Here is a 40588-nt window from a genome sequence, read left to right as displayed (position 1 = left end):
GTAGGTGTCTGGACCGTGTCTCAGTTCCAGTGAGGCTGGTCGTCCTCTCAGACCAGCTACCCGTCTTAGCCTTGGTGAGCCGTTACCTCACCAACTAGCTGATAGGCCGCGGGCTCATCGTGAAGCGTCAGGCCTTGCGGTCCCCAACTTTGATCATCAGAGGATGTCCCCCGAGGATCACATTCGGTATTAGCTCGCCTTTCAGCGAGTTATCCCCAACTTCACGGCAGATTACCCACGTGTTACGCACCCTTGCGCCACTCCGACTTCAGAATATTGCTACCCTGAAATCAGCGTTCGACTTGCATGTCTTATCCACGCCGCCAGCGTTCGTTCTGAGCCAGAATCAAACTCTCCGTTAAAAACGTTAGTTGATTCTTGTCAGGCTGATTAAGCCCAACAACTATTAATCTATTAAAACTCTCGAAAAACACTCACTAACTGAATGTTCTTCAAGGGGCTCCAACTTATCGCACAATTCAATTTTCAATGAGCAGCGGGCGTCTCCGCCCAAAAGCCGTCTCAATTTAAAGAGACAAAAAAACCGAGTGCCGAATTTACTGTTTAACTCGGCATCCCAGCTTTGTTAATGACGCAGCCAAATTATTTTCGACTGCGCGCGCTGTCAACACTTGGTTTAGTTGTCAGTCGCTTTTTTGAGTCGTTCAAAAGAACGCGATCAAAAGTATCAAAGTTCGGTAACAGTGCAATAGTTTTCTTTGTCTTTTTGTAATTATTTTTTAGGGCACAAAGACGCACGGCATCTTCACCTAAGAACGGGATGCTTAGGACGGTGATCGGTGAGAGCAATTCCTGCAGCGTATTCTGGTTGCTGTGAACCGCGACATCCCGCCCCCTACAGCCCATCAAGATAACAGTAATGCTCTTAATTCCAACAGCTTGCAATGCCTTCACGGTCAAGAGCGTGTGATTAATCATCCCCAACTTGTTTCGTGCGGCGACCACGACCTGACAGCGCAAAAAGGCGATCACATCCAAGACCGAGTAACCTTCTCCCAACGGCACCAATACGCCACCTGCCCCCTCGATTATGAGCCGATCACATTTTGATTCCAGCCTTCGAATTCGATCCAGAACGTCGCTCAATCTGACCGCTCTTCGACGCTTTCTCGCCGCGACCAAAGGAGCAATCGGTTCAGCGAAGTAAAAAGGATTTATCTCATCCATCGGCAACTCGTGGTTCTGCACTGAACTCAAGAACACAACATCATCCCGTCCACCGGAACAAAAGGGTTTCATTCCCAGCGCGTGACAACCTGAGTGACGGCAGTGGTGCAGGAGCAACCCGGCGAGTAATGTTTTGCCAGCACCCGTGTCCGTTCCGGTGACAAAAATTATTTTGGACGAACCGTGAAATCGTTTGCGAGGCGGTTCTGATTTCATGCGTGGACCAGCGAGCTTGCTTTTGGCAGAAACTTACTTGCAATACATGTACAACACTTGAACATCACGAGGGTTATTCCGGCGCAACAACGCAATGTATTGCCGCTTGTATTGATCTATTTCTGCGTCCACCTGCACTTCGAAGGTCGAGCTGCGCACGTTGAAATAGCGGGCCAGTTGTCCGACAATCTGCCGATTGAGTCCCGGCACGTTGATCAACTCTCCCGGGCTGCGAAATGGAATGTCGTCTTCCGTGCCGTCCACACCGTCCGGCCCGGCGCGCGTGGTGATGATTCCCTGCGCGGTATTTTCGTCGATGCCCGGGATCATTTGTAGCGCGGTCGCTGAAGCCGTATTGATATTGAGCCGACCATCCGAAACTGTGTTGAAAAGGTCGGCGAATCCGATTGGATAAGACGGTGGCGCGCCTGGAGCGAGTCCACCCGGCAAGCGAGGCTGATAAACAGTCGGCGGGTAATTCGTCGAACCTGCGCCCCAGTACATTTCCGGCGTGACGCCATGGATCAGCAACAGTTCCGACAAATCATCAATCGGTCCGTTCTTTGCCGCATAAGGTCGCGCGAGCGCTAAATAGTCATTGCTCTCCCAGCCACTCAGATGCGTGTCATCATCGGGATCCCGCCAGTCGAGAATCGAGTCAATGATGGTTGATGAATCTGCCGCATCGACGCCAATCAAAATGAGCGCCTGTCGCAACAACATTTCATCCGCCGCATTGATGTTGAACTTGCGCTCCTGATCAACGATCTTCAGCGAAAACCTCCCGTTCCCAAGCTCATTATTCTCCAGGGAAATATCGGCCAGGATACTGTTCGTGTCGCCGAAACCGCCCGGGCCACCCGCCCATTTTTGGTTCAATGAGTCGTAAGGCTCAGAAGGAATCGCCATTTGTTGGGCGAGTATGTAGCGGGCCAACTCCACTCCCGAGCGCCCAAGCCATTCCAGTTCTGCTTCATTCTGCGCATTGCGCGCCAGCTTGGTTTCCACTTTCATGGAATAAGCAAAACCACCTGCCAGCATTGCCAGAACAAAAATCGTGACCATGACGATGATCAATGCGATTCCCTGTTGCGGAGGTCCTTTTACGATCTTCATTTTGAAGGCAGCCGCCCAGGCGCACGACTCCCCGGATTGCCAACAGGTGGATTCGTCATTCCAGGTTGTCCCGCGGCTGGACCCGGCCCGGCCATCTGCCAAGCCGGTTGCACGGCCACAGCGGGCAGGGCCACGGTGCGAGTGACCTCGTCCAGCGGTTTAGACGAGTATCGACCAGCCTGCCCCAGACCGAGGGATATTCGCACCAGTTTTGGCAGTTGATTCGTTTGTGTCCACTCATCCACCCAGTCATTGACGCGCGGCGAGGCATCAAAGAATTCCAGCTTGAACAGACTCACATTTCGCGCCAGCACCAGCGGATTTTCCTCCTCATCGACATTCGGTTCCATCAGCACCGGTTCCTGTCGCAAAACAAGTTGATTCACCGAATCCCTTCCCGCTTCGACCGAAAACGTCACCCGCCGCACCACCAAACCGCCGTATCGTCCAGCGCGGGGAAATGAATCAGGCAACCGCGCCACAAAACTCAGCGTCGCAAAATCCCCACTGGTATCGGCAATGAAAGCGTAATACCGGCTGTTCGCCACAAACAACCGAACCGACAAGAGCGAGTCCTCCAATGCCCGCAGAGCGATACGCTCCCGCTGCACCGCCGCCGCCGCCGCCAGACCGGCTTTGGAAGAGCGTAGAATCGCCAGCCACGTGGAATAAATGGCCATGATCACCATCGACAAAATCGCCATTGCGACTAGGATTTCCACAAGTGTGAACGCCCGCCATGTGTTCCGGCTGCAAATTTTCATCGCCGCAACCCTCCACCAATGCCGCCAACTGTTGACTCCGGCCGGAACAACAAAATATTCATCGGCGACTCCACGTAACGTCCGCCGGTGTGATGGATGATGACGAACTTCACCTCGAACAAACCGTTCGTTCCCACCTCGGTGATCTCTTGCGTCCATTTGTAATCCGGATACAAGTCGCCGAAGTCGCCCGAGTCCGTTCCTTCCGTCAATTTATTAGTGAGCGAAAGTTCGGCGGCGAGCATCCCCGCATCCACAGTCGTTTGCTGCAAGGCACGTGCATTGCGCAATCCATTCGACACCAACGCCAGGATGGAAAACACCGCCATGAAGAATAACCCCATCGCGATCATCACCTCCAACAACGTGAAAGCAATCGCGCTTCGATGTGACGGCGCGTCAGGCTGCTCGCCCGCTTGCCGGCAAGTCATCTCACCGTTCAGCCTGTTCATCGCAGCGCCTCCACATCAGCCAAGCCCGTCGTGGCTTCCAACGTGATCTTGCGGATCTCACCTTTTTCGGACTGCAACACCAGCGTGAATTCATCACAAGTGCCATTGGGGAAGAAACGCACGCGTGCTTCCGACGCCTGCATTTGATCCATTAGGTTGACGTCCAGCATGGCGATCCCGATGTCCTTTCCCAGTCGTGCGCTAAAAGCTGCAGAACTTGCGGCAGATGAATTCGTAACAGCAACCGCCACGCCGCTCGCAGGCTGGACATTGATCTGCCCGTCCTCCGCCCGGATCACCACTTCCATCGTGCCTCCTTGCAAAATCGCGCGCGCCCGCGCGTTGCTGCACGCCTCCACCACGTCACTCGCTCCCTGACGCAGTGGTTCCAGCTTCAGTGAACGATAGATGGCCGGCATGCCCATCGTCATCACAATCGCAAGGATGGCCACCACCAGCATGATTTCAATCAACGTAAAACCTTGCCGGCCCTGCCTGCCGCTCGTCGTGCTTCCTCGCTGAAACTGGTTCCTGGAATTTGAAGATTTCATCGCGCGGGGCCGCCGCTGATGCCTGAAATCAACTTGAATAACGGCAACAAGACGCTCAAGAGGAGAAAGCCGACCACCAGCGCCATGGCGATGATCAACACCGGCTCAATCAAGTTCGTCATCACCCGCAACTGGATGCTCAACTCGTTTTCGTAAGTGTCCGCCACGTTTTCAAGCGCGCCGGGCACATCTCCCGTCTCCTCGCCGATTTTCAGCAGGTCGATCATCAACTGCGGAAAAATTTTGCTGTGGGCCAGCGGTTGGGCGATTGTTTTTCCGTCTGTCACGCCTTCCCGTGTTCGCGCGATTGCGTCTTTGATGATCAAATTAGGAATGATCTGTTCCGTGATTTTCAGCGCCGTCAACACCGGCACCCCGTTTTGAAGCAAGGTCGAAAGCGTCCGCGCAAACTGCCCAAACAAATTTAACTTGAACACCTTGCCAACCACCGGCGCGCTCATCTTCCAACTGTCGATTTTTCGCTTGCCTTCCTCGGTGGCTTGAAAGCGCTTGAACAACATCACGCACACCAACGCCACTGCGAACAACACCCACCAGAAACGCGTGAAGTAATGCGTGAACGCCATCAACATCCGCGTCGGTAATGGCAACGCCAGGTTGAAACCACTGAACATTTCCATGAATCGCGGCATCATGAAAAACATGAAGAAGCCGATGATCACCACGCCCACGCAGCACACCAGCGCCGGATAAATCATCGCCGCGGTAAATTTTGCCTGCACCTCGGCGAATTGCTGAAAGTGGTCCGCCAACCGGCGCAACACATCCACCAGCGCTCCGCTCTGTTCGCCCGCCCGCACCATGTTGATATACATTTCGGAAAAAATCCCCGGCTGTTGCGCCATCGCATCCGACAAACTTCTCCCCTCCATCACCTCCTGCTTGAGTTGTTTGGTCACGTCGCCCGAGATTCCCTTCGACTCCAGGTGCATCATGCTGTTCAGCGCCACCGTCAGCGGCATGCCGGACTTGAGCAGGTTGGCCAGTTGTTGCGTGAACGTCGCGAGCTCCTGAAGTTTGGGTTTGCGCTTGCGCTGCAAAATTTCACGCAACGCCGGCGGCAAGGCGGCTGCCCAATCCCGTTTGGGAACCGCCGCCCGTTCAATCGTCGCCCCCACGCCGCCCTTCGCCGCTTCGACCGCGACGGGAAAAAGCCCGAGCCGCTCAATTTGCAACAGCGCCGCCGAACGGTCGGCAACATCCAGCACACCCTCGACCGCTTCGCCGGTGCGCCGTCGCGCCTTGTAAGAAAATTGTGGCATAATCCAAACTCTTAATTGAAAACCAGCGCCCGTGTAAAGTTTCACGTTTGCTTCGTTCTCGATGGCTGCGTGACCGAGCGGGCTGCTGCAACTCGACGACAATCGCCGGGCGCTCGCGTTCAAATTCGCTCTCAACCTGCCACTTTGATCCGGCGTTGTCGAGAACGACATTGGCGTGAGGTGCGACTGGATGTCACGATCAAGCTTCAGTTCTTACTCTCAATCTTGATCGTAATCTTAATCTCCCTGTCCGGATCAAAGCGTCGCGCCTTACAGAAAGGTTTTGGCGTAAGATGAAGATTATGATTAAGACCGAAACAAACCTGCCCGCCACTTGCAGTCACACCTGCGGTTTCAGCCGGCTTGCCTTGCGTTGTCCAATTTGCTAAGAGTCTTGCAACTCCATGGACAGGTCAGGCGACAGTTTATTTGCGACTCAAGATCCCAGCGTCGCGGAAGGACGGGCGGGCGCTTTTTCCGCCACGCACTGGAGCGTGGTGTTGGCGGTAGGACAAACCGATCTCGCCCGCGCCACGGCAGCACTTGAGCGGCTCTGCCGTACTTACTGGTATCCCATTTACGCTTTCATCCGGCGGCGCGGCTCTGATCAACACGAAGCCGAGGATTTGACCCAGGCTTTCTTTGAATTCCTGCTCGAAAAGGAAACGCTCAAGAAAGTGGATCGGCGCAAAGGGAAGTTTCGCACTTTCCTGTTGGCCGCATTGACGAATTTTCTCACCAACGAATGGGACAAGCGCCAGACTTTGAAACGCGGCGGCCAGCGTCAGATTATTTCCCTGGACGAAGCGGCGGCGGAAGGACTTTATCTCCGCGAGCCGGTCGAGTCGCTGACGCCGGAGAAGCTCTTCGAGCGCCGCTGGGCCTTGGCCGTCGTAGAACAAGTGCTCTCCCGGTTGCGGCAGGAATACAACACCGGCGGGAAAGCTGAACTCATTGTGCAACTCGAGCCGGCACTCACGGGTGAAGTGGCGCCCGGCGCGTTTGCCGAGTGGGCGGCGGAACTGGGCATGAGCGAAGGCGCCGTCAAGGTGGCGTTGCACAGGTTGCGACGGCGCTTTGGCGAGGTGCTGCGCAGCGAAATCGCTCATACCGTTTCCAGCCCTGAGGAAATAGACCATGAAATCCGACAACTGTTCGCGGCGATTGCGAACTAGAAACTCTGTAACTTCTCCGCGGCTTTGCTTTTGAAAGAAGATACGGGAACCGCAGATGAACGCAGATGAACGCAGATAAGAGCCGACGGGCGCGAATTTGCTGCATTGTTGCAATCCATTCTGCGTCTATCTGCGTCCATCCGCGGTTAAATGAATTTTGCGATGCCTGAATCACGAACATGCTCCCGCTGCGGCGCGGAGTTGCCATCCGACGCGCCCGGCGGCCATTGCCTTCAATGCCTGCTTCAACTCGGCCTGGCGGCGCAAGAAAAGACCGCCCAGTTCGGAGTCCCGCCTTCAGGCGGTCAGTCAGAGGAACCTGCTAAAGCCGGAACTCCAAGCGCCGTCACCACCCCACTTCTCGCCGAAAAACCCGGCGACCGCATCGGCCACTACAAACTCCTCCAACAAATCGGCGAAGGCGGTTGCGGCATCGTGTACATGGCCGAGCAGGAGGAACCGGTTCGCCGCCGGGTCGCCCTCAAGATCATCAAGCTGGGCATGGACACCCGGAACGTCATTGCTCGCTTTGAAGCCGAGCGGCAGGCACTGGCGATTATGGATCATCCGAACATCGCCAAAGTCCTCGATGCAGGTTCAACTGAGCGCCCCCTCACCCGTCCTTCGGACACCCTCTCCCCCGCTGGGGGAGAGGGGCGGGGTGAGGGGGCCGTCCACTCTCAACTCTCAACTCCCAACTCTCAACTTTCCGCTGGTCGCCCGTACTTCGTCATGGAACTGGTGCGCGGCGTCAAGATCACCAGCTACTGCGACCAGCAAAAACTCTCCACGCGCCAGCGCCTCGACCTGTTCATTCCCGTTTGCCAGGCGATCCAGCACGCGCATCAGAAGGGCATCATCCACCGCGACCTCAAGCCCTCGAACATTCTCGTCACCGAACAGGATGGCGCGCCGATGCCCAAGGTCATTGACTTCGGCATCGCCAAGGCCACCACCGACCAGCGGCTCACGGACAAAACCCTCTTCACCGCCTTCGAGCAATTCCTCGGCACGCCCGCTTACATGAGCCCGGAACAAGCCGGCCTGGGCGGTCTGGACATTGACACCCGGAGCGACATTTACAGTCTGGGCGTCCTGCTCTACGAACTGCTCACCGGCCACCCGCCCTTTGATTTGGAAGGACTTCGCCGTTCCGCCCTCGACGAAATCCTCCGCGTCATCCGCGAAAATGAACCGCCGCGTCCGTCCACGCGCTTGACGACCCTGACGGAACAGGAACTGACCACCGTGGCGCAACGCCGCCAGATCGAATCTGCCAAACTGCCCAACCTCCTGCGCGGCGATCTGGACTGGATCGTGATGAAGGCGCTGGAGAAAGACCGCGCGCGCCGTTACGAATCGGCCAACGGTCTGGCGATGGACATCCAACGCCATCTGGCCAACGAGCCGGTCGTGGCCCGACCCCCGAGCGCGGCCTACCGTTTCCAGAAACTGGTTCGCCGGAACAAAATCGCCGTCGCGGCCACGAGCGCCGTGGCTGCCGCATTGATTATTGGCCTGGGCGTCTCCACCTGGATGTTCCTCAAAGAAAAGGCCGACCGTCAACGCGCCCTCGCCTCCGAGCAAAGGGCCGAGACGGTATCCCAATTCCTCAAGGACATGCTCAAGGGAGTTGGCCCGTCGGTGGCATTGGGCCGCGACACGAAGATGTTGCAGGAGATTCTGGACAAAACCGCGGAGCGGGTGGGCAAGGACCTCGTCAGCCAGCCCGAGGTCGAGGCGGAACTGCTGAGTACCATTGGGACCGCCTACTTCGACTCGGGCGATTATCCAAAGGCTAAAGCGATGTACGAACAGGCCTTGAAGCTAAGTGAAACGCTTTTTGGGGGCACGAATGCATCGGTGGCCGCGTCACTCCATGGCCTCGGGCGTGTACTACACGAGCAACATGAGCTGGCCGAGGCTGAAACCGTCAAGGGCAGAGCGCTGGCGATCCGAAGGGCAGTCTTCACTAATGACCATCCAGACGTAGCCGAGTCACTCATCAGTCTCAGCGACACGCTCCAGTTTGGAGGCAGGGTCGTGGAGGCCGAGAAACCGGCCCGGGAAGGTTTGGAGATGTGGCGGCGGTTGCGCGGCAGGGCGACTCCAGATCGGGATGTGGCAACTGCGCTCAACGCCCTGGGCACCGTGCTCTCGAAGTTGGACAAGTTGGCTGAGGCCGAATCGGTGCAGCGCGAGGCGCTAGCCATGTGGAGGCAGCTCGGCGAGAAGGAAAGTCCGGCTTTGGCCACCGCACTGATAAGACTTACCGGGGTGCTCGACGTGGAAGGCAAATGGGTTGAGGCGGAAGAGTTGCACACTCAGGCGCTGGCGATGAGGCGAAAGGTGTTGGGGGATAACCATCCTTTAGTAGCTAGCTCGTTCGCCAGCTTGGCCAAGATGTTCCTTCATCATGGCAAGCCTCAGGAAGCAGAGCAAATGGTTCGCGACGACTTGGCGAACCGCAGGAGATCACCCCCCGACGAACGGATGGCCGCCTCTCTCGATTTGCTGCGACTCATACTCCGGTTGGAGGGCAAGCCAGCCGATGCCGAGGCGGCTCTTCGAGAAGCGTTGGGGATTCGCGCTGGCGCCGCGGGGGCCGGGAACGCTGTTGCGATCAATGACCTGGCTTGGGATCTGGCAACGAGTGAGGATCCAAGTTTGCGCGACGGACAGCGTGCGGTGGCCTTCGCGGAAAAAGCGGTGGCAGCGACAGACCGCAAGGACCCAAGATTGCTCGACACCTTAGCTGCCGCTTACGCAGAGTTCGGCGACTTTTCCAAGGCCGTCAGTGCCCAGCAGGAGGCGATTGCGTTGTTACTGAGTGAGAAGGAAAAAGCAGATTACCTCGCGCGCGTGAAGCTTTACCAAGCCAACGTGCCTTACCGGGAGTCTCGCACCGACCCGTATGCCAGCGAGCTTGCGTCATTCACCACGGGTTTGCTTCAAAGGGAGAAGTTCGTGGAGGCAGAAAGACCGGCCCGTGAGTGCCTGGCTATCCGGGAGAAGACGCAGCCAGACAGTTGGTTGACCTTTAATGCTCGGAGCTTGCTGGGGGGCACCCTGCTGGGACAGAAAAAATACGCAGAGGCTGAGCTTTTTTTGGTCTCCGGCTACGCAGGGATGAAGCAGCGCGAAGACAAGATTCCCGCCATCGGCAAGCCGCGTCTCAAGGAAACGCTTCAGCGTTTGGTCCAACTCTACGAAGCCACGGGCCAGTCAGACAAAGTCACCGAATGGAAGCAGAAACTGACTGAGTTGCAAAAAACCGAAAAGTAGGGCGGGCGTCCCGCCGGTCTCTGAATTCCCTCACAAATGCGACCCGCCACCTGGCAACCGCACGCGCAAAATATTCATCCGCTTCGCCACCGGCAAGGCCAGGCGGCGTCGAATCAAGTCCAACAACGCGCGGTCGCTCTCCTTGCGCAAAGCCGCCAAGGCGACTTCACGCTTGCTATGGTGACTGACCTTTCTCACGCAACGTTTTCTCCAAAATTTCCAAAGGTAGGGCGCGTCACTCCGTGCGCGCCGAACTGTTCCATTATGAAAACGGCGCGCAGAGGACTGACGCGCCCTACCCGTTGAAATTCTCGTCCGCGACGAACCGGAGCATCAGACAGGTTGCTTCCGGCGCGCCAGCAGGCGCTCGCGAGTGCCGTTCGGGTTATGCTGTGCCTCTACTTCCTTTTGAATCGCCGCGCGTGAAACCCCGCGTCGCTCCAGATACGCATCCACCTCGGTTTCGTGTGCCAGGTAGTAACCGATGGCCTGATAAACCTCGCCAAGGGACAGCGCATCGTAATTGCGAGTAATCTCTTCCGGCGTATCGCCGCGTTGGAATGCCGCCACGATCGTGTCCAGCGTCACGCGCGTGCTGCCGACGCGAATCACTTGCTGCTCGTCCACGCGCAGCGGCGGTGCCTCTGGCGTGATGGCCGGCCTAAGAGTTGAGATATTGCTTTCGCTCACGCCAATATCTTGTGCCCTGGGATGCCTGTTGACAAGGAAGGAAAGGATGCCGGAACGGGCGCACAGCGCCGCTCTAACCTTCGGGGCAAGTCTCTGTGCTTGACGTCTGGCATTCGGATTTCGGATTTCGGATTTCGGATTTCGGATTTGCCAGGTTTCAACTACTTACGCAAATGCTTGGCGCACCCTTGACGGGAGCAAAAGCTGACGTCTGCCGTGTCTTTTCCACCGCTCCAGCACTCCACCACTCCATTTTTCCGTCGATTTCCTGTAACTCTCCCCGGCCAATCCTTTTGAAAGGGGTATGCAGTCAAACCAACAAATCCAAACAAAACCATGAAAACACACTTATACACGCGGCTGGTCCTCCCGTCGGCGTTCAAACAGTTCGTCGCAGCAGGCCGTGTCCTGCTGCTCATTTCCACGATGGCTGTCAGCTTCAGTGGGCTGGCGCAGGTTACGGTTACCCCATGCGGCTTTCAAACCCTGGAGTCCTTCGAATTTGGAGACCAATCCGGTCAAAATCCTGTTGGCCTGATGCAGGCGTCTGATGGCGCGTTCTACGGGGTTACGGAATTAGGCGGCAGCAGCGGCCTCGGCACGGTGTTCAAGCTGACCCCGGACGGAACCGGCGGCTACACTTATAGAGTGATCCACGATTTCAGCAGCTCTGACGGTGGTAATGCGAATAACGCCATTGTGCAGGGAAGCGACGGTGCGCTCTACGGGACAACGCACTCCAGTGGCGGCTCGGTGTTCAAGCTGACCCCGGACGGGACTGGCAGCTATTCTTACACAACGCTCCACACTTTCAGCGGACCTGACGGGGCGTATCCCTCAAGAGTGCTTCAGGGGACTGACGGCGCGTTCTACGGGATGACTTACAGTGGCGGCGACACCGGTGATGGCACAGTGTTCAAGGTGAACTCGGACGGGAGCGGCTTCACGGTGCTCCACAACTTCAGTGGCTCGGACGGATCTGGTCCGGGTGCCATCACTGGCTTGGCGCAGGGAAGTGACGGCGCGATCTACGGGACGACCGAAAATGGCGGCATTCCCGACGATTTAGGCACTCCCAGCGGTTTTGGCACAGTGTTCAAGATGAACCCTGACGGGACTGGCTACACAGTGCTCTGGAATTTCGGTTTGACCGAAGGTGATGGCGTAGTTCCCATAGGCGCGGTGCTGGGGACCGACGGCGCGCTTTACGGCGTCACCGGGTGGGGTGGCAGCTATGGCGGAGGCACTGTATTCAAACTTAGCAAGGACGGAACGGGCGCCTATGTCAACCAAGTGCTACACAGCTTCAACGGTATTGATGGACAAACTCCGGTCTCCGAAATTCTGGGACCCGACGGCGCGCTTTACGGCACGACGGACGCTGGCGGCAGCAGTGGTGCCGGCACAGTGTTCAAGATGAACTCGGACGGGAGCGGATTCATGCTGCTTCACAACTTCAGTGGCCCTGACGGGGCCCGTCCAGCCAGTATCCCAGTGCTGGGGACCGACGGGGCGATCTACGGGACGACCTACGGGGCGATCTACGGTGGCGCCAGCTTCGGCAACGGGACTGTTTTCCGTTTGGGTCCTCCGGACACGACCCAGCCCGTGATCACCTGCCCGGCAAACATAACTTTGGGATGCAGCATTAATTTGCTGACGCCGGTGAGCTTCTCGGCCACGGCGCATGACAATTGTGACCCCAACCCAACCCTAAGTTATTCCCCGGCTTCCGGTGCCGGCTTCCCGGTCTGCACCACGACGGTGACCTGCACGGCTACCGACAGCAGCGGCAATCAATCACGTTGCAGCTTCACGGTTACGCGCGCGGCGCTGAACTTCACCGGCTTCCTGAGCCCCATCGGCGGAGCGGATGCCACGGGCGGCAGTTTTGCCAATCCCGTCCGCACCTTTAAGCTCAACAGCACCATCCCGGTCAAATTCACCTCGGCCTGTGGCGGCGCACCGGTCGTTTCCGGCATCCACCGTCTGCAGGTGATCAAGTATTCGAACCAGACGACGGCCAGCGACCCGATTGATGCGACGCCGACAGACGCGGCCACCACCGGGGATCAGTTTCGCCTGACCAGCGGGCAGTGGCAGTTCAACCTGGACACCAAGGGCACGGGCATGAGCACTGGCATCTGGCTGCTGCGCGCCACGTTGTCGGATGGCAGCCAACACAGCGCGTGGATTCAGATTAAGTAAAATAAAACGAATCCGGTCGGAAATCGCCGAAGGGTGAACCCCGTTCTAAACAACAACAAACAAAAAACCAAAACAAGCGCATCGCGCCTGAACCGAAAGAAACAACATGAAAAACCTAAGCGCAAAAATCACCCTCGGACTGCTGACGCTCGTAGTCGCCAGCCTGTGGCAAACCTCCGCGTTGGCGGGCGACGGTGGGAAGAATCCAGCCATCCGCCCACCTGGAGAAGAAACATTCGACAAGACCTACGCCCAATGGTCCGAAGCCTGGTGGCAATGGTGCTTCTCGCTCCACACGGCCAATCATCCGCTGTTCGACACGGGTGATTGCAGCGTGGGGCAAAGCGGCAAGGTGTGGTTTCTCGGCGGCAGTTTCGCCTCCAGCGATCCGGTCGTCCGCAATTGTACCATTCCCAAAGGCACGTATCTGTTCTTCCCGATCATAAACTTTTGGGCGGACAATACCGGGTGTCCCAATACGAGCTATTCGATTGCGGAACTTTGGAGTTTTGCCAACGGGGCGATGGACAGCGCCACCGATATGAGTTGCACGATTGATGGCATCGCGGTCAAGGGGCTGGCCAATGCGCTCAAGTCGCCCTACCGCGTGCAAACCCCGTCGCCGAACGGATTCAGCTACACGCTCCCTTCCACGGACAACATTCTGACGGCCTTCGGACTGGATTGCTACAGTAACACGACCGGCACTCCGATCACCGTCAGTCCCGTGGTCGGCGACGGCTACTACCTGATGCTGGCGCCGCTCCCGGTCGGCCACCACACGATCCACTTCCACGGCGCGGTCGGCTCGTTCGTCCTGGATGTGACTTACCACCTCACGGTGCTTCGCGATCACCACCACGCCGGTGATGACGACCACCACGGCGACGACAAATAAAGCTCGCGACGCCAGACCTCATCGCGAATAACAGCGCCTGCCGACCTCGCGTCGGCAGGCGGCGGTTGCTTTCTCCGCTTCGATGGTGTCCCAGATCTCACCTACCGCTTGCAGCGCGCCCCCAGCTTGACCGGCCCGTGGTCCGCCCTCGTCATGAACACGGCGCCCGCCTCCGGCCTCATCGAATATCACGAAACCTCCCCGCCGCCCGGCGCCGCCTTCTACCGCACGGCGCAACAGTGAGGAAGGTTGAGAGTTGAGAGTTGATGGTTGACGGCCGCACTGACGCCGGCGCGTTGACTTAACCAAGGTTGCAAACCGTAACGGGAGTTTGTATCTTGGCGGCATGAAACTCGCAGAAATTGAACAGGAGGCGCTGGCTCTGACGGAGCTTGAACGCGCCAAGTTGGCCACGAAGCTACTCGACACGTTGCCGCCCCCGGGAACGGACGTCTCTGATGAAGAGGTCGAGAGGCGGGAACAGGAATTGGAAGCAGGGCAGGTAGCCGCGATTTCGCATGAGGAGTTCGTTCGTCGTGTCCAACAGGAACGCGGCCGATGAAGGTGGTTTACCACCCGGCTGTTCAGCGAGACGTCTCAAGAATTCTGCGCCACTACGACGGCATCAACGACCGCCTGGGCGACGAGTTCTGGGAGGAGTTGAACTCGTTCATCAACCAAGCTGCTGCCAATCCACAACGGTTCCATTTCGAGACGCGAAATCGGCGACGGGTCAACTTAAGGCGCTTCCCTTATCATTTCCTCTTCCGGGAAATCCCCGGCGGCATCCGCATCACCGTCGTACGCCATGATAAGCAGCATCCTGATCGTGGACTCGAACGACGCTAATGGTACAATCCAACGCCTTGCTGCGCGTCTCGCGCGCTGATGTCACAATTGACTGGCCAGAGACGCACTCGGATTATTCAAACTTCCGCGCCGATAGCCCTGCAAATCCAGCGTCACATGCGCATAGCCGATTTTCTTCAGCGCCTCGGCCACGCGCGTGAACGATTCGTTCGCCAACAATTTCGGGATCTCCTGCGGACCCACTTCAATCCGCGCCAAGTGCAGAAGAATTTCGGATTTCGGATTTCGGATTTCGGATTTCAACTCATGATGCCTCACCCGCACATCGTAAAACCCCAAATCCTTCAACACATTTTCCGCCACTTCCACCATCCTCAGCTTCTCCGGCGTCACCGCTTCGCCGTGCGGAATGCGTGAACTGAGGCAGGCCATCTGCGGCTTGTCCGCCGTCGGCAGGCAAAGCTGCGCCGACAGCTCGCGAATCTCGGCTTTGGTCAAACCAACTTCTTTGAGCGGCGCGCACACTTGAAATTCCTTCGCGGCCTGCGCGCCGGGACGAAAGTCGCCGACATCACTTGCGTTTTCTCCGTAAGCAATCACCGCGAAACCTTCCTGCCGCGCCAGTGGTTCCAGCTCGGTGAATAATTCGTGTTTGCAAAAGTAACAACGGTTGTTCGGGTTGGCGAGGTAATCGGGGTTCTCGAATTCCTGCGTGTGCACCACGCGCACCGGAATCTCAAATTGTTCCGCGATGGCCAGCGCTTCCTCCAATTCGCGCCGCGGCAGACTCGGCGAATCCGCAATGGCCGCCAGCGAACGATTGCCCAAAACCTCGCGAGTCACGTAAGCCAGGAAGACGGAATCGACGCCACCGGAGTAAGCGACAAGGCACGAGCCGTAAGAGCGGAGCAGAGCGCGCAGTTGTTCCAGTTTTTCCATTGCCCTTCCAAAATGCCATCAACCGCAAAACTTGTCGAGCAGGATGACGATGCACCCGCTCCGGGTTCGCCGGTTTCATCGGGAGGAAATTCCTGGGCGTCGGCGAGGTTCTTAGTGCTTGACGCAAACTGCGATTGTGATTGCATAGCGCAAATGAAAACAAAAAATTTTGCGCTATTGGCCGTCTGCGGGCTGGCGTTCCTGATTGCTGGCTGCGTCAACACTGTGGACGGACGGAGGAATCCCGGTGTGCCGTTTGTTAAAGACAAAATTGAAGGCAGTTATGAGAGGCCCTTGGCCCAAGTCTTTGCCGCTGCCAAAGAAGTGCTCGCTTTCAACGGCGTGCTGACGGGGGAGAACACGATCAACAATTCACTCGAAGCCAAGGTGAACACCCGCACGGTCTGGGTGCGCGTCGATAAGATCGATGAAAAAGTGACCCACGTCATCGTTCAGGCCCGGGCGAAAGGCGGCGCTGCGGATATTGATCTCGCCCACGAAATGGAGAAACAGATCGCGTTGAAGTTGCGTTAACTGCGCTGCTTCAACCCAATGTTTTGTTCGTAAGAGCCAAGCGTGACCGCCTGGCTTTTTTCGTTTGCCTTAAGTTCCAGCTTTAAAGTGTCCAGCCGCCGTTGCGCCTTTTCCGCCGCCGCCAGACCGGGGTATTGTTCGATGATCCTCTGCAAAGTTTGCTGTGCTCCAGCCAGATCGCTGGCGTGCTTGATCTGCAAATCAGCGAGCAGATTCAACCAATGCACGACTTGTCTGGCCGGCTGGTTGGGTTGCTGAATCAACTGTTCCAGTTGATCGGCGGCGAGGTCGAGGCGCTGATAATGATCGGCGTAAATCGACGCCAGCTTTTCCCGCGCCTCACTGTCCAGCGGATGTTCCGTCAAATGCTTCACGTAGTTCGCAGCCTGTGTTCCCGGATCCATTTCAGCGGGTTTCAAGTGTCTGGAATTCTCCAACAACCCGACGTTCTCGACACCTTTGCGAACCGCGAATCTTTGCCGGTCATGGCGGCCCAGGAGCATCCGGTCGTCACCGGGATGCGCAATGCGCTGCGCTGCCTTCAACGCCATTTCCGTGTGGGGAAATAACACGGTGATTTTTTCCAAGGCCAGCCGCGCCGCCTCACGGTCCTGGGCCAGTTTCAAATGCAGGTCCGCGAGCTGGTTCAACGCGGCGGCAATCTGCAAGGGCGGATGGTCTGGCTCGTTGCACCAGCGTTGAATGGTCATTTCCGCGCCGGGCAGATCGTTGAGATTCTCGGCCTGTAATTCCGCCAGCAACAGCGTGCCTTCGTAATCATCCGGGAACTTGTCCAGTTGCTTGCGGACTTCGGCCAGCGCCTCGGCATAGTTGCCCTTCATTCGCTGGGCGCGGGCGATGGAATAAAATGGGCGCGGTTCAGGTTCTTCGTCGCCGCCATCAATCGCGCTGGTGAGCGGCTTGACCAACGCTGAGGCAAGATTCGGCGTCCACATGAAGGACAGGATAATTGCGCAAAAGACGATGACGAACGGTCCCACAACCGAAAAGAGTTTAACCGACAACAAGGCGAGCACCACCAGTGGAATGGTGACGATCCACTTGACGATCAAGACGCCCGGCTCATCTTTGCTGCGTTTCAACCAGCGAAACAAAATCCATCCCGTCACCGCCAGAACAACCAGCAGGATCAGCGTTCCACGAATGATTTCGTAGGTCTGGCTCATGGTCAGGCTTCAGCTTGAAGCTCGGTTAATTCCCGACTCACTGCAAGAAATCATTCGCCGATGTTGGCGAACTTAAACTTCAGCTCCTGCCGTTGGCTTTTAAGCCGGATCGGCGAGCGACGAATCAATCGTTCGTTTCGCCCGATTTGACGAGCCGTGTGATATGGTCGGGATGACGCGCACGACTCAGCGCCGTGTCGTAGCTGATCTGACACCGGCAATAAAGGTCATGCAGACAATTATCCATCAGCACCATTCCTTCCTTGCCGCCGGTTTGAATGGTATTCTCCAATTGGTGGAGGTTGCTCTCGCGAATCAAGTTTCGCACGGCGGCGTTCGCGAGCAAAAGTTCGTACGCCAGCACACGCCGGGAACGGTCGGCTGAAGACAACAAATCCTGAGCAATCACACCTTGCAGCGCGTTGGCCAGTTGCAAAACAATCTGCTTCTGGGCGCTGCCTTCAAAAACACCGATGATGCGTTCCAAGGCATGTGACACATTGGGTGAATGCATCGTGGCCATCACGAGATGCCCCGTCTCCGCCGCCGTCAACGCCGTGGAAATGGCTTCGTGGTCCCGCATCTCCCCGACGACAATTACGTCCGGATCCTGTCGCAGAACGTGGATCAGCGCGCGATTGAAGGAATGCGTGTCCGTGAGCACTTCCTGCTGGACGATGATCGCCCGTCGGTTCTCGTGCACGAACTCGATGGGGTCCTCGATTGTGATGATTTTACAGCGGCGCTCGCGATTGATCAGATCGACGAGATAATTCAGTGTGGTGGTTTTTCCTGCCCCAGTTGGGCCGGTGATCAAGACCAAGCCGTTGGGCTTGCGCGCCAAATCATCGATCTTGGCGGGCAGACCCAGTTCCTCGCGAGAGGCAATACGGTCGCCGCAAAAGCGCAGGCTCATTTCCGGACGCCCGTTGCGCTTGTAAAAGGTCACCCGGACCCGGCCCGCGGCGCTGTGCAGCAGGGAAACGCACAGTTCCCAATCCCGCTCGAACTTCTCCTGTTGCACGGCACTCAACAGGCTTGCGACCATCTCCGTGATTTCGCCGGGATGAAGCACATCTTCGTCAGCCAGGATGATTTCTCCGTTTACCCGGAACGCGGGAGGCACGCCGGCAATGAGGTGAAGGTCGGAAGCGCAATTTTCACTGGCAGCAGCCAACAAGCACTCCAATTTTGATTTGCTCATTGGGAAAAGAGTTGACGCCCCTGCCGGCGCAGCTTCGACCACAAGCCAATTTTTGAAAGTCGCACCAACGCCTCATTCACTTCCAGCGAATTGTGATTCAATTGCCGCGCTTGTTCAAAAGAATTTCTGGCGGGATCGACCAGTCCCAGGGCCATTTGACATTGTCCCACTTGCAGCCAGATGGCACCCTGACCCGAATCCAGCGTCAAGGCCTGCTGGGCAAATTTGAAGGCCAGGGAAAATTTTTGATAGAAGAAATAAATCCGCGAAGTCAGCCAGGCATAAAACCAATTGTCGGGCGACAGGAGATGTGCCTTCTCGAAACAATAGGTCGCGCGCTTCTCCTCGCGCGCCAACAGGACATCCCCGCGCGCCAGCCAGATGTAGGGCGTGTCGCCGCGCTCTTCGATGGACGCGTCGGAAAAAGCCAAAGCAGCTTGAAGGTCGCCGCTGCGGCCGAGCGCTACGGCTTTGGCGGCGAGCAGTTCAGGCTCGACAGGAAAACGTTCCAGCGCCTTATCAGCCCAGAGTTTGGCTTCCCGAAATTCACCGAGTTCGATCAACATCCGAACTTGACCGGTCCAGGCGGCAGCGTTCTGCGGATTGTGTTCGAGCACCTTGGCGAATAAACGCAGGGCTTGTTCAAATTGACCGTTCTCAAACGCCGCCTGCCCTTGTGAGAAATAATAAGCCTCGTCCTTGACGACCTCGCTGGCGTCAGAGCGGTCCTCAAACTGGTCATCAAACTCAAGATTGACGAATCGACTCATGGCACGAATTGTCGCCGCCAAAACCAATGACGGAAAGGTTTACCGATAATCTGTTCGTTCGAGATTAAGGCTGAATCCAGCACAGCTTCGGAAACGCTCTCTTCTGCAACATTACGTTGCGTTACGGTATCCAAACTCGGCCAGATAAACCACTGTTTTCCCGGCACAACCATTTCACCTTTAGCCGGCATGTGAGCCAACCGCGTAAACGTCTTCCCGTTCACTTCAAAGTGAGTGGGGCCAAAGCGGACCTGGTCGCCTGAGATGCCGAGCACCGGATCAAGCCCATAACCATCGCGAATTTTAACACCGTGACCGCTGCCCCCGGTAAAATGGTAAGCCACCCAGTCACCTCGCTTGATTGATTTGCTTCCAAGCATCGTGCTGGCTACCACCACCCGGTCACGCATTTGCAAAGGCATGGCCAAATATTTCTCCATCAAGTCGAGGGCCGGAATGTAAATCAACCGACTTACGACAAACAAAATCGCCAGAGAAATCACGAGCCGACGAACCACGTTCAGTTCCGACAGCCAATGGTTCGAAAGAAAAATGATGCTGCTGACATGCAGTGAGATCATCAACCCAAAGACAACATTGGCGATTGGGTAACCGAGCCAGATGAGGAAGATTAACATCGTGAGGACGTAAAAACCCATGGCGACTTGACCCAAAATCTTCCGTCCGGACGCCCAAAAGGAAAACCCGGGCAACGCCAGACCCACAAAGAAAACGGGCCATCTGATTCCCGGCGGAGGGTGCAACTGTTCCAGGTGCAACCGACGACGCACGGCATCCCCCAGATAAAACACGGGACTGTACCACCGGGCACGAGGAGGATAGTAACATGACGGGAAGTTGCTCATATCTTCTTCTGGCCGTGACGCCGCCCTGGGCCAGATGGCTAATGTCGTTGATCCACTCGATATTGCACCTGCTCCTCCGGTTCGTAAAATTCGCTGGTCGCACGTTGCGACTCAACTGACCCAATGATCTGCTCGAACATTTTGACGGCATCGAGGCAGCCTTTCCCCTTGTAGCCATGAATGTTCAACTCCACTTTGCCATCCGGCCCGATGGTTATTTCATATTCTCTTTGCGGCATAGATGCCTGAGCGCTGTTCGCTGCATTTAGTTCTGCCAGTGACGAATTCTAAGATGGATCGCCTGATTCGCATCGGTTTCCTCGACGACGACATGAAATTGCCGCGCCACCATTTCATCCATCAAACGCTGATAAACATATTTTTGCACAACTCTCTGACTTAATTCCTCCCCCATCGCTTTCAACGCTTCCGCGCTGTGCCCCTCGCCGGTGACACACAACGCCGCCTTGCCTCGGGCATCGCGGGAAAAAGTCACGGTCACTCCATCACGGGAAACAGAAATGTGTTGGTCTCTTCCGAGTTGCCCGGTTACCAGTTCGCTCTGGTCAATTTCCAGATCCACGCGATTCGTGGATTTTTGTTGCTGGCCGCATCGAGCCATTTGGGCGGCCGTTTCTTCCGCCACCACGTAGCCCATGGAAGCCGCCGCCGCCACGACCGCCGCGCTAAACGCAGGCCAGGCAGCGATCACGACTGGAGCTAAAATGCATACTGCGCTCATGATTGTTCCTTTCGATCTTTCAACAGTTTTGACCGGGCTACGCGCAATTCGTCACGCGACAAGGGTGGATATTTGTCACGCTCCCGCTGACGCTGTCGCGCGCTGCGAAACGCCAGAAAAGCCCATACAACGGACAACAACCCGACTAACGGCAGCGCCGGCAGGACATAGCCTTGAAGTTCAGAATCCATGACCGCCTTTAAGAAAATGGCTGCCAGAATCAGCAAGCCGAGGCCCCCCAACAGACACGACAAGAAGAGCGCCCCGTAGCGCCGGTCCTTAGAAGGATCGTACAATTTGCTCCACGGCGAATCCATATTGGCTGCAGTATTGAATCGCGCGACTCAACAAAAAATCACAACTCCATCCGGCGCCGCGCGTTGTCCCCAGCAAGCGCCCGCACCACACTGGCATTACGCGCTCGTCCTTCGGTCCAGGTTCGCAATCGATTGATCTGCTCGTCCATCGTTTTGGCCAGCGGCACGGTCTGGCGCAACGCCTCCAGAATGTGATCCGTGGCGAGTTCTTGTTGGGCGTAAAAGGCGTCGTAAAGCGCGCTGATGATCGCCTCCTCGACCTCCGCGCCGCTGAAATCCTTGCTCGCATCCACGAGCGCCTTGAGATCAAAATTCTTCGGTTCCCGACCACGCTTGGTGATGTGAATGCGGAAGATCTCTTCACGTTCAGATTCCGACGGCAGATCAACGAAAAAGATTTCGTCCAGACGGCCTTTGCGCATCAACTCCGGCGGCAGTTGGGAAATATCATTGGCCGTGGCGACCACAAAAACCGGCGCTGTTTTCTCTGAGAGCCAGGTCAGAAACGTGCCAAAGACACGCGCCGTCGTGCCGCCATCGGTCGCGCCCGATCCTTGCGAACCAGCGAATGCCTTGTCGATTTCGTCCACCCAAAGTATCGCAGGCGCTACCGATTCCGCCACGGAAATGGCTTTGCGGACGTTTTCTTCGGACGAACCCACCAGACTGCCGAACATCCGGCCCATGTCGAAGCGCAGCAACGGTTGTTGCCATAAACTGGAAACGGCCTTTGCGCACAGGCTTTTGCCGCAACCTTGCACGCCGAGCAGCAAGATTCCTTTGGGCGCGGGCAAACCAAATGCGCGTGCCTGGTCAGTGAACGAACTGGCGCGTTTTTGCAACCAGTCCTTGAGAACGCTCATACCGCCCACTTGCGAAAATGTTTCGGTTGTCGCGTAATACTCCAACAGCCCGCTCTTGCGAATGATTTGTTGTTTCTCGGCAAAAACCTCATTGACGTCTTCACCACTCAATCGCTCGTCCTTGACGATTATCTTGGCAAAAACGTTTTCCGCCTCGCCGAGCGTCAAACCGAGCGCCGCCTGCAACAACCGCTCGCGTCCAGCCTCGTCCAAATCAATTTTCACCTGCTTGAACTGCTTCACTTCATCCACGATCTTATCCAGCAACGCGGCCAGGTCATCGCGGTTCGGCAAAGGAAAGTTAAGCACGGTGATTTCCTTTTCCAATTCGGTTGGGATTTCGAGGGCCGGAGAAACGAGGATGATGGTCTTGAAACTGTTCTTCAGGTGCAACGCAATCTCCTTCAATTTGCGAATGATCGCGAAATTATTTTTGGTCAGGAACGGGTGAAAATCCTTGAATATGAAGATCGCCGGCTCGACCTGCTCGATGACCTGATCCAGTGCGGCGAGCGGGTCCTTGGTGGCGGCGTTGCGATGTTTCTGCGATTGAATGGAAGTGCCAGCGGGCACGATGCCGACACTGTAACTCCACTCAAACACTTTCTTCTGACGTTGCCGCGCAATCTCCACCACCATGTTCTGCACGCGCGTTTCTTCACTTGAGATGATGTAAAGAATCGGATAGCGGGCGCGGATGAGCGTTTCGATTTCTTGTTGGAGATTCATTGGTCAGAAATTTTGTGAGCGGGAGAATGCCAGTGCTCAGGGAGTAATTTCTTAGTTTCTGAACCGACATGGGTGATGATTCTCTGTTTAATCGCTTCGTCTGTAGGATTCAATTCACTAAGCACAGCCGCCATTGCTGGGGTTAGATTATGAGCCAGGACTTTCCCGTCGGGCATGATCAGCAACTCAGTGGTCAACTCTACCTGCTGTTTGGCGCTCATAACTTTTTTGCTGTTCATTCGATTAAGTGTAACTCGTGTTCACGAGCTATCTCCCATGCCCGGTCGCTATCCAATTGGGAAGTTGTTCCGCGCAACTCAGCGTGCTTGGCTGATTTCCAGCCAGGCCAGAAACCCGAGCGCAGATTCACTTTGATTTGCGGAAATTCGTTTGCCAGCCACACAGCCACCGGCTTCCAGCAACAATCGATATGGCCAGGCATAACAAGATGGCGAACGATCAAGTCACTCTGCTGGCTGGCCCATCGCAGGTTTTCCTGAACAGTATTTGTGTAGTCGGGGATGCCGGCCAGTCGCTGGGCGCATGAATCGTTGCCAAATTTGTAGTCGGCAAGCCACACATCGAACATCCCATCGAGCAACTCGCGCGCTTGAGCCGAACCGTGAGCGTTGGTTTTCCAGACCAGTTTCGCTGTATCCGGCAAAGCCGCCACGATTTCCAGCGCAGCCGGAAGGTGGATGGTCGGTTCACCACCAAGAATCATGACCGTGCGCGCTCCGCCAGCCAGCGCTGCTTCGGCTTTGGCTGCAAACGCAGTCGCGTCGAGAATTTCTCCGGCGCGAGGATTCCAACTCGATGCGCCGGTGATGCAAAAGGAACAGCGTAGATCGCAACCACTCAATGCAATCGCGAACGTCGGAATGAGTTCCAATTCATCCGAAACTTCGACTTGGGCCGAGAACACCCGTGCTTCGGCGCCGGCGCGGCAGAGTCCCAGTTCGCCAGCCAATCGATTCACGCCACAATGATGCGCACACAAATGGCAATCAGCGAGCGCGGCGCGGGCGGCTGCCGCCCTTTCTCTGGCGAGTTGAGAACGGGGCGCGGACTTCAGTCCGCCTCGTGGGAACGAACTACTCCGAAGCGGACTGAATTCTGCGCTCCGCTGCTTTGGTTCAACGTTCATCATAGTTCCAGCTTGCCAATGCGAGCTGATGTCACTGGCAACTCCGGTTCGATTCCTTTGCTTTTCCACTGGCGTAGAGGATAGAGCCAGCCCGTAATCCCGCCGCACAGCAGAGGGAGGTAATCCAGCTGCTCGCCCGGCCGCCGCAGAATGTTAAGCAGAAATCCCAGCACCGAAATGATCAGCAACATCTGTCCAACTGACATCGCGCGCAGACCCGTGAGCAGCGTTGCGACAGAAGCACGTTGTCGCCCGCAGGCAACCAACAGACCGAATATGACTCCGCTCAACCCCATCAGCGACGTCAGGCTATAGGGCAACAGCAGGGCTTTGCCCAGACCAGCGCTTAGGGCAGCGATGAGACTAAACGTCCAAAGCTGACGCGCCGTCCAAACAGTTTCGAGGCCCGCGGCCAGCAGGTTCAAAATGATCACGTTGGTAATTAAGTCCTGAAAACCTGCGGGAAGGACGGGGTATGTAATTACCTGCCAGACGTGACCGTTCCAAAATGCCGGCGAACTCAACGCCAGCCATGCGTGCAAATCAATGATGCCAAAAAATCTTCCTGCAAGCGCGGCAAGATATGCCGTCACCAGAAAGGCGAGCAACGGACGCACACTCCGGGGGAATAACGATCCACATTGCTGAAGGAACATGTTCATGGCTCGGGAGACTGGCGGGCAAACAACCGGTCCCACCATGAACGCGGTGGTTTGGGTTCTCCGGCAAGCGAGTTTTTCAACCGAGCTTCTATCGTCGGTGGCGGGACGGCTTGTGCCGCGTCGTAACGAAGCATTTCCTCAACGGAAGCAAACTCGAGCCCTGGCTGATGTTGAGCGACCTGCTGCTCGGTTGTTTGCTGCTGTTCCTGGTGCTGTAGTTTGGATGATTTGGGGTTCATAAGGGGACTTCAGGAGGTTTTTCTAAATTGTAGCACAAAGGCCTTTCGAGCGCGGTGCAGCTTGCCTCGAACCGCATCCACACTTTGCTCGGTGAGAGTTGCCACTTCTTCATAGCTCATTTTTTCGTCCGCAATCAACAAAAGCAGCAGGCGATATTCTTCAGAGAGCGCGTCGAGCGTTTTTTGGATCCGCTCTCCAAGTTCCTTGGTTTCCAGAACGCGCAACGGATTGTCCGGATTGGCGGTCGTGCCATTCAGGAAAATGTCGTCCACATTGTTGACCATGTGGCGTTGATGCCAGCTCCGCAACAAATTGCGACAATGATTGATGGTGATCCGATACAGCCAGGTTCGCACCCCGGAGTCACCGCGAAACTGGTCAAGTTTCCGGAAGGCTTTAAGAAAAACGTCGTGGGTGGCGTCCTCGGCCTGTGTCGGATCGCCCAACATTCGCAAGGCAAGATAATAAACTGCTTGGGAATGTTCTTCGTAAACCGTGGCCCACTCTGACGAATCGCAAACGGATTGATCGCCAGAGGCGGCAAGACTTGGTTCAACGCTTTCGCCCATGCAAACAGGTAATTCCATTACCCATTTGACAGGACTGTTGCCCAGTTGTCACGCCCACTCCTTGACAAACTTGCGCCTACTTTGCCAAATCAAACTCCAGCCGCGTGCGCGAGCCGGTCTTCACGTTGCGGATTTCCATCTCCTGCAATTCCCAGCGGCCGTTCACCTTCTTGAATTCTTTGGGATCAAATTCCTTAAGCAGCTTTTTTCCCTGATCGTAAGCCTCGGCGTGGACGATGCCGCCCGTGTCGATGTCGATCCACGAAACCACGCGGACATATCCGTTGGTGGTCGGATGCGGGTTGACGCTTTCCAAAACGTCGCACGATTGGCCGCGACGCAATTCCTTTTTCAACAGGCGTTGCACGGGCCATTGAAAGAATTCGAGGCCCAGATCAGTCAGCCAGAAATCAGATCCGGCCAGCGCTAGGTTCGCTTCTTGGCCGGGCAGTTGCCGCGGAGCGCCGAGAGCGGAATCCGCCGCCGCTTTCGCATACAAGTATTGGTTCGCCGCGTTCGTTGAACGCACAACAGTCAACATTTCAGCCCCGATCTTGTTGGTGGCACTGGTGGCATAAACTACTTTCCAACCGTTCTCCTCCACGATGATCCGCCCGGTAATCGGAATGGTAGTGGTTTGACGGTCGCGGCCGCGGATTTTCAAAATGCCGCGCCACTCGGAATTCTCCACCGGCTTCTGCGCCAGCAGGTCCGAAACCAATGCGCGGCCTTCAATCTCAGCCTTCGATGGTTCGGCGCCAGCCCACGACAACGCTCCAAGATACACCAGCGCCGCAGCCAGCGTGGTTGGCAGCGAAGGTGAAATCATTTGGCACGCAAGGCCAACGGGACCAGTTCGGAAATGTGGCGAACGAAATGCGCCTTCATTTTCTTCCGCACTTCCAACGGCACTTCGCTCCAATCATTTCGGTTCTGGTCCGGCAGAATGACGTGTTTCAGACCGGAGCGCGCCGCCGCCAGCACCTTCTCCTTGATGCCGCCGACGCGCAGCACGCGCCCGCGCAAACTGATCTCACCGGTCATGGCCATGTCCGATCGCACCCGGCGTTTCATCAACAGTGAAGCGAGCGCCACCACGATGGTCACGCCCGCGCTCGGTCCGTCTTTCGGCGTGGCGCCGGCCGGCACGTGAATGTGCATGTCGTATTTGCTGTAGTCCTTCAGGTCGAGGCCCAGCATCCGCGTCTGGCTGCGCAAATAACTCAGCGCCGTCTGCGCGCTTTCCTTCATCACTTCACCCAGCGAACCGGTCAACAGCAGATTGCCTTTGCCGGGCATACGGGTCGCTTCGATGAACAGAATCTCGCCGCAGACCGGAGTCCATGCCAGACCCGTGGCAATGCCGTATTCCGTGATGGTTTCCGCGATTTCGGAAACAAAACGCGTCGGCCCCAAATAATCCTTCAACGATTCCGCTTTGATGGTGAGCGGTTTGGATTGTCCATTGCGGCTGACGATTTTTCGCGCCGCTTTGCGGGTCAATGCGGCAATCTCCCGCTCCAACTGCCGCACACCAGCCTCCCGCGTGTAATCCTGGATCAAGTGGCGCAAGGTCGAGTCCGGCAGCTTGACGAGTTTGCCGGTCAGCCCGTGCTCGCCGAGTTGACGGGGCGCGAGAAAGCGTTTGGCAATCTGCAGTTTCTCGGACTCAGTGTAGCTTGGCAGTTCGATGACCTCCAATCGATCGCGCAACGCGGGATGAATCGGCTCCAGCCAGTTGGCCGTGGTGATGAACAACACGCGCGACAAATCAAACGGCAAATCCAGGTAATGATCCGTAAAGGTGTTGTTCTGCTCCGGGTCGAGCACTTCCAACAGGGCGGAAGCTGGGTCGCCGCGAAAATCAGATCCCACCTTGTCAATCTCATCGAGCAGAATCACCGGGTTGCGACTTTCCACACGTTTCAACGTCTGGATGATCCGCCCCGGCAACGCGCCAACATAGGTGCGGCGATGTCCGCGAATCTCTGCTTCGTCGCGCATGCCGCCCAGCGATATGCGCGCGAACTTTCGTCCCAAGGCATCGGCCACACTTTTGCCGAGGGAAGTTTTGCCCACACCCGGCGGGCCGACCAGGCAGAGAATCGGGCCTTTGAGTTGCTTCTTGAGTTTGATGACGGCAAGAAATTCCAGGAGGCGGTCCTTGACCTTTTCCAATCCGAAATGTTGCTCGTTCAGAATCCGGGCCGCCGCAGCCAGGTCGAGTTTATCCTCGGTCAACTTCCCCCAGGGCAGGCTGACAATCCAGTCGAGGTAATGCCGGGTTACGCCATATTCCGCCACGGCCGGCGACATCTGCTTGAGTCGCTCCAGTTCCTTCAACGCAACTTTTTTGGCTTCTTCCGGGAGTTGGTTCTGCTCGATCTCCACGCGCAAGGTTTCGATCTCGCTGGCGTTGGGATCACCTTCGCCGAGTTCGCGCTGGATGACACGCATCTGCTCCCGCAGGAAAAAGTCGCGCTGGTTCTTGGAGAGCGAACTGACAACGTCGCTTTGAATCTTGGAGCTCAAGTTCAGGACTTCGAGTTCGTGATTGAGCAGTGGCTGAAGGCGGACGAGGCGTTCCTTGACGGAAACCGTTTCCAACAATTTCTGCCGATCCTCCAGGCTGAGGTTCAGGTTGGCGGCGATCAAATCCGACAGGTGGCCGGGGTCTTCAGTGTTCAGCGCGGCGATTTTGACCTGGTCGGGCAACGACGGAGATAGTTTGATGACTTCCTGGAACTGTTGCTGGGTGTTGCGAACCAACGCAGACAGCTCGATGGATCCGTCTGTGACATCCTTCAACACCTCGATCCGCCCCCGCAAATAAGGCGTCTGGCTCTCGTATTCCTTGATGCGAATCCGCCACAGTCCCTCGATCAGCACCCGCACCGTGTTGTCGGGAAACTTGAGCATCTTCAACACGCGCGCCGAGCAGCCATGCTCCCACATGTCTTCGGGCGACGGGTTCTCAACTTCCGGTCGCCGTTGTAGCACCACGCCCAGCAACCGGTCGCCTTCCACCACGTCGTCTATCAGGCGAATGCTCTGAGTCGTCTCCACCAGCAGCGGTGCTACCATGCCGGGCAAAATCACAATGTCCGACAAACCCAGAATGGGAAGCACTTCGGGCAACGAACGCGATGATATGCGGGACGCGGGTGCGCCGGCTTCACCGGAGTTAACCCCCAAGATACTGATGAATTCGGTGTCGGGTGAGGTCATCGTCTTGCCCATTTGACATTAGATGCCCCAGCCAGTCAAAAAGTTCAGCAAAGTTTATTTCACCTCGGCGGTGGACACCTTGACTTTTTTCGACTCCGGTCGCGCCATCACCGGAACATCGATGCGAAGGAAACCATTTAAGTAAGCCGCCTTGGCCAGGCCCAGATCGTAGCCCGCTGGCAGTTCAATCACACTTTCAAACGGGCCGTAGTTGATCTCCATGACCAAAAAACTGCATTTGGCCGTGCGACACCCGTCCGGTCGTTGACCGCAAATCCGCAGGCGATTGCCCTCCACAGTGATTTCGAGGTCGTCACTGCGCATCCCGGCCAGTTCCACCTTGATCACCAGCCCGTCATCCGTCACATAGACATCGGTGTTGGGCACCCAATGCCCCTTGGCGGAAACTTCACGACCGGCGGCAACCAATGAGCGCTTCACGAAATGCACCGACGAACTGACTTTACACATGGCCATGTTAGGGAAAAAGTATCGCAGCAACGCGAGTTGCGCAAGCGCGCTCTTATTTCATTTTTACCACTATTTGCGGGCGCTCACCCTTGCGCGCGTGAAAAACGATGGAGCTTTGAGGTGACGACTGACCGACCGACGAGCAGCCGCAGTGGGTGTCCCGCTGGAAATCAAACCGACGCGGACGAAATCTGATCCAAAGAAAAATCGTCGCCGTGATTCCCACAATGCTCAATGCGACTATCTGCTGCCAATCCATAGGGGCAAGATAGCCTGATTACGCCCCGGCGCAACAAGTTTCATTTTGCAAACTTTCCGCCACCATCCGCCGCCAAACCCTGCAACCAACCGTGAATCCCGCTTGGCCAATCCGTAGGTGGAGGCAGATGGATCAACAACGTTCAAGCTCGCTGGCTGGCTGGCTTTAGAACCGATTTCTGAATTGGCCACGGTGCAAAATGATTCTCTCCCGTTTTATCTTGAAACGAATGTGGAAACGGGGAGATGGTGATGGCCGTCCAAACCGCGGGATTATTGAAACAGGAACTTGTTATGAACCGTTTTGCGCTGATGGCCATGTTGCTCTCTCCCTTTCTTACTCCCTCCACTCATGCGGAAAAAACTTTTGCTGAACGGCTGGGCTGGAAGCCGAACGACATCGTGCTCATCTTGCATGTGGATGATGTGGGGATGTCGCATTCATCCAACCTTGGCGCCATCGAGACGACGGAGAAGGGAGTGGCAACGTCGTGGAGCGTCATGATGCCCTGCCCCTGGGTGCCGGAGATCGCCAAATATCTCAAGCAACATCCCGAGGTGGACAGCGGCCTTCACCTCACGCTCACGTCGGAATGGAGTCTGTATCGCTGGCCGCCGCTGGCCGGCAAACCGAAAGTGCCCGGCCTCGTGGATCCGGAGGGTTGCCTGTGGCACGGGGTTGCGGACGTCGCCAGCCATGCTTCGCCTGACGAGATCGAAGCGGAAATCCGCGCGCAGATTGATCGCGCCGAACACCTTGGTGTTCCCATCACGCACCTGGATTCGCACATGGGCACACTGTTTGCGCGACTCGATTATTTTGAGCGCTTCGCCAAGGTGGGCATGGAAAAAGGAATTCCGATTCTGGCCATCGGCGGCCACGCTACTTACTCGTTAAAGGAGAACCCACAAGCGGCCGGAAAGCTGCGCGAGTGGATTCCGAAAATCTGGAACGCTGGTTTGCCCGTGCTCGATGATCTCCATACCGGCTCATACGATTGGAAGCCAGACGAGAAAAAGGAAAAATTCCTCGCGCTGCTCAGGGAGTTGAAGCCGGGTGTGACGGAGATTCTCTTTCACGCCTCCATTCCCACGGAGGATTTTCCCTTGATCACCTCTTCCAGTCAGGCGCGCCTGGCCGACGCAAAGGTGCTCACCGATCCGGACGTCAAGAAACTCATCCAGGAACGCGGAATCATTTTGACGACGTGGAAAGAATTGAAGGAGCGCCGCAAGAAGGCCGCGCCGCTGGAGTAGCTGGGTGGTTGGTCACTCGATGAATCGGCCTTTGAGTTGCTCCACGGAAAAACCCGGAGCCTTCACCGAATCCATCAACTTGCGTTCCTTCGTCCGCACCTCTTCGACTGCCTCCAGCAAATTGTCGAGTGCCGCCAGCGGAATTTTTAACAGCCCATTTTCGTCGCCATGCAGCAGATCGCCGGGCTGAATCGCCAGACCTTCGATCTGGATCGGCACGCTAACCCGGACAATCCGGAAGCTCGCATGGCTGACAACCGCGCCACGCGAAAAGTAGTGAAAGCGCAACGCCCGGACCTCCGGCACATCGCGCACTCCGCAATCGCTGACCAGCCCCACCGCGCCGAGCCTCGTGAAAATGGTCGCCATCACCTCGCCGCAATGCGCCGCGTAATCGCCGTGCCCGCCAATCTCCTGAAACGCAACGACCGCCGGCTTGGACGAATCCGCAACCGCTCGGAACAGTTCGAGAAATGTGCTTTCTTGCGTTGGATGCATCGACGTGACGGTTTCCACATGCGCCGTGACGGCGTAGCCGCACATGCGGCCAAACTCCGGGAAGAGACAGCGGATTTGTAGCGGCGTGAAACCCTCGGCCTTGGGCCGCAGCTTCAACCGTTCAATCGCGTTGGAAAGCGTGGGGCTATCGACAGCCTTGAGTTTTTCAATAATTCCAGTGTCTGCTTTTGAAGTTGCGCTCACGACTTGCTCGCTTTCATTTTTTGGTTTTGTTGCCTTCGATCACCCATTCTTCGTCGAACACGGCACGGTTGACGACCGTCCGCTCATGGGAAGTATAGATGACGTGAATCTTTCCATCTTGCGCCTGCGTGGCCATGGGATACGCGTAGTCATACGGTCCCACGGCGATGTTGCGTCGGTAAGGATAACTCTTGTCGTTGTCCGTGGAGATGGCGGCCGTAAGCGGTGTGCGTTCGTTCATGCTGTCGTTGTAAACAAGCAACAAGTGACCGTTTTTGAGTTTGATAAAATCGACAGACGAGTTGGGATTGAGGAACTGACAATTCTTCCCTTCGCTCCAGGTCTGTCCACCATCGTGCGACTCGGCGCGAACGAGATATCCATTCGTGGTCGGTTCAAAATTTCCGCCGCGCCGGCAATAGGCCACGAGGTAATCATCGGTGAATTGCACTGGAACGGGTTGAATGTTGCCGGTCGCCGAGCGGATGCGTCCCGTCTCGTTCCACTGTTTCTTTTTCACGTCGAACCGTAAAAACAATCCCGTGCTGTCCGCCCCGGTTTTCTCCTTGTCGGCTCCTGTCTCGTGATAAAGCGGCAGCAGATAATTTCCGTTGTTCAGCACGATCGGTTTGTTGCAGACCATCATGCCTTCCTCAAGATGCAGCGGGAACGCATCCGACCAGGTCTCGGCGTTGTCCTTGGAAACTTTTGCCTGCACGCGGGAACTCGACCAGGTTTCGCCGAAGCGGACGACGTAGAACAACCAGACCAATCCGTCCGGCGATTGCCAGATGACTCCGTTTCCGAGTGAGCGGAACGGGTCTTTGGCGATGACGCGCGGCGATGTCCATTTGGTGCCGCCTTTTTTCAAGCGCGACCCAAAGACCGCCGTGTCGTTGGCATATTCGCCTTCGCCGCCATAATAAACGAGATAGAAGTCGCCATTCTGGAATTGCGTCATGCGCGCCGGATGCTTGTAAGGCCCGGTCTTCACTTCCGGCCCAAAGATGCGCTCGAGTTGAATTCCTCCGTCTGCGAAACCGGTTGAAAGCAACGTCGTGAGGAAAAGCCCGAGCGCCAGCACAAATTTATCGCGAATGTTTTTCATAGTGTCATTGATCATGGATAGTAAAGACCGATGCTCAACGATAGTCGATTTTTTTGTGAATGGGAAAACGATGGATCTTCGCGGGTCGTGACTCATCTATTTTCTCAAAGCCGTTTCGAGTGCCATCGTCATTGCCCGTTCCGCGCCGGGTGCAACCCAGCACCAATCACCAAGGTTGGTGTCGTTTTCCGCCCACGCGCGCTCAATGGGAATGTAACCCGGCGCGCACTCGCCGTAGCCGGCCACGCACACAAACGAATCGGGCCGCAGTCGTTGCGCGAGCAATTGAAATTCGACATACGATTCCGCGGGCAGCAACACCAACTCTGCACGGCCTAAATCGATCACCGGTACATCAATCTTGTGTCCGGCATCAGCGCGTTTCCGCCAGCTCAACCCCAGCGCAGCCAGACATTGGCCGAACGGTCTGGAGTCGGTCGTCAATCTTTTGGTGAGACCCTCGACGGTGAAGGTCGAATCGTTGCGCGGTGCCAATTTCAACGGAATGATGCGAAAGTTCACTTGTTTGAGTGGATATCGTCTGGTGTCCTTCCATGCCGCCGTCATTGCCTGGTAGATGCGATCCGCAAGCGCCGGGCGATTTTCCGGCGAACCGTCGTTATATTTGCCGGCGGTGACGTTGCCGCTGCAGCCAGAGGTGTAAATTTGGAAAACATTCGGGTCATCCGCTTGTCGCCGTCGTCGCGCCAACCCGACGAAATCATCCGAAACGCCGCCTTTGCCGTAATAGCTCATCGGGTGTGTGGCGTAAAAGTTCAACGCTGCCACTGGTTGATCGTCGTTCCAGAAGCTCAACGTCTTGAGCCAGGGATCAATGGTGCCTTCCGCTTGTTCATGCGCCCTTGGATCGCGCGTGGAACTCGTGCGGCTGAAGGAAATCTTCCCGTTGGCGTCCAAGAAGCGCCGGTTGGAGGCCACCCGTTCAACTTTCGCTTGGCCGATGCCAAAATGCGTGACCCGCCGCGCTGACCGAAGACTTTCCCGCAACGCCGCCGCCACGCGCTGCACTGCTCGTTCATGAAAATCCGGATCGCAAATGCTCCCGGCAGCTTTTTGTCCTCGCAAAATTCGCTCGGCTTCCAGATCAGCGATTGGCGCATCGTGGACATGAACGCAGGTCACCAGCACGCGCTCCTTTTCGGTCTGCGCCGTGTCTGCCAATACCGTGCGCCAACGCTCGTACGCGTCGTTGCGAATTTCACACCACTCCACCGACACCAGCACCAGTGGTTTGCCCGTGCCGAGCAGAACAATTCCGCGCGCCGACAGCGGATCGTCAACCTTCTGCGCCGGCGCGATGCCTCCACCCATCAGCGGATGCCCCATTGGTGGTGTGACATCCGCGCTGAACGTCGCTAGACGAAAACTATTTCGGTTGCTTGAAAATGACTGACATCCTTGCAGACCCAAAGCCATCACACCCGCGCTGGCAGCGGACAGTCTAAGAAACTTGCGTCGCGGCAGCATCCGATTCGTCATGGCGATTCACTAACATTGATCGAACTCAAAATGAAACACGAAATCGCCGCCTTTATTTGGCCCTCCATCGCCCGATTGACAATCCAGCCGGCTCAGGCAAACTGGTGGCGTAGTTATAGCAGCCTAAGTCGGCCTGCCTTCCTGCGGGCTGATACGGGGGAACCAAACTCCTCGAACACAATTTGAGGACGGGGCGAACGGCGGTGAGCGATCATCGCCAAGGTCACTTTCAGGACCAAGCCCGTCAGCTAACCTCGTCGGCATCTGGAAGGGCGATCCTCCAGGCCCGCAAGCGCGGCACCCGTGATCCCCAAATCAAAACCAGGTCGTTCCGCAGATTCCGTCTGCGCGTGACGGCATTTTGGCGTTCATTATGAACAAAATCTTGGGTTGGTTGAAAACGGTGTTCATCGGCAAATCGCGCGAGCTTTCGGATCAGAAACTGTTTCACAAAATCTCACTCATCGCACTCTTCGCGTGGGTCGGGCTGGGAGCGGACGGACTTTCGTCATCGTGTTATGGTCCGGAGGAAGCGTTCAAAGCGCTGGGCGCTTTCCCGCATTTAAGTTTGTTTGTCGCGCTTGCAGCGGTGGTAACCATCGTGGCAATTTGCGCGAGTTATTCGCAAATCATCGAGCTGTTTCCAACGGGCGGCGGTGGCTATCTCGTCGCGAGCAAGTTGCTTTCGCCCGCGGCCGGTGTGGTGTCGGGTTGCGCGCTGCTGATTGACTACGTGCTGACGGTCACCATTTCCGTTGCAAGCAGCGGCGACGCGTTGTTCAGCATCCTGCCGCCCGCGCCGCAAGCCTGGAAACTGCCGTTCGTCATCGCGGGCGTGGCGTTTCTCACGCTGCTCAATCTGCGGGGCGTGAAAGAATCGGTGCTCCTTTGGGTGCCGGTGTTTTTCGTGTTTATCGCCACGCACGCCTTCGTGTTCCTTTACGTGCTGGTGACTCATTTCACCGGCGTGGTTGGCGCGGCCAGTTCAACGGTATCTGAAGTGCACGCTGCCACTTCGCAATTCGGCTGGCTCGGAATGCTGGCTTTGTTGTTGAAGGCTTACAGCATGGGCGCGGGCACTTACACCGGCATCGAGGCGGTCAGCAACGGCCTGCCGATTCTGCGCGAACCGCGCGTCGAAACCGGAAGACGGACGATGCGTTACATGGGCGCTTCACTCGCCATCACCGTGGCGGGCTTGCTGCTCTGTTACCTTCTGATGGGCGTCGAGCCGCAAAAAGACAAGACACTGAATGCCGTGTTGTTCGAGCAGTTGACGCAAGGCTGGCCAGGCGCAACCGGATTTGGCTTCGTGCTGGTGACGCTGGCATCGGAAGCAGCTTTGTTGTTCATCGCGGCGCAGGCAGGTTTTCTCGACGGCCCGCGCGTGCTGGCGAACATGGCGCTCGACCGTTGGTTTCCCACGCGGTTTGCCAACTTGAGCGACCGATTCGTCACCCAGAACGGCGTGCTGCTCATCGGCGCGGCGGCGCTCGTGATGATGGTGTTGACGCGCGGCTCGGTGGCCTTGCTCATCGTGCTCTACAGCATCAACGTCTTCATCACGTTTTCGCTCTCGCAACTCGGCATGGTGCGGCATTGGTGGAAGGAACGCCGCGTCGAAGTGGCCTGGAAAAAGAAAATGGCGATCAACGGCATTGGTGTGCTGTTGACCGGGTCTATTCTGATTTCCCTGACCGTGGTGAAATTTCATCAAGGCGGTTGGATAACCTTGCTGGCGACCGGCTTGTTGGTTGCGGCAGCCTTCGCCATCAAGCGTCACTACGCGGGCGTGTTGGCGCAATTGCGGCGGCTGGATGCCATCCTTCCAGAAGCTGAGGAGTTATCTGCAAAAAAAGCAACCAACCCGAAGCACACCTGCGATCCAAAGGCGAAGACGGCGGTGCTCTTCGTGAACGGATTCAACGGCTTGGGATTGCACACGGTCTTGAACGCTGTCCGGCTTTTCGGCGGCGCGTTTAAGAATTTCGTTTTTGTCCAGGTGGGCGTCGTGGACGCGGGAAACTTCAAAGGCGCGGCGGACATTGACCGGTTAAAGACGCACATTCGCACTGAATGTGACCGCTACGCAAACTACGTGGGCGCGAAAGGCCACGACGCAATGGCATTCACGGCGGTTGGCCCTGATGTCGTCGAAGAAATTGCAAAACTCGCATCGACCATCATCGCGCAGTTCCCCAACGCAGTGTTCTTCGGCGGCCAATTGTTGTTCGAGCGCGAAACACTGTCTTCACGCTGGTTGCACAACCACACGATTTTCGCGTTGCAACGGCGGCTGTTCCTGTTGGGTCTGCCGTTTGTGATTCTGCCGATACGCGTTTGAATTCCCACGTAGCAATACTGCGGGCTTGAGGCAAACAACTTCTCACCCGCGCCACCGATCGATCCTGCGGAAGTTGGTTGATTCGGACTGCGTCCGAACATGCGTGTTGTCCAGCAGTTTGCGGCCTTCGAAATCGCCGTTGGACACCGTGTTGAACCAGACGCCGTCTTCCAGCCGAACACGTGTAAGCGTGAACGTAAAGCGTTTCAGCGACGCGAGCAGACCGCCCCACAACGTCACCTCGGATTGCAGATGGACTTCGATCTTGGCGATTTCGAACTCCTGTTCGTCAATCCAGAGTTTGCCGGCCAATTGGTTCAGCAGCCGGTCGGCGACGTGTTTCAAAGGCAGGCCCGGCCTTGGTTGATACGTCAGAACGTATGTCGGTCGTCCGTTGATCGGCTGACGATCCACAATGGCGAACTTGTATTTGGCGATCAATTCCGCCGTGAGAAAGTTTTCGCGATCATCGCCGCCCTTGACGGTTTTGCGTTGCGCGAGGGTTTCACGGTCTTTGAGTTCGCGTTGCTCCTGTTTTTTCAGTTCGCTCGCCGGCAATACCTTGCCGTTGACTTTGACGAGTCGCAAGTAGGTCAGTCCGGCGTCGAACACGCCTTCGTAGAATCTCTCCGTGCGATCCTTGACCTTGCCCGTGGCATCGAGTTCCTCGGTCAGCGTGATCTTCGTGTAGGTGTAATTGGGTCGGGCGGGCTGCGAGGCAGACCAGCGCGCGCGCTCCACCGCCTTTTGCATCACTTCGTCGGCCGTGAGCGGCGTTTTGCCGTGCAACAACGACGCGACGCCTCCGCTCAACACGAGCAAAGCCACCCAACCAACGCGCGCTTGTCGAAAGTAATTCTGTCTCATGAATACTTGCCTTGTAGCCACTCTACCAAACTACTTACGAAAAGCCAATGGTTGCGCGAATTTTTTAATCACTGTCCCCGGCCATTGTCAGGGCGATGAGAAGGCTCACGCCTTGTCCAGGTGGCTTTAATCCGGACGACGCCCCGCACTTGCTGGAGCGCCAGCGACGAGTTGAATGACTGAGCCAGTCACTTAAATCCGCGAATCAAACCGGAAAGAAGGTAATTCAAGCAAAGGCGCCTTGACTCCCAGCCCTTCCCAGGAGGGGAGTGACGCACAGTGGATTGTTCCCCTCCGGTCCTTTCAATCCTTTGACTAGGAAGCGGCATGGCGGTGCCGAACGCTTCTGATCAGCCCGAACAAGAGGCTGACCATACCCATGATCCAGCCAATGGGATAAGGCAGAATCAGGAGTCCCCACCACATTGAATGTCCACTACGTCCGCCAATACCTCCGCACGCGCTCAACACAAACATCGCCCCCACCCCGGCGGCTATCAGGATGAAAATCCATATCCAGTAAATGCGCAACCCGCGTCCACTGTTGCTTAGGAATGTGCCGAGCGTCACGACGCCGCTGCCGGGAAGAATAACCAGCGATCCCTCCAGCGGATCAAGAGCGCCGACCAGCATGGCGATACTGCCTACCATGATCAGCATGCGTGACCAAAGTTTACGTGCGTTCATACGATGCCGCCTAGTCAGTATGGCTTTCGCTGTGGGCGAAAGCGGTGTCTGCTCTCCGGTGTAAGCGTGGGTTGCGCCGCGTGAGCGGTGCCGAGCCACAAGTTGTGGGACTTGCGCCCCAGACAACCAATGAAAGGAACACAAACACCATGAAGACCTACATACTGCGTGACCCTAAAACTGTCGAGCCGCAAAAACGCCAACCCAATCCCATCCCCCCTCCCCGCCGCCACGCTCCCGCCGTGCCGCCGCCGAAATGTCCGGGCTGCGGGCAGACGATGAGGTTGATCGGCTCGGTGGCGCGCAAGCCGCCGTGAGGGCGCGGCGAGTTGAGGGTTCAAAGTTGAGGGTTGAGCGGAACGGGCGCCCGGAATGCGAAGCGGCGGGGCGCGGACCGACGGGCTGTGCTCCCGTTGACGCAAACCGAGCCGCCAGAGCGCCCGTGGCCGCGAGCGGCGCCGCGCAACGGACGCAAAACCGAGCCGGGAAGTCCGGCCCTCCGGGCCAGGCGCGCTCAGGGCGGCAGGGCACTGCCCGCCTCACGGAGTGGCGGCAGAGACCGGAACGAAAAGCAAAAGGCAAGCAGGAGGACTTCACGAACCTTCGACGGGCCTGCCCCGTGAGCCGGCCGCAGGCTTTTACGGGGCGGGTTCAATTTACCCCGTGGGAAAACTCACCGGTGTGTACGACAGCACAGTTTGTAGAACCAGTTTCCCGTGTCCTGAGAATCAGCGCAGGCTTTCCCACGGGGCAGGCCGGATGGAAAGGACGCTCCGCGCGACTACCTCAAACAAAAGTTCAGACTCCCCTCCGCGCTCCGGTCCTTCCCATCCTTTGGTGATTAGCGGTTTGGTGTGTCTCCACATAGCTCTTCAAATATGGACGGATCATGTGCGAATAGACCTGGCCGAACAATACCGTGCTCACAACGCCTGCTACCAGCATCAATCCGACTGTGGCGGCTGGAAACCGCATGGTCTCGATAGCGGGCGGAGAACCCCCAGACAAAAGCCAAGTCTGACCGTCAATCACCAGACCAACAAATGCACCGGCAAGTAGGATGGCAAACTGACTAAAGAATGCCGCCCACGTCTGCCAACGACGAAACGGCTGGAGACAACACGCTCGCCACGCAGCCGTGCGCCGCGATGCTTCCAAGTCCCTCAACTCGGGAAAGGATTTGCGTGTCCAATAGAACTGCATAACGCTCGGGTTGCGACCCGAGGTGAATCGGGAAGCCGAGCCACAAGTTGTGGGACTCGCGCCCCAGACAACCGAAATGACCGAACGAACAGACACCATGAAGACCTACATACTCCGTGAGCCAAAAACTGTCGAGCCGCAAAAGCGCACACCCAATCCCATCCCCCTCCCCGCCGCCACGCTCCCGCCGTGCCGCCGCCGAAATGTCCGGGCTGCGGGCAGACGATGAGGCTGATCGGGACGGTGGCGCGCAAGCCGCCCTGAGGGTGACGGAGGTTGAGAGTTGAGAGTTGAAAGTGGAGCGTTGAGGGCGCCGTGCGAAAGTCACGCCGGCGCACCAACGGGGCGGTGTTGTCGCGACGCGCAAAACGTCACGGCGGCCGCCGCCGCGACGGCCAACGACGACGCGCCCAGGACCCGGAAGCGCGGCGGAAAGTGCGGACGGACATCGGGATGATCAGTCTCGCCGGGGGGGCGTGCCCCGGCGCACGGAACCGACGGGGAACGACGGGAAAAGCAAAAGGCAAGGAGACGGCCTCACGAACTTGCGACGGGCGGGTTCAACAACGGATGGCAAGGACGCTCCGCGCGATCATCTCACACAGCAAGGCCACGCCCCCTCCGCGCTCCGGTCCTTCCCATCCTTTGGTGATTAGGTGTGCTCATCTCTTCTAAACAATCTTTTGGCCAACTGCCAGCCTTTCCAAAGCGCTGCGCCGAGTAATGCTCCCAAGACAGCGTTGAATGCCAACGCCGTCAAAACCATCTCTGACGTGATGTTGCCGTATTCCCCGAGACGCCACTGCCAGCCAAGGAAATGGCAGAACATATTTGGGAGCGCAAACACTGCGACCCAAGGGACCAAAAGCAATAACCCGATGAGACTCTCTCCGCCGTGCAGACTGGAACACGCAAGCTGCGTTAACAATGTGGTGACGCAATAAATCGTCGCTCCCCAGATGCAGGTTTTTTTCATGGGCGTCGCACACCTAACGATAGAACTGACCGACGCGGGCGGCCAGTTGCGTCCGAATTGGAGACTGACGCGGCCCGCCCGCGTTCGGTCCAGTGACCTTGTTAGCCGCCGTCTTTGTCCTTTCTCTCGACGGCCTTGGCAATGCGCTCCAGCGACTGCTCGACCCGCTCCATGTGCTGCTCCGTTCGACGCGCGCGTGGCCCGCTCTGCGCCCAGCGAATGCCCAAGTAGATGAATGCGCCTAGAATGAGAAGCGGCAAGAAGGTGTAAACGATCTTCATGAAAGGCGACTCGTCTGCAGCGCTTCCCTGAGACTGCGCGTGTGCTAGCCACGGTAGAAATAGCCACGCTGCCGTGGCAGCCAGTAGATGCTTGAGGTTCATAGTGGATGCGAGCGTTCGATGACGCCTAGTCAGTATGGCTTTCGCTGGGAGCGAGAGTGGTGTCTGCTCTCCGGAGTAAGCGTGGGTTGCGACCCGAGGTGAATCGGGAAGCCGAGCCACAAGTTGTGGGACTCGCGCCCCAGACAACCGAAATGACCGAACGAACAGACACCATGAAGACCTACATACTCCGTGAGCC

41 protein-coding genes and 1 rRNA gene are annotated in these 40588 nt (G+C 56.9%); 10 read left to right on the top strand and 32 right to left on the bottom strand.

Annotation, left to right across the window (positions count from 1 at the left end; all coding sequences use genetic code 11):
* The 7 genes from HY298_01270 to HY298_01240 form a co-directional block, all read right to left on the bottom strand.
* Positions 1–362, bottom strand: a 16S ribosomal RNA gene (locus HY298_01270); the annotation flags it as partial.
* Positions 363–603: 241 nt separating this feature from the next.
* Positions 604–1404, bottom strand: coding sequence for a dethiobiotin synthase (gene bioD / locus HY298_01265; protein ID MBI3848910.1), 801 nt, complete (start codon positions 1402–1404; stop codon positions 604–606).
* Between the two features lie 33 nt (positions 1405–1437).
* Positions 1438–2520: a general secretion pathway protein GspK gene (locus HY298_01260; GenBank protein MBI3848909.1), complete on the bottom strand. Its 1083-nt coding sequence runs from the start codon at positions 2518–2520 to the stop codon at positions 1438–1440.
* Positions 2517–3224, bottom strand: a complete 708-nt coding sequence (locus tag HY298_01255; protein MBI3848908.1) for a hypothetical protein — start codon at positions 3222–3224, stop codon at positions 2517–2519. The genes HY298_01260 and HY298_01255 overlap by 4 nt, the downstream gene beginning before the upstream one ends.
* 56 nt (positions 3225–3280) lie before the next feature.
* Positions 3281–3736 carry a hypothetical protein gene (locus HY298_01250; GenBank protein MBI3848907.1) on the bottom strand — a complete coding sequence of 152 codons (456 nt, stop codon included), beginning with the start codon at positions 3734–3736 and terminating at the stop codon, positions 3281–3283.
* Complete coding sequence (locus tag HY298_01245; GenBank protein MBI3848906.1) at positions 3733–4209, bottom strand: type II secretion system protein; 477 nt, start codon at positions 4207–4209, stop codon at positions 3733–3735. Before HY298_01245 ends, HY298_01250 begins: the two co-directional genes overlap by 4 nt.
* Before the next feature lie 74 nt (positions 4210–4283).
* Positions 4284–5570: a type II secretion system F family protein gene (locus HY298_01240; protein MBI3848905.1), complete on the bottom strand. Its 1287-nt coding sequence runs from the start codon at positions 5568–5570 to the stop codon at positions 4284–4286.
* Positions 5571–5974: 404 nt separating this feature from the next.
* Between HY298_01240 and HY298_01235 the strand changes: the two genes are divergently transcribed.
* Both HY298_01235 and HY298_01230 read left to right on the top strand, forming a co-directional pair.
* Positions 5975–6745 (top strand): sigma-70 family RNA polymerase sigma factor, encoded by a 771-nt coding sequence (locus HY298_01235; GenBank protein MBI3848904.1) that lies wholly within the window; start codon positions 5975–5977, stop codon positions 6743–6745.
* A 162-nt stretch (positions 6746–6907) separates the two neighbouring features.
* A complete protein-coding gene (locus HY298_01230) occupies positions 6908–10030 on the top strand; it encodes a tetratricopeptide repeat protein (protein ID MBI3848903.1) in 3123 nt (1040 codons plus the stop codon).
* Positions 10031–10060: 30 nt separating this feature from the next.
* Here HY298_01230 and HY298_01225 read toward each other — a convergent pair whose 3' ends face one another.
* Positions 10061–10228, bottom strand: coding sequence for a hypothetical protein (locus HY298_01225; GenBank protein ID MBI3848902.1), 168 nt, complete (start codon positions 10226–10228; stop codon positions 10061–10063).
* Positions 10229–10363: 135 nt separating this feature from the next.
* Positions 10364–10684, bottom strand: a complete 321-nt coding sequence (locus HY298_01220) for a DUF433 domain-containing protein (GenBank protein MBI3848901.1) — start codon at positions 10682–10684, stop codon at positions 10364–10366.
* Between the two features lie 372 nt (positions 10685–11056).
* On the opposite strand from HY298_01220, the gene HY298_01215 reads away from it, so the two are divergent.
* The 4 genes from HY298_01215 to HY298_01200 all read left to right on the top strand — a co-directional run bounded on the left by HY298_01215 (position 11057) and on the right by HY298_01200 (position 14675).
* Positions 11057–12928, top strand: coding sequence for an HYR domain-containing protein (locus HY298_01215; GenBank protein ID MBI3848900.1), 1872 nt, complete (start codon positions 11057–11059; stop codon positions 12926–12928).
* Between the two features lie 106 nt (positions 12929–13034).
* Complete coding sequence (locus HY298_01210) at positions 13035–13826, top strand: hypothetical protein (protein MBI3848899.1); 792 nt, start codon at positions 13035–13037, stop codon at positions 13824–13826.
* 346 nt (positions 13827–14172) lie between these two features.
* Complete coding sequence (locus HY298_01205) at positions 14173–14388, top strand: addiction module protein (GenBank protein MBI3848898.1); 216 nt, start codon at positions 14173–14175, stop codon at positions 14386–14388.
* Positions 14385–14675: a type II toxin-antitoxin system RelE/ParE family toxin gene (locus tag HY298_01200; GenBank protein ID MBI3848897.1), complete on the top strand. Its 291-nt coding sequence runs from the start codon at positions 14385–14387 to the stop codon at positions 14673–14675. The genes HY298_01205 and HY298_01200 overlap by 4 nt, the downstream gene beginning before the upstream one ends.
* A gap of 42 nt (positions 14676–14717) precedes the next feature.
* Here the strand turns inward: HY298_01200 and larE are convergent, their stop codons facing one another.
* A complete protein-coding gene (gene larE / locus HY298_01195) occupies positions 14718–15575 on the bottom strand; it encodes an ATP-dependent sacrificial sulfur transferase LarE (GenBank protein ID MBI3848896.1) in 858 nt (285 codons plus the stop codon).
* Positions 15576–15728: 153 nt separating this feature from the next.
* Between larE and HY298_01190 the strand changes: the two genes are divergently transcribed.
* Complete coding sequence (locus tag HY298_01190; protein MBI3848895.1) at positions 15729–16109, top strand: DUF3568 family protein; 381 nt, start codon at positions 15729–15731, stop codon at positions 16107–16109.
* On the opposite strand, the gene HY298_01185 is transcribed toward HY298_01190, so the two are convergent.
* The 15 genes from HY298_01185 to HY298_01115 form a co-directional block, all read right to left on the bottom strand.
* Positions 16106–17296 carry a tetratricopeptide repeat protein gene (locus tag HY298_01185; protein MBI3848894.1) on the bottom strand — a complete coding sequence of 397 codons (1191 nt, stop codon included), beginning with the start codon at positions 17294–17296 and terminating at the stop codon, positions 16106–16108. The two genes, HY298_01190 and HY298_01185, sit on opposite strands and share 4 nt — an antisense overlap.
* Before the next feature lie 124 nt (positions 17297–17420).
* Positions 17421–18500 (bottom strand): PilT/PilU family type 4a pilus ATPase, encoded by a 1080-nt coding sequence (locus HY298_01180; protein ID MBI3848893.1) that lies wholly within the window; start codon positions 18498–18500, stop codon positions 17421–17423.
* Positions 18497–19270 (bottom strand): tetratricopeptide repeat protein, encoded by a 774-nt coding sequence (locus tag HY298_01175; GenBank protein MBI3848892.1) that lies wholly within the window; start codon positions 19268–19270, stop codon positions 18497–18499. The genes HY298_01180 and HY298_01175 overlap by 4 nt, the downstream gene beginning before the upstream one ends.
* Complete coding sequence (locus HY298_01170; GenBank protein ID MBI3848891.1) at positions 19267–19908, bottom strand: hypothetical protein; 642 nt, start codon at positions 19906–19908, stop codon at positions 19267–19269. Before HY298_01170 ends, HY298_01175 begins: the two co-directional genes overlap by 4 nt.
* A 266-nt stretch (positions 19909–20174) precedes the next feature.
* Complete coding sequence (locus HY298_01165; GenBank protein ID MBI3848890.1) at positions 20175–20375, bottom strand: DUF2997 domain-containing protein; 201 nt, start codon at positions 20373–20375, stop codon at positions 20175–20177.
* A 26-nt stretch (positions 20376–20401) separates the two neighbouring features.
* Complete coding sequence (locus HY298_01160; protein ID MBI3848889.1) at positions 20402–20878, bottom strand: hypothetical protein; 477 nt, start codon at positions 20876–20878, stop codon at positions 20402–20404.
* Positions 20875–21195, bottom strand: coding sequence for a hypothetical protein (locus tag HY298_01155; protein ID MBI3848888.1), 321 nt, complete (start codon positions 21193–21195; stop codon positions 20875–20877). The genes HY298_01160 and HY298_01155 overlap by 4 nt, the downstream gene beginning before the upstream one ends.
* Positions 21196–21233: 38 nt before the next feature.
* On the bottom strand, positions 21234–22787 hold the full coding sequence (locus HY298_01150) for an AAA family ATPase (GenBank protein ID MBI3848887.1): 1554 nt from the start codon (positions 22785–22787) through the stop codon (positions 21234–21236).
* A complete protein-coding gene (locus HY298_01145; protein ID MBI3848886.1) occupies positions 22784–23026 on the bottom strand; it encodes a hypothetical protein in 243 nt (80 codons plus the stop codon). Before HY298_01145 ends, HY298_01150 begins: the two co-directional genes overlap by 4 nt.
* Positions 23023–23766: a radical SAM protein gene (locus HY298_01140; protein ID MBI3848885.1), complete on the bottom strand. Its 744-nt coding sequence runs from the start codon at positions 23764–23766 to the stop codon at positions 23023–23025. The genes HY298_01145 and HY298_01140 overlap by 4 nt, the downstream gene beginning before the upstream one ends.
* A gap of 167 nt (positions 23767–23933) precedes the next feature.
* Positions 23934–24596 carry a rhomboid family intramembrane serine protease gene (locus HY298_01135; GenBank protein MBI3848884.1) on the bottom strand — a complete coding sequence of 221 codons (663 nt, stop codon included), beginning with the start codon at positions 24594–24596 and terminating at the stop codon, positions 23934–23936.
* A gap of 248 nt (positions 24597–24844) precedes the next feature.
* On the bottom strand, positions 24845–25423 hold the full coding sequence (locus HY298_01130; protein ID MBI3848883.1) for an RNA polymerase sigma factor: 579 nt from the start codon (positions 25421–25423) through the stop codon (positions 24845–24847).
* Positions 25424–25481: 58 nt separating this feature from the next.
* A complete protein-coding gene (locus tag HY298_01125) occupies positions 25482–26234 on the bottom strand; it encodes an outer membrane lipoprotein-sorting protein (GenBank protein MBI3848882.1) in 753 nt (250 codons plus the stop codon).
* Positions 26231–28633, bottom strand: coding sequence for an endopeptidase La (gene lon / locus HY298_01120; protein ID MBI3848881.1), 2403 nt, complete (start codon positions 28631–28633; stop codon positions 26231–26233). The genes HY298_01125 and lon overlap by 4 nt, the downstream gene beginning before the upstream one ends.
* A 54-nt stretch (positions 28634–28687) precedes the next feature.
* Positions 28688–29110, bottom strand: coding sequence for an Hsp20/alpha crystallin family protein (locus HY298_01115; GenBank protein ID MBI3848880.1), 423 nt, complete (start codon positions 29108–29110; stop codon positions 28688–28690).
* Between the two features lie 546 nt (positions 29111–29656).
* Here HY298_01115 and HY298_01110 point away from each other — a divergent pair.
* Entirely contained in the window at positions 29657–30619 is a 963-nt protein-coding gene (locus tag HY298_01110; GenBank protein ID MBI3848879.1) for a polysaccharide deacetylase family protein, read from the top strand.
* Positions 30620–30631: 12 nt separating this feature from the next.
* Here the strand turns inward: HY298_01110 and HY298_01105 are convergent, their stop codons facing one another.
* The 3 genes from HY298_01105 to HY298_01095 all read right to left on the bottom strand — a co-directional run bounded on the left by HY298_01105 (position 30632) and on the right by HY298_01095 (position 33917).
* Positions 30632–31321: an RraA family protein gene (locus HY298_01105; GenBank protein MBI3848878.1), complete on the bottom strand. Its 690-nt coding sequence runs from the start codon at positions 31319–31321 to the stop codon at positions 30632–30634.
* Positions 31322–31334: 13 nt separating this feature from the next.
* Positions 31335–32429, bottom strand: a complete 1095-nt coding sequence (locus HY298_01100) for an exo-alpha-sialidase (GenBank protein ID MBI3848877.1) — start codon at positions 32427–32429, stop codon at positions 31335–31337.
* Between the two features lie 96 nt (positions 32430–32525).
* Positions 32526–33917: a twin-arginine translocation signal domain-containing protein gene (locus HY298_01095; GenBank protein MBI3848876.1), complete on the bottom strand. Its 1392-nt coding sequence runs from the start codon at positions 33915–33917 to the stop codon at positions 32526–32528.
* A gap of 385 nt (positions 33918–34302) precedes the next feature.
* Here HY298_01095 and HY298_01090 point away from each other — a divergent pair, with 385 nt between their 5' ends.
* Positions 34303–36273: an APC family permease gene (locus HY298_01090; GenBank protein MBI3848875.1), complete on the top strand. Its 1971-nt coding sequence runs from the start codon at positions 34303–34305 to the stop codon at positions 36271–36273.
* A gap of 42 nt (positions 36274–36315) precedes the next feature.
* Here the strand turns inward: HY298_01090 and HY298_01085 are convergent, their stop codons facing one another.
* Positions 36316–37140 carry a hypothetical protein gene (locus tag HY298_01085; protein MBI3848874.1) on the bottom strand — a complete coding sequence of 275 codons (825 nt, stop codon included), beginning with the start codon at positions 37138–37140 and terminating at the stop codon, positions 36316–36318.
* Between the two features lie 315 nt (positions 37141–37455).
* Positions 37456–37827, bottom strand: a complete 372-nt coding sequence (locus HY298_01080) for a hypothetical protein (protein ID MBI3848873.1) — start codon at positions 37825–37827, stop codon at positions 37456–37458.
* Positions 37828–37976: 149 nt separating this feature from the next.
* Here HY298_01080 and HY298_01075 point away from each other — a divergent pair, with 149 nt between their 5' ends.
* Positions 37977–38144 carry a hypothetical protein gene (locus HY298_01075; GenBank protein MBI3848872.1) on the top strand — a complete coding sequence of 56 codons (168 nt, stop codon included), beginning with the start codon at positions 37977–37979 and terminating at the stop codon, positions 38142–38144.
* A 1538-nt stretch (positions 38145–39682) separates the two neighbouring features.
* On the opposite strand, the gene HY298_01070 is transcribed toward HY298_01075, so the two are convergent.
* Both HY298_01070 and HY298_01065 read right to left on the bottom strand, forming a co-directional pair.
* Positions 39683–40006 carry a hypothetical protein gene (locus HY298_01070; protein MBI3848871.1) on the bottom strand — a complete coding sequence of 108 codons (324 nt, stop codon included), beginning with the start codon at positions 40004–40006 and terminating at the stop codon, positions 39683–39685.
* Between the two features lie 101 nt (positions 40007–40107).
* Positions 40108–40287 (bottom strand): hypothetical protein, encoded by a 180-nt coding sequence (locus tag HY298_01065; protein ID MBI3848870.1) that lies wholly within the window; start codon positions 40285–40287, stop codon positions 40108–40110.
* Positions 40288–40588 lie beyond the last annotated feature (301 nt).

It is taken from the genome of Verrucomicrobiota bacterium, assembly GCA_016200005.1.
In the GTDB taxonomy this organism is placed as follows: domain Bacteria; phylum Verrucomicrobiota; class Verrucomicrobiia; order Limisphaerales; family PALSA-1396; genus PALSA-1396.
Note: the sequence above shows the minus strand (reverse complement) of the source record. Positions and strands in the feature narration are given on the sequence as shown.

Bases quoted from the DNA above. Each gene is read 5' to 3' on its own strand.
- bioD (MBI3848910.1), bottom strand. From the start codon at position 1,404: ATGAAATCAGAACCGCCTCGCAAACGATTTCACGGTTCGTCCAAAATA.
- HY298_01260 (MBI3848909.1), bottom strand. From the start codon at position 2,520: ATGAAGATCGTAAAAGGACCTCCGCAACAGGGAATCGCATTGATCATC.
- HY298_01255 (MBI3848908.1), bottom strand. From the start codon at position 3,224: ATGGCGATTTTGTCGATGGTGATCATGGCCATTTATTCCACGTGGCTG.
- HY298_01250 (MBI3848907.1), bottom strand. From the start codon at position 3,736: ATGAACAGGCTGAACGGTGAGATGACTTGCCGGCAAGCGGGCGAGCAG.
- HY298_01240 (MBI3848905.1), bottom strand. From the start codon at position 5,570: ATGCCACAATTTTCTTACAAGGCGCGACGGCGCACCGGCGAAGCGGTC.
- HY298_01235 (MBI3848904.1), top strand. From the start codon at position 5,975: ATGGACAGGTCAGGCGACAGTTTATTTGCGACTCAAGATCCCAGCGTC.
- HY298_01230 (MBI3848903.1), top strand. From the start codon at position 6,908: ATGCCTGAATCACGAACATGCTCCCGCTGCGGCGCGGAGTTGCCATCC.
- HY298_01215 (MBI3848900.1), top strand. From the start codon at position 11,057: ATGAAAACACACTTATACACGCGGCTGGTCCTCCCGTCGGCGTTCAAA.
- HY298_01210 (MBI3848899.1), top strand. From the start codon at position 13,035: ATGAAAAACCTAAGCGCAAAAATCACCCTCGGACTGCTGACGCTCGTA.
- HY298_01205 (MBI3848898.1), top strand. From the start codon at position 14,173: ATGAAACTCGCAGAAATTGAACAGGAGGCGCTGGCTCTGACGGAGCTT.
- HY298_01200 (MBI3848897.1), top strand. From the start codon at position 14,385: ATGAAGGTGGTTTACCACCCGGCTGTTCAGCGAGACGTCTCAAGAATT.
- larE (MBI3848896.1), bottom strand. From the start codon at position 15,575: ATGGAAAAACTGGAACAACTGCGCGCTCTGCTCCGCTCTTACGGCTCG.
- HY298_01190 (MBI3848895.1), top strand. From the start codon at position 15,729: ATGAAAACAAAAAATTTTGCGCTATTGGCCGTCTGCGGGCTGGCGTTC.
- HY298_01185 (MBI3848894.1), bottom strand. From the start codon at position 17,296: ATGAGCCAGACCTACGAAATCATTCGTGGAACGCTGATCCTGCTGGTT.
- HY298_01180 (MBI3848893.1), bottom strand. From the start codon at position 18,500: ATGAGCAAATCAAAATTGGAGTGCTTGTTGGCTGCTGCCAGTGAAAAT.
- HY298_01175 (MBI3848892.1), bottom strand. From the start codon at position 19,270: ATGAGTCGATTCGTCAATCTTGAGTTTGATGACCAGTTTGAGGACCGC.
- HY298_01170 (MBI3848891.1), bottom strand. From the start codon at position 19,908: ATGTTAATCTTCCTCATCTGGCTCGGTTACCCAATCGCCAATGTTGTC.
- HY298_01165 (MBI3848890.1), bottom strand. From the start codon at position 20,375: ATGCCGCAAAGAGAATATGAAATAACCATCGGGCCGGATGGCAAAGTG.
- HY298_01160 (MBI3848889.1), bottom strand. From the start codon at position 20,878: ATGAGCGCAGTATGCATTTTAGCTCCAGTCGTGATCGCTGCCTGGCCT.
- HY298_01155 (MBI3848888.1), bottom strand. From the start codon at position 21,195: ATGGATTCGCCGTGGAGCAAATTGTACGATCCTTCTAAGGACCGGCGC.
- HY298_01150 (MBI3848887.1), bottom strand. From the start codon at position 22,787: ATGAATCTCCAACAAGAAATCGAAACGCTCATCCGCGCCCGCTATCCG.
- HY298_01145 (MBI3848886.1), bottom strand. From the start codon at position 23,026: ATGAACAGCAAAAAAGTTATGAGCGCCAAACAGCAGGTAGAGTTGACC.
- HY298_01135 (MBI3848884.1), bottom strand. From the start codon at position 24,596: ATGAACATGTTCCTTCAGCAATGTGGATCGTTATTCCCCCGGAGTGTG.
- HY298_01130 (MBI3848883.1), bottom strand. From the start codon at position 25,423: ATGGAATTACCTGTTTGCATGGGCGAAAGCGTTGAACCAAGTCTTGCC.
- HY298_01125 (MBI3848882.1), bottom strand. From the start codon at position 26,234: ATGATTTCACCTTCGCTGCCAACCACGCTGGCTGCGGCGCTGGTGTAT.
- lon (MBI3848881.1), bottom strand. From the start codon at position 28,633: ATGACCTCACCCGACACCGAATTCATCAGTATCTTGGGGGTTAACTCC.
- HY298_01115 (MBI3848880.1), bottom strand. From the start codon at position 29,110: ATGGCCATGTGTAAAGTCAGTTCGTCGGTGCATTTCGTGAAGCGCTCA.
- HY298_01110 (MBI3848879.1), top strand. From the start codon at position 29,657: ATGAACCGTTTTGCGCTGATGGCCATGTTGCTCTCTCCCTTTCTTACT.
- HY298_01100 (MBI3848877.1), bottom strand. From the start codon at position 32,429: ATGAAAAACATTCGCGATAAATTTGTGCTGGCGCTCGGGCTTTTCCTC.
- HY298_01095 (MBI3848876.1), bottom strand. From the start codon at position 33,917: ATGCTGCCGCGACGCAAGTTTCTTAGACTGTCCGCTGCCAGCGCGGGT.
- HY298_01090 (MBI3848875.1), top strand. From the start codon at position 34,303: ATGAACAAAATCTTGGGTTGGTTGAAAACGGTGTTCATCGGCAAATCG.
- HY298_01085 (MBI3848874.1), bottom strand. From the start codon at position 37,140: ATGAGACAGAATTACTTTCGACAAGCGCGCGTTGGTTGGGTGGCTTTG.
- HY298_01080 (MBI3848873.1), bottom strand. From the start codon at position 37,827: ATGAACGCACGTAAACTTTGGTCACGCATGCTGATCATGGTAGGCAGT.
- HY298_01075 (MBI3848872.1), top strand. From the start codon at position 37,977: ATGAAGACCTACATACTGCGTGACCCTAAAACTGTCGAGCCGCAAAAA.
- HY298_01070 (MBI3848871.1), bottom strand. From the start codon at position 40,006: ATGAAAAAAACCTGCATCTGGGGAGCGACGATTTATTGCGTCACCACA.
- HY298_01065 (MBI3848870.1), bottom strand. From the start codon at position 40,287: ATGAAGATCGTTTACACCTTCTTGCCGCTTCTCATTCTAGGCGCATTC.